The sequence below is a fragment of the Streptomyces sp. cf386 genome (genome assembly GCF_900103585.1).
Classification (GTDB): domain Bacteria; phylum Actinomycetota; class Actinomycetes; order Streptomycetales; family Streptomycetaceae; genus Streptomyces.
On record NZ_FNHV01000020.1, the window covers coordinates 56987 to 112869 of the forward strand.

A 55883-nucleotide genomic window follows, 5' to 3' on the forward strand; every position below is an offset into this window, starting at 1 on the left:
TCCGGACGGGGAGACGCGCTGGTAGCCGAGGCCGGGGGTGCCCTCGTGGTCGGCGAACTCGAAGTAGTAGATCTCCTCCAGCACCGACTCCTCGCCGGGGCGGTGCTCGTCGTGCTTGTGCGGCGGGAAGGACGACCAGTTGCCGCCGGGGGTGATGACCTCGACCGCGATGAGCTTGTCGCACTCGAAGACACCGGCCGCGCCGAAGTTGTTCACCTGGCGGCTGCTGTTGCCCGTGCCGCGCAGTTCCACCGGCACCGACGACGCCGGCCCGTAGCGGGCGGGCAGCCGCCGGCTGCAGCGCGCGCCGGTCAGCGCGAACCGTCCGCCGCTGCTGGACGAGACGGTCGTACGGGCGTCGCGCGGCACGTACGCGAAGTCGCTGACCCCGCTGAACACGCTGTCACGGCCGGTGAGGCGGAAGGTGTCGTGGCCGAAGTCGTCGGTCGTCTCGACCGTGCAGCCACCGTTCAGCGACAGCACGATCCACTCGCTGTCGCCGGTGTCGAAGGCGTGCGAGCCGCCGGGCGGCAGCTCCAGGACCTTCAGGCTGGAGTAGCCCCAGCCGGCTTTCTCGGGCGTGACGTCCACGACGTAGGGGCCGCCGAGCGCCTTTCCCGCGGGAAGGTGATACGTCATCTGGTTCCTCCGGGTCACAACAGGCCGACGGCCGTGTCCACCGCCGTCTCCACGCTGCCCTCGGCCGGGTAGAGCAGCGAGCGGCCGACGACCATGCCCTGGACGGTGGGGAGCCGGAGCGCCTTGCGCCAGCGCTCGTAGGCCCCCGCTTGTTCTTCGGCGGAGCCCCCGACCTCACCGCCGAGCAGCACGACGGGCAACGTGGACGTCTCCAGAACCTCGGCCATGTCGTCGGGGTCATGGGTGACGGGCAGTTTCAGCCATGTGTACGCCGAGGTGCCGCCCAGGCCCGACGCGATGGCGATCGACTTGGTGACGGCCTCGGCGGACAGGTCGTTGCGCACCGTGCCGTCGATCCGCCGGGAGATGAACGGCTCGACGAACAAGGGGAGCCGCAGCGCGGCCATGGCGTCGATGGCGCGGGCCGTGGACTCCAGGGTGGTCAGCGAGCCCGGGTCGTCGTAGTCGATCCGGACCAGCAGCTTGCCCGCGTCGAAGCGCAGCCGGGCGATGTCCTCGGCGCGGTGGCCGGTGAAGCGGTCGTCCATCTCGAAGGAGGCTCCGGCCAGGCCCCCGCGGTTCATGGAGCCCATGACAACCTTGTCGTCGAGGACGCCGAGGAGCAGCAGGTCCTCCAGGATGTCGGCGGTGGCGAGCACTCCGTCCACCCCGGGCCGCGACAGCGCGATGCAGAGACGTTCCAGCAGATCGGCTCTGTCGGCCATGGCCAGCCGGCGGCCGCCGACGCCCAGGGCGCCGCGGGCCGGATGGTCGGCGGCCACGATCATCAGGCGCCCGCTGTCGCCGATCAGCGGGCGGCGCACCCGGCGGGCCGCGGCCTCGGCGATCGCCTCGGGGTGCCGGGCTCTGATCGCGGTGAGGTCGGGGATGGTGATGCTCAAAGGAAGCTCCGTTTCAGGGGTGGCTCGGCGGCCGTCACGACTTCTGCGCGAGGAGTTCCTCGACCTCGGACTCGGTGGGCATCGCGGAGGAGCAGGCCAGGCGGGAGGCGACGAGGGCGCCGGCGGCGTTGGCGTACCGCATGGTTTCGGCCAGATCCCAGCCGGACAGCAGCCCGTGGACCAGCGAGCCGCCGAAGGCGTCGCCCGCGCCGAGACCGTTGGCCACCTCGACCGGCACCGGCGGCACCTCGGCCTCGGTGCCGTCGCGGTGGACCGCCAGCACGCCCTTGGGGCCCTGCTTGACGACCGCGAGCTCCACGCCGGCCGCGAGCAGCGCCTGCGCGCACGCACGCGGCTCGCGGACCCCGGTGGCGACCTCGCACTCGTCGAGGTTGCCGACCGCAACGGTCGCGTGCCGCAGGGCCTCCGTGTAGTACGGGCGGGCCTCCTCGGGGTCGCGCCAGAACATCGGGCGCCAGTCGAGGTCGAAGACGGTGGTGCCCGCCTTGTCGCGCGCCTTGAGGGCGGCGAGGGTGGCGGAGCGGCTCGGCTCCTCGCTCAGGCCGGTGCCGGTGATCCAGAAGACGCGGGCCGATCGGATGGCCCAGTAGTCCAGCTCGTCGGAATGTATCTCCAGGTCAGGCGCCTTAGGCTGCCGGTAGAAGTACAACGGGAAGTCGTCCGGCGGGAAGATCTCGCAGAACGTCACCGGCGTCGGATACGCCGCGACGGGCGTCACCCAGCGGTCGTCGACGCCGAAGTCCTTGAGGGCCTCGTGCAGGTAGGCACCGAAGGGATCGTCGCCGGTGCGGGTGATCACGGCGGTGGTCCGGCCGAGCCGGGCGGCGGCTACGGCGACGTTCGCGGCCGAGCCTCCGAGGAATTTGCCGAACGTCTCCACCTGCGTCAAAGGTAGGCCAGACTGCAGGGGGTAGAGATCGACTCCTATCCTTCCCATCGTGATCAAGTCGAAGGGCTTGGCTGACTCGGCCATGCGCAACGCTCCTAGAGCTGGGCTGGGGGTGGGGCCCCCAGGGGGCCTGTCGCCTCCCAGGTGTAGGTCGTGGAGGCCGACGCTGTCAATACTTTGTACTTACATTCGGACCTGCTTGTGAAATGATGTCTTAACAAAGTATTGACAGCGCGCGCATCCAGGGACTTGGATCCCGTCTCAGCGAAACCGCCGTGTTCCACGGCACACGACCCGGGCTTCTCCCACTCGTCCGGGCCATCGATCCCAGTGATCGTCCCTTTCCCCCGTCGCAACACCCCCGTCGCACAGTGAGGTGCTGGAAAGATGGACCGCTCTTACTCTCGCTCCCGCAGGTTGGCCCCCGCAGTGGCCGTGGCCGCAGCGGCAGCGCTGACGCTCGCCGGATGCTCCAGCAGCTCGGGCGGCAAGGAGGCCGAGGAGAGCGCGCAGGGCGCCTCCGCGGGCAAGGCCGACACCCCCCGCATGAAGGTCGCCCTGGTCACGCACCAGGCGGCCGGTGACACCTTCTGGGACATCGTCCGCAAGGGTGCCGAGGCTGCCGCCGCGAAGGACAACGTCGAGCTGATCTACTCCAACGACCCGAACGCGGGCACCCAGGCCAACCTGGTGCAGAACGCCATCGACCAGAAGGTCGACGGGATCGCGATCACCCTCGCCAAGCCGGACGCCATGAAGGACGTCGTGAGCAAGGCCAAGGCCGCCGGCATACCGGTCGTCGGCCTCAACTCCGGTGTGAGCGACTGGCAGAAGCTCGGCCTGATGGAGTTCTTCGGCCAGGACGAGAACGTGGCGGGTGAGGCGCTGGGCAAGCGGCTGAACGAGGCCGGCGCCAAGAAGGCCGTCTGTGTCGTCCAGGAGCAGGGCAACATCGGCCTGGAGCAGCGCTGCGCGGGCGTGAAGAAGACCTTCGAGGGCGACGTCGAGAACCTGAACGTCAACGGCACCGACATGCCGTCCGTGAAGTCGACGATCACCGCCAAGCTCAAGCAGGACAGCGACCTCGACTACGTCGTCACCCTCGGCGCCCCGTTCGCGCTGACGGCGGCGCAGTCGATCGGTGACGCCGGCAGCAAGGCGAAGGTCGCCACCTTCGACCTCAACAAGCAACTGACCGGAGCGATCAGCGACGGCTCCATCGAGTTCGCCGTGGACCAGCAGCCCTACCTCCAGGGCTACCTGGCGATCGACTCCCTGTGGCTCTACAAGAACAACGGCAACTACATGGGCGGCGGCGAGCAGCCGGTGCTGACCGGCCCGGCCTTCGTCGACAAGACGAACGTCGAGACGATCGAGAAGTACGCCGCGAAGGGAACCCGGTGACGAGCATGACCCAACAGGCTGAGCCGGCGGTGACCACACCGCCGGCCCCCGGCCCGGGCAAGTCGAAGGACGGGCGCACGGCCGAACGCCCGCTGGCGCTCAGGTTGTTGGCCCGGCCCGAGGTCGGTGTCTTCCTCGGCGCCGTCGCGGTGCTGGTCTTCTTCCTGATCACGGCGCCGCCGGTGCGGGACGGCAGCTCGCTGGCCAACATCCTGTACCAGTCGTCGACGATCGGGATCATGGCCCTGCCGGTCGCGCTGCTGATGATCGGCGGCGAGTTCGACCTGTCGGCCGGTGTCGCGGTGATCACCTCGGCGCTGACCGCGGCCATGCTCAGCTACCAGCTGACGATGAACGTGTGGGTCGGTGTGATCGCCGCCCTGGTCGTGTCCCTCGCGGTCGGTTTCTTCAACGGCTGGCTGCTGGTCAAGACCGGCTTGCCGAGCTTCCTGGTCACACTCGGCACGTTCCTGATCCTTCAGGGCGTGAACCTGGCGGTGACCAAGCTGGTCACCACCAACGTGGCCACGGACGACATCAGCGACATGGACGGCTTCGACCAGGCCAAGGCGCTCTTCGCCTCGTCCTTCGACGTCGGCGGCGTCAACGTGAAGATCACGGTGGTGTGGTGGCTGGTGTTCGCGGCCATCGCCACGTGGGTGCTGCTGCGCACCAAGTACGGCAACTGGATCTTCGCCGTCGGCGGCAACCAGCAGTCCGCCCGCGCGGTCGGTGTGCCGGTCACCTTCACCAAGATCTCCCTCTTCATGCTGGTCGGCTTCGGCGCCTGGTTCGTCGGTATGCACCAGCTGTTCTCGTTCAACACCGTGCAGTCGGGTGAGGGTGTCGGCCAGGAGCTGATCTACATCGCGGCGGCGGTCATCGGCGGCTGTCTGCTGACCGGTGGTGCCGGTTCGGCGATCGGCCCGGTCTTCGGTGCCTTCATGTTCGGCATGGTGCAGCAGGGCATCGTCTACGCCGGCTGGAACCCCGACTGGTTCAAGGCGTTCCTGGGCGTGATGCTCCTCGGCGCCGTCCTGATCAACCTGTACGTGCAGCGCACGGCGACCAGGAGGTGACCGACATGACATCCACCGAGAAGACCGGCGCCCACGGTGCCGTCATCGCCGACAAGGCCCCCGAGAAGGACGGCCCGATCGTCGAACTTCGCGGCGCGGGCAAGGCTTACGGCAACATCCGTGCCCTGCACGGTGTCGACCTGAAGGTGTTCCCCAGCCAGGTCACCTGCGTGCTGGGCGACAACGGCGCGGGCAAGTCGACCCTCATCAAGATCGTCGCGGGTCTGCACCAGCACACCGAGGGCGAGTTCCTCGTCGACAACACCCCTGTGCGGTTCTCCACCCCGCGCGAGGCCCTCGACAAGGGCATCGCCACGGTCTACCAGGATCTCGCGGTCTGCGCGCTGATGCCGGTGTGGCGCAACTTCTTCCTCGGCTCCGAGATGACCAAGGGCCCCTGGCCCATCCGTCGTCTCGACATCGAGAAGATGAAGAAGACCGCCGACCAGGAACTGCGCAACATGGGCATCGTCCTGGACGACATGGAGCAGCCCATCGGCACCCTGTCGGGCGGCCAGCGCCAGTGCGTGGCGATCGCCCGCGCCGTCTACTTCGGCGCCCGCGTCCTCATCCTGGACGAGCCGACCGCCGCACTCGGCGTGAAGCAGTCCGGCGTGGTGCTGAAGTACATCGCCGCCGCCCGCGAGAAGGGCCTCGGCGTCATCTTCATCACCCACAACCCCCACCACGCCTACATGGTCGGCGACCACTTCAGCGTCCTGCGCCTGGGCACCATGGAGCTCAACGCCTCCCGCGACGAAGTCAGCCTCGAGGAACTCACCAACCACATGGCCGGCGGCACCGAACTCGCAGCCCTCAAGCACGAGTTGTCGCAGGTGCGGGGTGTCGACGTCGAGGAACTCCCGGAAGAGGAAGACCTCACCGCCCCCGTGGCGACCGCGCCCGAAGGGAAGTCCTGACATGGCCCCTGTGCTGGACCGCATCCGGGTCGGCTCCGCCCCGGACTCCTGGGGCGTCTGGTTCCCCGACGACCCCGTACAGGTGCCCTGGGAACGCTTCCTGGACGAGGTCGCCGAGGCGGGCTACCCGTGGATCGAGCTGGGCCCGTACGGCTACCTGCCGACCGACCCGGCCCGCCTCACCGACGAGGTGAACAAGCGGAACCTGAAGGTCTCCGCGGGCACCGTCTTCACCGGCCTGCACCGCGGCCCCTCCGTCTGGGAGTCCACCTGGGAGCACGTCGGCCAGGTCGCCGCGCTCACCCAGGCGATGGGCGCGAAGCACCTGGTGGTGATCCCCTCCTTCTGGCGGGACGACAAGACCGCCGAGATCCTGGAGCCGCCGGAGCTCACCGGCGAGCAGTGGGCCCACCTGACCAAGGGCATGGAGCGGCTCGGGCACGAGGTGAAGGAGACGTACGGCCTCGACATCGTCGTGCACCCGCACGCCGACACCCACATCGACACCGAGGCCCACGTCGAGCGCTTCCTCGACTCGACCGACTCCGAGCTGGTCAACCTCTGCCTCGACACAGGTCACTACGCCTACTGCGGCGGCGACAGCGTCAAGCTGATCGAGACCTACGGCGAGCGGATCGGCTATCTGCACCTCAAGCAGGTCGACCCGGAGATCCTCGCCGACGTCGTCAAGAACGAGGTGCCGTTCGGGCCGGCGGTCCAGCGCGGAGTGATGTGCGAACCCCCGTCCGGCGTACCGGAGTTGGGGCCGGTTCTGGAGGCCGCGCAGAAGCTGAACGTGGATCTGTTCGCGATCGTCGAGCAGGACATGTACCCCTGCGAGCCGGACAAGCCGCTGCCCATCGCGGTGCGTACCCGCAAGTTCCTGAGGTCCTGCGGCGCCTGACGACCCGAAAGGACGGCCGATCGTCATGACCCAGCGTCCGGAAACGCTCGGAGTCGCAGTCATCGGTACCGGAAAGATGGGTGCGGACCATGTGCGCCGCATCCAGGAGGTCACCAGCGGGGCACGGGTGGCCGCAGTCGTGGACGTCGACGCGGAGCGCGCCAAATCGGTCGCCGCCCGCGTCGACGGCTGCACCGCCTACACCGACCCGGCCGCGGCGATGGCGGCGGCCGACGTCGACGCGGTGATCGTCGCGTCCCCCGGACCGGCCCATGAGGCGGCCCTCCTCACGGCTTTCGAGCACGATCTGCCGGTGCTGTGCGAGAAACCCCTCACCCCTGACGCCGCGTCCGCTCTGCGCGTCCTGGAGGCCGAGCAGCGGCTCGGCCACCGCAGGGTCCAGGTCGGCTTCATGCGGCGCTACGACGCCGAGTACATGAAGCTCAAGGCCGTGCTGGAGACGGGCCAGTTGGGCAGCCCCCTCATGCTGCACAACCGGCACCGCAATGCCGCCAGCCCGCCCGGCTGGACCAGCGAGATGCTCATCAACGACTCGGTGACCCACGAGATGGACGTCACCCGCTGGCTGCTCGGCCACGAGATCACGGCCGTCACCGTGCTGACCCCGACGCCCTCCGCCAACGCGCCGGACGGCATCCGGGACCCGCAGTTCGTGCTCTTCGAGACCGACGGCGGTGCGATCGTCGACGTCGAGATCTTCGTCAACTGCGGCTTCGGCTACCAGGTCCAGGCCGAGATCGTCTGCGAGCGCGGCACCGCACGCGTCGGCGACGGCCACGCCATGGTCACCAACGCGGCCGGCCGCTGGGGCGGCACCATCGCCCAGGACTTCGTCGAACGCTTCGTGGACGCCTACGACCGCGAGGTCCAGGCCTGGGTCGACGCCACCCGGCGCGGCGAGGTGGTGGGCCCCAGCGCCTGGGACGGCTACGCGGTCGCCGCGGTCTGCGAGGCGGGCGTACGGTCGCTGCGGGACGGCGGCCGGGTCGCGGTGGAACTCGTCGGCAGACCCGCGCTGTACGCGGTTTGACCCGCGGATCGACGTGCCGTCGGCTCGCTCTGACACGAGCGGACGGCTGAGGGCCGGGGAGATGCTCCCGGCCCTCTTCTCGTGCGTGCCCGCGGGCACGCGTGCGTGGGTGCCTGGTGTCAGCCCGTCAGTGCCGTTCGAGGCCGCGGCTCGAACCCGGCCGCGCGATACGCCTCGTCGATCAGCCGCATCGTCGCCAGCGCGTCGTCCGCGTCCAACGGAAGCGGCGCGTCCCGGCGGATGTGCGCGGCGAACGCCTCCAGCTGATAGGTGTACGACGAGCGTGTGCCCAGCCGTTCCGTCCGCTCGCCGTCCGCCGTACGCACGACGACCCGGTCGTCGTGGTGGGGCAGCACGAAGTTCGGCGCGAACGCCTCACCCCGCGAGCCCACGATCCGGCAGCTCATCTCCAGTCCGTCGTACGCCATGTGGCAGCGCGCCGACGCGGTCGCCCCGCCGGGGAACTCCAACTCGGCGTCCAGCCACTCGTCGACTCCCCGCGCACCCGCCCGCTCCCCGCCCCGCGCGGAGACGAGGCGCGGCGCACCGCCCGCCCAGGGGGCGAGCATCCGCACCGCGTGCAGGCTGTAGCAGCCGAGGTCCATCACGGCGCCGCCCGCGAGCGACAGCGACCAGCGGGGGTCGGCGTCGCCGGGGGCGGCTATCGCCACCTGGGTCTCCACCCGCTGCAACTCGCCGAGTTCGCCGCTCGCCAGGATCGCGTGCAGGCGCCGGGTGACCGGGTGGAAGAGGTAGTGGAACGCCTCCATGAAGACGGTCCCGGCCTTTGTCGCCGCCTGGAGCACCTCGGCCGCCTCCTCGGCGTTGCTCGCCGACGGCTTCTCCGACAGGACGTGCTTGCCGGCCGCGAGCGCGGCGAGGTTCCACGGCCCGTGCAGGCCGTTGGCGAGCGGGTTGTAGATCACCTCGACCTCGGGATCGGCGAGCAGGTCGGCGTAGGAGTCCACCACCCGCTCCACGTCGTGCTCGTCGGCGAACGCCTCGGCGCGGGACCGGTCGCGCGCGGCCACCGCGACGAGGCGGTGGCCGGTCGTGCGGGCCGGGCCGACGAGGGAGAGCTCGGTGATGCGGGCCGCGCCCAGCACTCCGATGCGCAGCGGCTGCGGGCTCGAGTCGTTCATCCCTGCCGTACCTCCTCGATCGTCACCGGACGGTGCTCGTGCAGCGACAGTGTGCACGCATCCGCGATCCAGCCGGCCTCCAAGGCGTCCTCGATCGTGCACGGGGAGGGCCGGGTACCCGCAACGACCTCGGTGAACGCGGTGAGTTCGGCGCGGTAGGCCGCGGTGAAGCGGTCCATGAAGAAGTCGTGCGGGGTGCCGGCGGGGAAGGTCACGCCCGGCTCGACCGAGCGCAGCGGCAGCTTGTCCTCCAGGCCGACGGCGATGGAGTCCTCAAAGCCGTGGATCTCCATGCGGACGTCGTAACCCCGGGCGTTGTGCCGGGAGTTGGAGATCACGGCGATCGTGCCGTCGTCCAGGGTGAGGATGGCGCCGGTGGTGTCGGCGTCGCCCGCCTCCTTGATGTAGTCGGCGCCCCTGTTGCCGCCGACGGCGTACACCTCGGTGACCTCGCGGCCGGTCACCCAGCGGATGATGTCGAAGTCGTGCACGGAACAGTCCCGGAAGATGCCACCGGAGGCGGCGATGTACGCGGCCGGCGGCGGCGCCGGGTCCAGCGTGGTCGACCGCACGGTGTGCAGCTTGCCGAGCTCACCGGCCTGCACGGCGGCGCGGGCGTTGACGAAACCGGTGTCGAAGCGGCGGTTGTAGCCGATCTGGATCGGCACGTCGGTGCCCTGGACGGCCTTGAGGACCTGGACGCCCTCGCTCATGGTCTTGGCGACGGGCTTCTCGCAGAAGACGGGGATGCCCGCCTCGACGCCCGCCAGGATCAGCGCCGGGTGGGCGTCGGTCGCGGCGGCGACGACGATGCCGTCCACGCCCGCGGCCAGCAGGGCGTCGGGCGAGTCCACGACCTCGGCGCCGAACCGCTCCGCGGCGGCCTTGGCGGCGTCCGCGAACGGGTCGGTGACGACGAGGGAGTCGACCGCGTCGAGTCCGGAGAGGGTCTCGGCGTGGAAGGCGCCGATGCGGCCGAGGCCGAGGATGCCGATTCGCATGGGGGTGTTCGCTTTCTTCAGTGCGGGTCTTGCGGGAGGAGAGTCAGGGGGAGCGGGCCTAGTCCATGCCGCCCAGTACGTTCTGGTCCCAGTCGATCACCGAGCCGGTGACCACCCCGGACCGGTCCGACAGCAGGAGGACCACGAAGTCGGCGATCTCGTCCGGCTGGCCGAGCTTCCCCATCGGCAGCTTGGCGGCGGCCTCGTCCCGCCAGTCGTCGCCGGCGCCGTGGAAGGCCTTCTGCGTGGCGTCCTCGCCCTCGGTCGCCGTCCAGCCGATGTTCAGGCCGTTGATCCGGATCCGGTCCCAGCGGTGCGCGTGGGCGGCGTTGCGGGTCAGGCCGATGAGACCGGCCTTGGCGGAGACGTACGGCGCGAGGAACGGCTGACCGCCGTGCGCCGAGCTCGTGATGATGTTGACGATCGTGCCGGGTGCCCTGCGCGCGACCATGTCCGTCACGGCCGCCTGCATGGCGAAGAACGGCGCCTTGAGGTTGATCGCGATGTGCTGGTCGAACAGCTCGGGCGTGGTGTCGAGCAGCGTGCCCCGGGACGTCAGCCCCGCCGAGTTGACCAGGCAGTCGATCCGCCCGTACGCGTCGACGACCTCGGTGACGGACGCCTTCGCCTGGTCGGCGTCGGCGAGGTCGGCCCGTACGAACATGGCCTTGCCCCCGTCGGCGGCCAGCTCGGCCACCAGCGCCTCACCGGGTTCGGTACGCCGCCCCGTGACGGCCACGGTCGCGCCCTCGCGGACGGCCGCCCGCGCGATGGCCGCGCCCACGCCCTGGCTGCCGCCGTTGACGAGGACGACCTTGTCGTCGAGAAGTCCCATGGGTGTTCCGGGTCCTTTCAGCTCAGGCGCCGCTCGGCGCCGGCCCGCAGCTCGTTCCGCAGAGCCTCGGGAGTCCATGCCTCGCGCAGCGCGCGCCGTACGAGGTCCGCCTGCGAGGGCGGGGCCAGCCCGTCCACCGGCGGATCGCTGTCGAGGTTCGTGGGGAAGGGGTACCCCTCGGCGCTCGCGGCGATCACATGTTCCGACCACGCCTCGTCCACGCCGTCGCTCCGGCGGTCCAGCAGCACGGGGTAGACAGCGTTGGCCACCGCCTCGCGGTCCACCGTCTCCATCGCCCGCCCGAACGCGGAGGACACCTGGAGCAGGTTCGCCATGCGCCGGATGTCCGCCGACCGGTTGGTGCCGGCCGCGTGGAACAGCGCCGGGTTGAAGAAGGCCGCGTCGCCCTTGGCGAGGGGGAGCTGGATGTGGTGCGCCTCGAAGTACGCCTGGAACTCGGGCAGTCGCCAGGCCAGGTAACCGGGCTCGTACGTCTGCGAGTACGGCAGGTACATCGTCGGCCCCGACTCCACCGGCATGTCGCAGTGCGCGACGGCGCCCTGGAGGGTGAGCACGGGGGAGAGGACGTGGACGTGGGCCGGGTAGGCGGCCGCGACCTCGTTGGTGAGGAAGCCCAGGTGGTAGTCGCGGTGCACGGTCTGGGCGGCGCCGCCGGGGTTGACCACGTTGACCTGCGAGGTCACCTGGTAGCCGGGGCCGAGCCAGGCGGCCGAGACGAGCGCCAGGATGTCGTTGGCGTAGTAGTCGGCGAACGCCTCTGGGTCGTAGAGCGCGGCCTTCTCCAGCGCGTTCCAGACCCGGTCGTTGGCGCCCGGCTTGGCGAAATGGTCCCCGCCGCTCGCGCCCGTGGCGCGCTGCTCGGCGATCAGGGCGTCGAACACGGAGCTGAGCCGGTCGACGACGTCGAGGTCGGTGAAAGCGGCCTGGAAGACCACGATGCCGGGGCCGTCGGTGAGGGCGCGGACCAGTTCGGCCCGCACCGCACGCGGGTCCTCGGCCTTGCGCAGGCGGTCGCTGTCGTAGACGAGGACACCCCGCTCCACGGCGGAGGCGTACGGGTAGTCGGCGAGGTCGGTGCCCCGCTCGACGAGTTCACGGAAGGCGGCGAGGTCGCAGTCCTGCTCGGACAGCCACGCACGACGTTGCACGGAGGTGTAGGACATCGGCGTCCTCTCGGTGACAGGGGCGACTCGGTGCTGTCATTCTTGTCATGACAATCCCGTCGAACAACCAGCAGGCGGCCATCAAAAACCCCTCAGAACCAGCTCCGGGAGCAACCTCATGGGCCACCCTTTCCCGATCCGGGAGATCGCACGTCAGGCGGGCCTCAGCGAGGCCACGGTCGACCGGGTCCTGAACGGCAGGGGAGGGGTCCGCGAGAGCACCGCGCGGGAGGTCCAGCAGGCCATCGCCGATCTGGACCGGCAGCGCACCCAGGTCCGGCTGGTGGGCCGTACCTTCATGATCGACATCGTGATGCAGACGCCGGAGCGGTTCTCCACCGCCGTGCGGGCCGCTCTGGAGGCCGAGCTGCCGGGTCTGCACCCGGCCGTCGTGCGCTCGCGCTTCCATTTCCGGGAGACCGGGCCGGTGGAGGAGCTGACGCGGACCCTGGACCGGATCGCCCGGCGCGGTTCGCAGGGCGTGATCCTCAAGGCGCCGGACGTCCCCGAGGTCACCGCGGCCGTCGCGCGGCTCGCGGAGGCGGGCATACCGGTGGTGACCCTGGTGACCGACCTGCCGTCCACACAGCGCCTCGCCTACGTCGGCATCGACAACCGGGCCGCCGGGGCGACGGCCGCGTACCTCATGGGCCAGTGGCTCGGCGACCGCCCCGGCCACGTCCTCACCAGCCTCAGCAGCGGCTTCTTCCGCAATGAGGAGGAGCGCGAGATGGGGTTCCGCAGCGCGATGCGCGCCCGGCACCCCGAGCGCACCCTCGTCGAACTGGCCGGGGGACAGGGCCTGGACGCCACGCAGTACGATCTGGTGCGGGCCGCGCTGGAGCGCGACCCGGGGATCCGCGCGGTCTACTCGATCGGCGGCGGCAACATCGCCACACTGCGGGCCTTCGAGGACCTCGGCCGCGAATGCGCGGTGTTCGTCGCGCACGACCTCGACCACGACAACACCCGACTGCTGCGCGAGCACCGGCTGTCCGCCGTACTCCACCACGACCTGCGCCAGGACATGCGCGAGGCCTGCCACATCGTCATGCGCGCCCACGGCGCGCTGCCGCCCGCGGGGCCCACCCTGCCGTCGGCGATCCAGGTGGTGACCCCGTACAACATGCCCACGCCCATCGGGTGACGATCGAGGACCCGCCACTGGCGTGTACGCCCGCTCGGCGCGCCCGGCTCCCTACCGTCGTGGGATGTGGAAATCGAAACCGGACGGCGGGCCCGAACGGTTGGTGGCGCTCGCCGACGGTGTGTTCGCCATCGCACTCACGCTGCTCGTGCTGGACTTCTATGTGCCACGGGGACTGGGTTCGGACAGGTACGACGACGCCCTGCACGAACTGATCCCGAATCTCGGTGGATACGCGCTCAGCGTGTTGGTGCTCGGCGCCTTCTGGCGTGAACACCGGCGGATCTTCGGCTTCGTCCGGGAGATCGACGGGCAGGTGATCACGCTGTCCCTCATGGGGCTGAGCATCGCGGCCCTCGTGCCCTTCCCCACCAAGCTTCTCTCCGAGTACGGCGGAGAGCCCGAGTCGGTCGCCATCTACGCGGCGGCGGTCGCCGCACTCGGCGCCGCCCATCTCGCGCTGCTCCTCGTCCTGATGCGGCGTCCCTGGCTGCGCAGCGAGGCGAAGCCGGCCGAGGGCTTCCGGTTCTTCGCGCTCGACCTCGCGGTGACGGTGGTGGTGTTCCTCGCCAGCATCCCGCTCGCCCTGGGCGTCGGCGCCACCGCAGCCATGTGGCTCTGGCTCGCGATGGCCCCGATCAAGGTGGCCCTGGGCCTGCGGGCGGGCCGGGCGCGTTGACGCCCACCGTCACACCCCCGCGTCCACCTCCACCCACGCGCCGCTCTGCGCCGACCGCACCATCGCGTCCAGTACGGCGGCGCTGCGCACGGCGTCCTGGAGGGTGGCCCCGTGCGGGACGCCCTCGGCGATCGAGCGCAGGAAGCGGTGGGCCTCGATGACCTTGAGGTCGTCGTAGCCCATGGCGTTCGCCGCGCCCGGCTGGAAGGCACCGAACTCGCCGTCGCCGGGGCCGACGTAGACCGTGCTGACGGGCTGGTCCTGGTAGCTGGTGCCGCGGCTGACGCCGAGTTCGTTCATACGGCGGAAGTCCCAGAAGACGGCGCCCTTGGTGCCGTGCACCTCGAAGCCGTAGTTGTTCTGCTCGCCGACCGAGACCCGGCAGGCCTCCAGGACACCGCGGGCGCCCGAGGCGAAGCGCAGCAGGCAGTTGACGTAGTCCTCGTTCTCGACCGGGCCGAGTTCGCCGCCGGTGGCCAGGCTGTGGCCGGCGGTGGCGCCGGTGGGGCGGGCACGCTCGGGGATGAAGACGGCCGTGTCGGCGGTCAGGGAGGTGATGTCGCCGAGCAGGTACCGGGCCAGGTCGGCGCCGTGGGACGCGAGGTCGCCCAGTACGCCGCTGCCGCCGCGCTCCTTCTCGTAGCGCCAGGTCAGGGCGCCGTCGGGGTGGGCGGCGTAGTCGCTGAAGAGGCGGACGCGGACGTGGGTGACGGTGCCGATCTCACCGGAGGCGATCAGCTCGCGGGCGGCCTCGACGGCGGGCGCGTTGCGGTAGTTGAAGCCGACCGCGCCCTGGACGCCGGCCTTGGCGACGGCGTCGGCGACCGCCCGGGCGTCGCCGGCCGTCAGGCCCACCGGCTTCTCGATCCAGATGTGCTTGCCGGCCTCGGCCATCGCGACGCCGATCTCGCGGTGCAGGAAGTTCGGGGCGGTGATGGAGACGGCCTGCACGCGCGGGTCGGCGGCGACCGCACGCCAGTCACGGGTGGTGGCATCGAACCCGAACTGCGCGGCGGCCTCCTCGGCCCGGCCCGGCACCTCCTCGGCGACCGTCACCAGCCGCGGACGCAGGGGCAGGTGCGGGAAGTGGTGCGGGAGGCGGGCGTACGCCTGGGTGTGCACCCGGCCCATCCAGCCGAACCCGACGACGGCGACACCGAGCGAATCCACCATGACAGCCCCTCTTTGGACCGGTCCATTTCCTGTCCAGGCCACACTGGAGGCCGTATCCGCTCGATGTCAACTCTTTGACAAGCCCCACAGGGCCATGGAACGGTCCATCCCATGAGACCGCCGACGATCCGCGACGTGGCCGACCGGGCCGGCGTCTCCAAGTCGCTGGTCTCGCTGGTGCTGCGCGGCTCCGACCAGGTGCGCCCGGAGAAACGGGACGCCGTCCTGCGGGCCGTGCGCGAGCTCGGCTACCGGCCCAACACCGCCGCGCGCAGCCTCAGCGAGCGGCGCACCCGCACGGTGGGCGTCCTTCTGAACGACCTGCGCAATCCCTGGTTCGTCGACATGCTCGACGGCCTCAACTCGCTGCTGCACGACAACGGCCTGCACATGCTGCTCGCCGACGCCCGCCTCAACCGCCGCAGCGGCCAGGACCCGGCGGGCCCACTGCTGGACCTGCGGGTCGACGGCCTGGTCGTGGTCGGCACGCTGCCCGACCCGGCCGCGCTCGGCACGGTGGTCGAGCGGATGCCGGTCGTGGTGGCCGCCGCCCGTGAGCCGGTACCGCCCGGCGTCGACGTCGTGGCGGGCGACGACGAGCGGGGCGCCCGCCTGGTCGCCGAGCACCTCATCGGCCTCGGGCACCGGCGCATCGCGCACATCGCGGGCTACGGGGCGGTGGGCGAACTGCGCCGGCGGAGCTTCGAGGCGACGTTGCGGGAGCACGGCCTCGCGGACGAGGCGGTGGTCGAGGCCAGCGACATGACCGAGGAGGGCGGTTACCGCACCACCGTCCGGCTGCTCAGCCGCCCCGAGCGGCCCACGGCCGTCTTCGCCGTCAACGACATCGCCGCCATCGGCGCGCTCTCCGCCGCTGAGGAGTTGGGGTTGCGCGTCCCGCGTGACCTGTCCGTCGTCGGCTACGACAACACGAGCATCGCCCGCCTGCGCCACGTGTGGCTCACCACGGTCGACAACACCAGCCACGAGGTCGGCCGCCGGGCGGCCCGCTGTCTGCTCGACCGGTTCGAGGGCGGCGGGGGAGCGGGCGAGGTCCATCTCGCGGTTCCGGCACTGGAGATCCGGGGAACGACGGCGGCTCCCGCGACCACCGATCTCATGTGAGGTACGCCACGTCCGGTTGATGTCAGTCGGCTGTCCGGGAGAGGTCGGGCGCGTTCGCTTCGATGTGCCCCGGTGGGGCGGCCGCTCCACGGAACATCGGGCGAGGAGAGACGACCGTGAAGGACCGGGCGAAGACCGAGGAACTGCTCAGCACGTCGGATCTGCGGGTGAGTTCCGCGGCGACGACGTGGCGGCATGTGGAGGCCGAGTACGTCGACGTGGTCGACGACATCCTGGCGACACTGGCCCCCAGCGGACCGTACGCCTACACCATCAGCCCCAGCGTGGAGGAGGGCAAGGAACTCCCCACGCAGCGCATCGTCACGACGTACGACGAGATCGCCGCCACCTATCGCAGCATGCACCGCTTCTCCGCGGTGGTGTCCATCCGTCCCGTCTTCGAACTGCACGCGTCCTGGTACAGCTTCGTCAGCGGGGTGGGGCGCGGACGGGCGAAGGCGACCGGTGAGGAGAGCGAACGTCCGGTCATCACGCTGTTCCCGACCATGGGCTCCGAGGGCATCACCGGGGAGCTCTTCTGGGGCCGGACCCAGCAGAGCGTCCTGCCGGGCGACGCGGCCGACGGGGTGCTGGCGAGCCGGTTCGCCGTGGCGGGGCTGCACGGGAGGCTTCTCGACGCGTACCGCGCCGGGGACGTCGACACGATCGTCGAGCTGGCGCACCCCGAGATCCAGACCGGGGTCCGGGACTATGTGGCGCACACCGGCACCCTGGTGGAACTGCACACCAAGGACGAGCTGCGCTCCCACCTCGAGGACTTCTACGCCTACTACACCGTCCGCGAGATCGAGGTCGTCGCCCAGCAGTTCGACGACTGGTTCTTCTTCCACGAGCTGCGCTGGACGGTCGAGGCCCGGCAGGGCGCGCAGGCGGGCGATGTCCTGCGCTATCACACCGCCGAGTACGCGGAGGTGTCCGGAACCGGGCTCGTGGTCGCGCACATCGGGCACGGCACGGACCAGCTGAAGATCGGCTGACGGCGACACGGTCACGAGCCGCTCGCTCCCTGCCGACCTGGCGGGGAGCGAGCGGCTTTCGCGTGGGTGAGGGGTATGCCCCCGTCCGCTCCTGCGGAGATTCAGCCGACAAAATTGTTGACAATTCTGTTTGGCTAGATTTACGTTCGACAGGCACTCACTCAGGGAGGGCACATGCCGAAAGAAGCCCGTCCGAGCACCGGGGAGCAGGCCAAGCAGCACGCGCTCGCGCAGCTGCGGCAGGCGATCCTGCACGGCGAGATGGCACCGGCGCAGCGGCTGGTGGAGAACGAACTCGCCGAGCAGTTCGGTGTGACACGGGCCAGCATCCGCGCGGCACTCATCGACCTGGAGGCCCAGGGCCTGGTCGAGCGGATCCGCAACCGCGGTTCGCGGGTGCGGGTGGTGAGCGTGGAGGAAGCGGTCGCCATCACCGAGTGCCGCATGGTCCTGGAAGGGCTCTGCGCGGCCAAGGCAGCCGTCGCCGCCAGCGACGAGCAGCTGACCCGACTCGCGGATCTGGGCACGGCGATGACCAAGGCCGTGGCCGACGGCGAGCCGATGACGTACTCCGAGCTCAACCAGGAACTGCACGCCAGGATCCAGGAGTTCTCCGGCCAGCGTACGGCCCTGGAACTGCTGGAGCGGCTCAACGCACAACTGGTGCGCCACCGCTTCCAGTTGGCGCTGAGGCCGGGGCGTCCGCAGCACTCCCTGAACGAGCATCTGGCGATGATCGAGGCGATCAGGGCCAGGGACCCGCAGGCGGCCGAGGCGGCCGTCCGCGCCCACCTCACCAGCGTGATCGAGGCGCTGCGCGGCTGAGCCGTACGCGGCGCCGCGCGAGTGACCGTACGAGGCGGGCGCACACCTGTCACTCAAGGAGAACCAGCAATGACGCACGCCAACGCGCCCGGCGTACCACCACGCTCGACCCTCGTGATCACCGCGCACGCCGGGGACTTCGTGTGGCGGGCGGGCGGAGCCATCGCCCTGGCCGCCTCCCGGGGCGAGAAGGTCACCATCGCCTGCCTGACCTTCGGCGAGCGCGGCGAGTCCGCCAAGGCCTGGCGCGAGGGGAAGAAGCTCGACGAGATCAAGGCGATACGCCGGGACGAGGCCGAGCGTGCCGCCGCCACCCTCGGCGCCGAGGTCCGCTTCTTCGACGCCGGCGACTACCCGCTGGTCGTCGGCGCCGAGCTGACCGACCGGCTCGTGGCGGTCTACCGCGAGACCCAGCCGGACGTCGTCCTCACCCACCCCACCGAGGACCCGTACAACGGCGACCACCCGGCGGCCAACCGGATGGGCCTCGAAGCCCGGATCCTCGCCCAGGCCATCGGCTACCCGGGCGCCGGCGACATCATCGGAGCCCCGCCGGTCTTCTACTTCGAGCCGCACCAGCCCGAGATGAGCGGCTTCAGGCCCGAGGTCCTGCTCGACATCACCGAGGTGTGGGAGACCAAGCGCAAGGCCATGGAGTGCCTCGGCGCCCAGCAGCACCTGTGGGACTACTACACCGACCTCGCGGTACGCCGCGGAGTCCAGCTCAAGCGCAACGCCGGACCCAACCTGGGGCTGGCCCACAAGACCATGGCCGAGGCGTTCATGCGCCCCTTCCCGCAGATCGCGAAGGAGCTGGCATGAGCGGCGTGATCGTCACCGACCCGCCCAAGGCGGAGCTGAAGGACGTCGACGCGCTGGCCGGCTTCGGTGTGGCGACGGTGAGCGAGGCGATGGGACGAACGGGCTTGCTGGGCCCGGGGATCCGCCCCATCCAACAAGGCGTACGAGTCGCGGGCACGGCCGTGACGGTGCTCGGCTGGCCCGGCGACAACCTCATGATCCACGCGGCCGTGGAGCAGTGCGGCGAGGGCGACCTCCTGGTCGTCACCACCACCTCACCGTGCATGGACGGACTGTTCGGCGAGCTGTTCGCGACCGCCCTGAAGCAGCGCGGGGTGCGCGGAGTCGTCCTCAATACGGGCATCCGCGACACCCAGGAGCTGCGGGAGTCGGGTTTCGCCGCCTGGTCCCGTGCGGTCTCCTCGCAAGGCACCGTCAAGGCCACCGGCGGCTCGGTCAACGTGCCGATCGCCATCGACGGCCAGGTGATCCGCCCCGGCGACGTGATCCTCGCCGACGACGACGGTGTCGTGGTCGTCCCCCGTGAGCGGGCCCGCGAGACGGTCGCGAAGTCCGAGGCACGCGAGGCCAAGGAGGCCGCCACCCGCGCCGCGTTCCTCGACGGCCAACTCGGCCTGGACCGCTATGGGTTGCGGGAGACGCTGGTGCGGCTCGGTGTGACCTACAAGTCCTACGACGACTATGTGCGCGAGGAGGCCGGGTCGTGACGCGGCCCGCGGAGCTCCGCTGCATGCTGATGCGCGGCGGCACCTCCAAGGGCGCCTACTTCCTCGCCGAGGACCTCCCCGCCGAACCGGTCCTGCGCGACGACCTGTTGCTGCGCGTGATGGGCAGCCCCGACGAACGGCAGATCGACGGCCTGGGCGGCGCCCACCCGCTCACCAGCAAGGTCGCGGTGGTCTCGGCCTCGTCGGACCCGAAAGCCGATGTCGACTACCTCTTTCTTCAAGTGGCGGTCGGTGCAGGCGAAGTGAGTGACCGTCAGAACTGCGGCAACATCCTCGCGGGCGTGGGACCCTTCGCCGTCGAACGCGGCCTCGTCCCGGCGGGGGAGGAGCGGACCTCCGTACGCATCCGCATGGTCAACACCGGTGACTTCGCCACGGCGACCTTCCCGACCCCGGACGGCCGCGTCGACTACACCGGGCACGCCGAGATCTCGGGCGTGCCCGGCACGGCGGCTCCGGTGGTGATCGAGTTCCCGGCCGGTGCGGGGAAGTTGCTGCCCACCGGCAACCCACGGGACGTGATCGACGGTATCGCGGTGACCTGCGTGGACAACGGCATGCCGACCGTACTGATCGCCGCGACCTCCCTGCGGATCACTGGCCATGAGACCCCGAGGGACCTGGAGGAGGACCGTGCGCTCGCCGACCGTCTCCGCGAAATCCGGCTGGCGGCAGGCCGGTTGATGGGCCTGGGCGATGTGTCGGACACGACGGTCCCGAAGCTCACCCTCCTCGCCCCGCCCCGGAACGGCGGCGCGGTCACCACCCGCACCTTCATCCCGGTCCGCTGCCACACGTCGATCGGCGTGCTCGGCGCGGCGAGCGTCGCCGCCGGACTGCGCATCAAGGGCGGAGTCGGTGCGGAACTCGCCCAGCTGCCCGTCCGGGGCGACCGGATCCGCATCGAACACCCCACGGGATTCATGGACATCGAAAGCAGCCTCACCACCACCCCCGACGGCCCTCCCGCAGCCCACCGCACCGCCGTCGTCCGCACGGCCCGCAAGATCTTCGACGGCACCGTCTTCCCCCGGCCCGCCGAGCCGGCCCCACTCCCCGCACAACTCCCCGGAGGCCCCCGATGACCCCGCCGCTCGGCGACATCGCCCACATCGGCCACGCCCAGCTGTTCACCCCGGACCTGGACGCCAGCGTCGCCTTCTTCACCGACTATCTCGGGCTCACCGTCAACGGCCAAGAAGGCGACACCGTCTACCTGCGGACCTTCGACGACTACGAGCACCACAGCCTGGTGCTCACCGCCCGCGACCGACCGGGCCTCGGCAGGCTCGCCCTGCGCACCTCCAGCGAGGAGGCGCTTCACCGCCGTATCAAGGCCGTCGAGGCGGCGGGCGGCTCCGGCAAGTGGGTCGAGGACGAGCCCGGCATCGGCGAGCTGTACCTCACCACCGACCCCGACGGGCACGAGCACGCCCTGTACTGGGAGAGCGAGTACTACCAGGCACCGGACCACCTCCGGCCGGCGCTGAAGAACCAGCCGCAGGCCAAGCCCGACCGGGGCGTGGGAGTGCGGCGCCTGGACCACGTCAACTTCCTCGCCGCCGACGTGCTCGCCAACGCGGAGTTCCAGGAGGGGGTGCTGGGAGCCCGGCCCACCGAGCAGATCCAGCTGAACTCCGGGAAGATCGCGGCCCGTTGGCTGACCTTCACCGACAAGTCGTACGACGTCGTCTACACCTCGGACTGGACCGGCTCCACCGGCCGGCTGCACCACATCGCCTTCGCGACGGACACCCGCGAGGACATCCTGCGCGCCGCCGACCTGGCCGTCGACACCGGCGTGTTCATCGAGACGGGCCCGCACAAGCACGCCATCCAGCAGACGTTCTTCCTGTACGTCTACGAGCCCGGCGGCCATCGCATCGAGCTGTGCAACCCGCTCACGCGCCTCGTGCTGGCCCCGGACTGGCCGCTGATCACCTGGACCGAGGCCGAACGGGCCAAGGGGCAGGCGTGGGGCCTGAAGACGATCGAGTCCTTCCACACGCACGGAACACCGCCGGTCGCCTGACGCGCCCCGCCCCCACCTTCCGGACGCCCGGAGAAGGCCATCCCTGGACCGCCCTGGACTCCTTGGATTGTCGCTGAGATTGTTGACAAAACTGTTGACGAGATCAGGGATGGGCTCCTTAGCGTCTGGCGCACAAACGCACGAGAGGAAAACGAAGATGTCCTCCTCCCCCTCCCCATTCGCTCGGGTCGCTCGCTTCACCCGCGGCGGCAGGCTCGCCGTACTCGCCGTCGGCCTGTGCTGGCTGGCCGTCCTCTTCGACGGCCTGGACATGTTCATCTACGGCTCGGTGCTGCCCCACATGCTGGAGCAGAAGGCCCTGGGGATCACTCCCGACCAGGCCGGTGACCTGGGCAGTTACGCGACCTTCGGCATGCTGGTCGGCGCCCTGACCGCCGGGACCGTAGCCGACCGGGTCGGCCGCAAGAAGCTGATGGTCGCCTGTGTCACGCTCTTCTCGCTGGCCTCCGGGCTGTGCGCCCTGGCGGGCAGCGTCGCGGTGTTCGGCCTCGGCCGTACCCTCGCCGGAATCGGCCTCGGCGGCCTGCTGCCCACCGCGATCAGCATGGTCTCCGACTACGCCCCACGAGGCCGCGGCGCCCTCACCATCGGCATGCTGATGACCGCCCACCACGCGGGCGGCATCCTCTCCGCCTACGTCGCCCTGTGGGTCGTCGAACCCCTCGGCTGGCGGGCCGCGTTCTGGTTCTGTGTGCTCCCGCTGCTCTTCGTGCCGGTGCTCGCCGGGCTCATGCCCGAGTCGCTGAGCTTCCTGGTCGCCAAGGGCCGCAGCGAGGAGGCCGGTGAGCTGGCCCGACGCTACGACGTCGAACTGCCCGCCGCCCCGGCCGACAAGCCGGCGGGCTCCGACCGTTGGCACTCCCTGGCCAACCTGTTCCGAGCCGGCGAGTGGACCCAGACCCTGCTGTACTGGCTGGCCTCCTTCGGCGGTCTGCTCCTCGTCTACGGCGTCGCCACCTGGCTGCCCACCCTGATGCGCAGCGAGGGCTACAACCTCGGCTCGGCGCTGACCTTCGTGGTGCTGTTCAACCTCGGCGGCATCGTCGGGATGCTGGTCGCCGGACGCGCCTCCGATCGCTTCGGCGCTCCTCGGATCTCGGCGATCTGGTTCGCGCTGACCGCCGCCGGGGTCTTCCTGCTCAGCGTCCACATGCCGCTGGCGCTCACCTTCACGGTGGTGTTCCTGACCGGGGTGTTCCTGAACAGCGCCCAGACCATGATCTACGCGACGGTCTCGATCCGCTCCCGCCCCGAGAACCGCGCCACCGCCGTCGGCTGGACCTCGGGCATGGGCCGCTTCGGCGCCGTCTTCGGCCCGTGGCTCGGCGGCCAGTTGCTCGCCGCGAACCAGGGGGACTGGGGCTTCACGGCCTTCGCCCTCGCCGGCCTGTCGTCGATGGTCTTCATCGGGGTGGCGGCGTTGCGCGGCGGGAAGCGGGCGGATCGCAGTGGCAGTGAGCAGGAGCTGATCGGTGCGCACTGAGTGCGTGCTGAGTGCGCACTCAGTGTGTGCTGAGCACGTGCTGAACGTGCGCTGCATACAGACCGATTGGCGTCCGTCATATGTACCGATGAGCCGAACTGGGTTATACGACGGTCTCGCGTATTGTTGCGTCATATGCCTGCTGTGACGCGGGCGATCCTCGGTGCGCCCGGGGCAGGGGAGTGGAAAAGTTAAGGGGGATCAGGGATATGACGGCACTTCTCGCGTTGGTGGCCGTCGTCGGGTACATGGCCACCGCCCACCTGCCGTGGTGGGTGGTGGTGGCCGTGGCCCTGCTGATGGCGGGATTCGCCGCGGGGAGGTCCGGGAGCCCGGGAAAGGGCACCAGGACCATCACGACGCCAGGACCGACGGGTCGGCCTTCCGGCCCCTCGGCGGACATGTACTCGACCGCCCCGCCGGTCTCGGTGAGTGTGGGTGCGGCAAGCCCGGACGAGCAGTGACGGGGTGCGCGCTCGCCAATCGGTGGGGTGGACGGGCCTCTTGGCGCCTTCCGGGGATCGGCGGTTCGGCGGCCCGGGTTCTCAGGGCAGCCGACTGTCGGTGGCCTCGCGCAGATGCCGGGCGATGATCGCGTAGGCCTCCCGAGCCTTCTCGTCGTCCTGCCCGTCGTACCCGTGATCGGCGCCGCGCACGTCATGGTGCTCGACCAGTGCGCCGGCCTCCCGAAGCCGCTGGGCATAGCGCTCGCCCTCGGCGCGGAGCAGGTCGTACTCGGCGGTGACCAGCAGGGCCGGGGCGATGCCCTTCAGATCCGCGGTGTCCTCGGGGTGCGCGGGGGAGACGAGCCGGTCGAGTCGCTGCCGGACATCGGGGACGTACGACGTGTCGAAGACGTCGGCCATCCAGGGCCGCAGCATCGGCCTGGCGATGGCGGCGCGCTTGTCCCGGGCGTTCGTGGCCAGGTCGAGGGGCGGATAGTGCAGCACTTGGAGCGCGATCGAGGGCCCGCCCTCCTCCAGCGCCTGCCGCGCCACGGCCGCCGCCAGCCCGCCGCCCGCGCTCTGCCCGCCCACGGTGAGCCGCCCGCCGTCCCAGCCCTCCTCGGCGCCGTGTTCCGCGACCCACCGGACGATCTCGTACGCCTGCCGGGGCGGCGCTGGGAAAGGATGCTGCGGCGCGACGACGTAGTCCACGTTGATCACGACCGTCCCCGCCTCTGCGGCGAGGAACCGGCACAGCGGGTCGTCCAGTTCGGTCAGTGTCATGACGTAGCCGCCGCCGTGGAAGTTGACGTGCACCGGGGGAGCGGGCTCATCGCTCGCGGGCAGGTACACGGTGGCCCGGGCCGGGGCAATCGACGTGGGGATCGTCAACTCCCTTGCCTTGCGCGGGTATTCGGGGAACCGGGCATGCGAGGCGGAGGCGGAGCCACGGCCGCCGGAGCGGCGGTCCGCCATGACGGTCACCCGTTGCATGGCCTTGGCGAGGAAGGCGGCCACCGTGGGCCGGGCCAGGAGGGACATGTGGCTCCGTTCGGTCGTGGCCCGTGGGCCTGGCCGACAGCGATTCGATTGAGTTAGGCAATTATAGGTGACGGCAATTATGGGTCAAGGGGTGGAGCAGATCGGGGCCGGGTGCGTATGAGGTAGGGTTGACCTGCATGATCACGCGGTTCACCGTGTGAGACGCACCGGGACGTGGCGCAGCTTGGTAGCGCACTTGACTGGGGGTCAAGGGGTCGCAGGTTCAAATCCTGTCGTCCCGACCAGCTTTGATGCAGGTCGGAGGCCGTTCTCTCATCCATGGGAGGGCGGCCTTTCGTGCGTCCGGGGTGTGGTGGTCGCAGCCATGGAGGCCGGCGTGGTGGGCGGACGGTGGTCTGTCCTGGTGTGGTGAGGGTGTGGTCGATGGTGTCGACGGCCTGGTGTGCGGCTTGTTGAGTGAGGTGGCTGTAGAGGAAAGGGCGGATACCAGTCGCTGTGCCCCGGTTGCCCGCCCTGTACGTAGTTACGCGCCCTCGGCTGGCGAGGTGGCGGCTCTGGGTTGCCAAGTGGCGGCGCAGTAGCCATCGCAGTGCGTCATGCTGCCGATCACGCCGGGCGGCCATCGTGGAGCGCCACGTTCACCGGGTAGAACGGGCTGCGGCGGCACGCCGAGCCCGTCCATGGCGCGGCGGGCGCAAGAGCGGACCGCCGTGAAATCCCGGTGCGGCGCTTGCCGGCCGCCCGACCGAGGAACGCCTCCCCCTGCGGGTACCGCACCGCGACGGGCGCGTGGTTGCCGTAGTTCTCAACGGCCACGACAGAGTCCGGAAGCAGTTCCCCGATCACGCAACTGCCTCCTTCGTCCCGGCCTGGCCATCGACGACCGCGGCAACATGCGGTCGAACCCTCGTGCGGGCTGAGCGATTCACCAGGACCTGGCGATCAGGTCGGTCATGGCGAGCAGTCCGACCGCGGCGATCGTGCCCCGCAGGGCTACCGGCGACAGCAATCGGCCGTACCGGGATCCGAGCAGGCCCCCGACCGTCGACCCTGCCGCGACGATCCCGGCGACGTACCAGTCGACGGTGGTGACGCTGACGAAGACGATCGCCGCCACCAGGTTCACCGTCAGCGCCAGAGCGTTCTTCACGGCGTTCAGGCGCTGCAGGTCCTCCGTCGTCAGTGCGCCGAGCAGCCCGATGAGGACGACGCCCTGGGCGGCCCCGAAGTAGCCGCCGTAGATGCCGGTGCCGAACACGCCGAGCCCGAGCCCCGCACCGCCGCGGCGGCGTTCGGCGGCCAGGCGGCGGGCCAGGACGGGCTGCAGGATCACCAGTGCGCAGGCCGTACCGATCAGAATCGGCACGACCTTCTGAAACCAGGCGGACGGCAGGCTGAGCAGCAGGAGGCTGCCGATCAGCGCGCCGATTCCGGCAGCCGCCGCGAGCCGCAGGAGGAGCGGGCGCTGTCCGGTGAGCTCCCGGCGGTAGCCGTACACCGCGCTGCCCATACCCGGTACGAGCCCGACATTGTTCGACACGGTCGCCAGGATCGGCGGGTAGCCCATCGCGATGAGCGCGGGGAACGTGATCAGCGAACCCGAGCCGACCACCGCGTTGACGGCACCCGCTCCTGTGGAGGCGATCGTCAGTAGTCCGAAATCCCATCCGTCCACGCCTACTCCGAACCCCTCATGGCCGCCGCAGATCCGGTTCCGCACCGAGGCGGCTTCGGCTGAACAGCAGTGCGGGCTCCTCCGACAGCAGGCCGAATGTCTGGACAGCGCCGACGAGGATGGTGTGGTCGCCGGCCGGATAGGTGGATTCGACCACACAGTCGAAGTAGGCGACCCCGCCGAGCAGCACCGGCGAACCGGTGCACGGGGCAGGGGTGTGGGCGACGTCGGAGAACGCGGCGCTGCCCCGGGTCCGGACGGGGTCCGCGAACGACCGGGCCGTCGGCTCCTGGAGAGAGCTCAACACGGTCACCGCGAACCCGTCGCCGGACAACACCTGCCCGGACGTCCGGGAGTTGGTCCCGAGTACCGCCAGGACCAGCAGCGGGTTGAGCGACACGGTGGCAAACGCGTTCACCGTCATGCCGTGCAGTTCCTCGTCCCGCACGCAGGTCAGCACGGTCACCCCGGTGGGGAATCGGCCGGCCGACCGCCGGAACTCGCTGGACGGGTGTTCCGGCAGCCGCACGCGGTCCGCGCTCTCGGTGCGGGTCATCGGCTGTCTTCCGAGGCAGCTGCCCGGAGTGAGCCGAGGAGATCGAAACCCGCCACGACCTTGTCCCGGGCCACCCCGAAATCGATGAGGCAGGCGATCTCGTCGACATCGGCCTTCCGGACCCGCTCGACGACGTCGATGGCCTTCTCGACGGTGCCGAGAAGACCCCCTTCGTCGAAATACCGCTCGAAGGAGCGCTCCACCATGGCGTCGAAGTGCCGGGGGCTGAGCGTTGCGGGATCGATCCGCCGGCCCTTCGGGCCGGAGCTCATGGTCAGCCCGGCGAAGCTGCGGAGGTAGGCGGACAAGGGTGCCCGGACCGTCTCCTTGGCGACGTCCTCGTCCTCGTGCAGGTACGCGTGGAGCATGAGGACGACGTGCCCGCGGTCCTGGTCCGAACCGGACTGGGCCGCGTACTCCTCGCGGTAGAGCGCGACCTTGTCGGACAGCTCGTCCAGGCTCTGCCCGACGAGGTGGGTCAGCAGCCCGGCCCGTGCGCGACCCGCTGCCCGGAACGTCTCGGGACCGCCCGAACTCGTGATCCAGACCGGCAGTTCAGCCTGTACGGGACGTGGATAGGACCGCACGCGCTGCGGCTCGCCCGCACCGTCGACGACGGACACCGAGCCGCCGCGCCACAGCTCACGCACCTCCTCGACGGTCGTCTCCAGCTTCACCTTGCGGTCCGCGAAGTTCTCCGGACGCAGCGCGAAGTCCTGCGGGTGCCATCCGGAGGCGAACGACACGCCGACCCGGCCGCCGGAGAGGTTGTCGACCACCGCCCACTCCTCGGCGATGCGGACCGGATGGTGCAGCGGTGCCACCACACTGCCCGCGCGAATACCGACGCGCTCGGTGACGGTGGCGACGGCCGCCCCCAGCACGGACGGATTCGGGTAGATGCCGCCGAACTCGTGGAAGTGCCGCTCCGGTGTCCACACCGCGGTGAAGCCGTGTGTGTCGGCGAACTTCGCCCCCTCGAGAAGCAGACCGTACCGGTCCGTCGAGTCGGCCTCCGCCTCCTGCTCGTTGGCGAAGTAGAACAGACTGAAATCCATCGTCTTACCGTCCCGTCAGATGTCGAGGGTCACGTCGTAGGCCGACAGCCAGCGGTTGAGCCAGAGCGCCATCTCCAGCCCGCCGCGGCTGTAGGGCAGGCTCGTCGCGCTGAGCGACCTCTCCATGACCTTGTCGACCTTGGCCCGGTCCAGGAGCGGGTGCACCGGTGCGTTGCGGTCGGCGAGCACCTCGGCCATCTCGGCCCGCAGTGCGGCTTCGTATCCCGGATCCTGGGTCGCCGGATACGGCGTCTTCTTCCGCTCCAGGATCGATGCCGGCAGCAGGTCCCGGGCCGCCGCACGCAGCAGGCTCTTCTCCTGGCCGTCGAACGTCTTCATCTCCCAGGGCGTGTTGAAGACGTACTCGACCAGGCGGTGGTCGCAGAACGGCACGCGGACCTCCAGGCCGACCGCCATGCTCATGCGGTCCTTGCGGTCGAGGAGGGTCTGCACGAACCGCGTCAGATTGAGGTACGACACCTTGCGCATCCGCCGGTCGACGTCGCTCTCGCCCGGCAGCACAGGCACCTCGGCCACGGCGTCGGCGTACCGGTCGGCCCGGTACCCGGGTATGTCGAGCTTCTCCCGCAGGCCGCCGTCGAGCAGGGACGTGCCGCCGAAGTACCGGGCGGATCCGGAGGTGAGCCACGGGAACGTGGTCGCGTCGACCGCCTCCGGGCGGTGGAACCAGAGGTAGCCGCCGAACAGTTCGTCGGCGGACTCGCCCGAGAGCGCCACCGTCGAGTGTTGGCGGACCGCCCGGAACAGGAGGTAGAGCGACGGCCACATGTCGCCCCAGAACGCCGGCGGTACGTCGGTGGCTCGGAGCACGGCCGCCCGGATCGCCGGATCGGACAGCTCGCGGCTGTCCAGCAGGATCTCCCGGTGGTCGGTGCCGACGTGCGCGGACAGGTCCCGCACGTAAGGCGCGTCGGCAGCTCCGCGCACGGCGTCGGGTTCGAAGCTGTCGGCTGAGCCCTTGAAGTCCACGGAGAACGAGTTCACGCGTCCGCGGCCTTCGCGCTCCAGGACCTGGGCGGCGATCGCCGTGATCGTCGAGGAGTCCAGGCCGCCGGAGAGCAGTGTGCACACCGGCACGTCCGAGATCAGCTGCCGGCCGACGATGTCCTCGAGCAGGTCCCGGACGTTCGAGATGGTCTGCTCGCGGGTGTCGGTGTGCGGGGCCGCCTCGAGCGCCCAGTAACGGGACTTCTTGATGCCCATCGCGTCGACTCGGATGACTTCGCCCGGAAGGACCTCGTGCATGCCGCTGAACACGGCCGCCCCGGGCGTCTTCACCATGTCCAGGGCCTCGCACAGGCCGACTCGGTCGACGGTCCGGCGCGCCTGCGGGTTCGCCAGGATGGCCTTGGGCTCCGAACCGAACAGGAGACCGCCCGGCGTGGGGTAGTAGTAGAGCGGCTTCACGCCCATCCGGTCCCGGACGAGGACGAGCTCCTGGCGCACCGCGTCCCAGATGCCGATGGCGAACATGCCGTTGAGGTGGCGGGCGAAGTCCACCCCCCATTGGAGGTAGGCCCGCAGGACGACCTCGGTGTCGCTGTTCGTCCGGAACGTGTGGCCGTGCGTGATGAGCTCCGCGCGGAGCTCACGGTAGTTGTAGACCTCGCCGCAGAAGGTGAGGGCCGCGAGCGTGCGGTCACCTTCCTGATCGGCGACCATCGGCTGCTTGCCGCCTTCGAGGTCGATGATCGACAGCCGCCGGTGCCCCAGCGCGATCGGACCCGAGATCCACGTCCCCTCCTCGTCCGGACCGCGGCATTCCATGGTCTGGGTCATCTTCCGTACGAGCTCGTGATCGCGTTCGAGCCCGCGATGACGGTCGAACCATCCGGTGATTCCGCACACGTCCTGTGTTCTCCGTTCTTCGGATCGGGGCTAGGCGAGACGGGTGTCGACGACCGCGAGAAGCTCACGCGGCGTCTTCGCATCGGAGGTGATCGACTCGGGGAGCTCGATCTCGTACTGGCGCTCCAGCTTCGAGATCGCGTTGAGCAGCGTCAGCGAGTCGTATCCGAGCGCGTCGAACGTGAGGTCGAGGACGTCCGGCGTCGGCTCGACCGGATCCTCGAAGTCGTTGCATTCGTTGAGCAGTTCGATCAGCGCTTCGAGAGTGAGCTTCTCCATCGGGAGGCCTTTCGTTCAGGTGGTTGGTTCAGAGGGAGGGGCCGGGGCGGAGCACCGCGTCGACCGATTCGACGAGGGCCCGCAGGAAGTCGGGGTCGAACGGTCCGTAGGTGCGCCGGCCCTCCGACGAGCGGGCCGACATCAGGTGCCCGAGCCGCGGATGGATCGTCAGCTCGGACCGCAGGCCCTGCGCGAGCGCCGCGTGGTGCAGGAGGTGAGCCTGGCGGGGCGGCGTCGTCCAGTCCTCGGCGCCCACATGGATCGTCATCCGGCCGGTGATCCCGGCCAGTCGGCGGTACGGAGCAGGCTGCGCGAACCAGTCGCGCCAGAACGAGGCGGGCGCCGATTCGTCGCCGTTCACCAGCGCCTGCTGCTCCCAGGTGTCGTACTCCCACGCGAGCTCGGCGCGCAGCAGTTCGAGATCAATGGTCGGGCCGAAGCGGTCGACCAGGTCGAACTCCTCCCACCAGCCGCTGCGCCCCTTCTCGTCGGCTTTCGCCGCGGCGAGGTCGACGGTGCCGTCGGCGCCGGCGAATCCGCCCGCGCTCAGCCATTCCAGACGACGGTCCAGCCCCATCCACCGCTGGAAGACGGGGCGCGTCTCGACGCTCGGGGCGACGACCGCCAGGCGGCTGTCGCCCCCGAGGCGTTCCGCCGCGGCCAGCGCCACTTCGGCGCCCATCGAGACGCCCAGCAGCAGCACGCGCCCGCTGTCCACGTCGGGGTGGGCCCGTGTCTGTTCGACCACCCGGACCGCGTCGTCGACCAGGCCGGTGAACGTGAACCGAGGTGAGCCCGCGCCGTCGCGGCGGTCCTCGCTCAGGAAGCGGGTGTCGAACGCGGCCGCGGCGATGTTGGCCCGGACCAGGGCGGCACCCACATCGTCGAACAGGCGAACCGGGCCGTTCCCGGACGCCTCGGCGGGAAGGAACGCGTCCCGGTCCCAGGCGCCGAACGGGTGCAGCAGCACAACCGCCGGGACGCCCCGGCCGGGCGGGATCTCGCTCGGTAGCCGCAGTACCGCGGTGCGGTCGTCGGCCAACGACAGGTCGTCGGTACGGCCGAGGGCAGTGTTGTCTGTCATGTCCGCCCGCCTCAGACCCGCACGAGGCTGCAGAACCACTGCATGCCCCCGGACAGGCCGGCGAGAGCCACGAGGTCGCCGGGTGCCAGCTCGTCCCGGGAGTCGTAGATGCTCAGGCAGATCAGCTGGTCGGCGCAGCCGACGTGGCTCAGCTCGGCGGCGAGCGCCGCGTTCGTCCTCTCCAGCGGAACCCCGGTGGCCTTGGCGACGCCGGCCAGCGAATGCTGGTTGTCGTTCAGATAGATCAGGCGCTTGATCTCCGATGACGACACGCCGGCCCGCTCGCAGGCGCGCTCCACGACGGCGGCCACCTGGTGGTCGACGTCCTTGACGAACTGGGCGAGCTGCTCGGGTTCGCGACGGAAGTGCCGGTGGACCAGGGCCATCTGATCCACCTCGAGGTTCTCGCCGGCCGGAGCGGCGCTGCCGCCGTATTCGACCCGGAAGAAGTCCACGTAGCGCGGGTCCACGATCTGGTCCGTCGCCAGCCACTGCAGCCGGTCGTGTCCGCGCTGGACCACCGCGGCAGCGGCCCCGTCGCTGCCGAGGCAGGTGTTGTTGCGCATCCGGTTGATGTGGGTCTCGCTGACCCGGTGCACCGCGACCAGCAGGACGCGCTGGATGTCGTCCCGGACCGCCATCAGCCCGGCGATCTGCTGGAGTGCGGTCACCGCGGACGCGCACCCCTGCGTGGCGAGCAGGGTCGGCGTCGTACCCAGTTCGAGCTCGCGGGCGACTGCCGCGGAGGCGTCCCAGTTGAGGTACTCCGGGACTCCGCTGTCCGCGACCACCAGGTAGTCGATGTCCGACGCCGAGAGGCCGGCGGCGTCGAGGGCCTGGCGGGCGGCGTCCGCCGCCATGCGGGTCTGCCCGATGCCCGGTGCGGCCCGATGGAAGGTGCGGTACCCCCAACGGATCACCCGGTCGGGGTCGTCGACGTAGGAGGGGGCCGTCTCGGCGACGTCGCAGGGCTCACCCAGCACGTGGGCGAGGGACGCGATTCCGAGTGCCACGGGCGCGTTCATGCCGTAACTTCCTTGGTTTCGTTGGTCTGTCGGGCCGCCAGCACGAGGAGAACCGTCGTCTGCGTACCGGCGTTGATGATCATGGCGATCCACGCTCCCGTCAGCCCCAGCGGCGTGAGGACGAGCAGTGGTGCCAGGCAGAGCTGCAGGGCCGCACCGACCGTGGTGGAGGTGGCCAGCGCCTTGCCCTGCCCGCCGCCCAGGAAGATGCCGCTCAGGGTGACGTTGCAGAGCAGCAGAGCGATGTAGACCGCGAGCCACGGGATCTGGCCGTAGGCCGCGGAACGGATCGCCGCCTCGCCCGTGACCGCGTCCACCGCGAAGCCGCCGAGGAGCAGCACCGACAGACCGCCGAGTAGGGACCAGGCGATGCCGAGCCGCACCGACGACGAGCGGCTCGCCGCGAGCAGCACTTCGTCGTCGGCGCCGTTCGCCTGGGCCGCGACGATGGTGGCGGCCTGCCGCATCGCGTACGCCGCCATGGTGAAGAACAGGAGCGTCCGCGTGACGGTCCCGTACGCGGCGACCTCGTCCGTTCCGAAACGGGCCACCACCCCGACGATCAGCATGCCGGCGGCCATCCGTACCAGGAAGTCCACTCCCAGCGGCAGGCCGGCCCGGAGGATCTCGCTCACAGGACCGGGTCCGGAGGCTGCCGGCGCTTCCGGAGCGGCGTCCATCTCGCGCACCAGCGGAGACCGCCGGTAGAGCCACCAGGTCACGGCCAGCGTGACCGCTCGCGACGCGACGAGTGCCAGTGCCGCGCCGGTGACGCCGAGCTCCGGGGCGCCCAGCCACCCGTAGATGAGGATGGGGTCGGCGACGACGAGGATCACGTTCGACAGGACGGCCATGCGCATCGGCGTACGCGTGTCCCCGTTGGCCTTGAACGTGCTGTCCACCAGGTGCTGGCCGTAGAAGACCGCTATGCCCGGCACCGCGATGGTGAGGTAGTCGACCGACAGCCGGACCGCCGACGCCTCGTCCGAACCGAGGATCAGTTTCGCCAGAGGTTCCCTCAAGACGAAGAGCACCACGCAGATCACCGCGGTGACGGCGAGGGTGATGCGGAACGCGGCGCGCAGCACCGAGCGCAGCTGCCCGTACTCACTCGCGCCGACGGCGCGCGACAGCACGATCGTCGTGCCGCCGCTGACCGCCAGGATGACAGCCATGAGCACGTTCTCGAGCGTGGCGGCCATGGTCACGGCGGCGAGCGCCGGCCCCCCGAGCTTCGCGATCCAGACGACCGTGATGATGCTGGCGATGACACCCGCCATGAGCTCGATGTAGACGGGCCAGGCGACGTTCAGCAGACGTGCCGGGTCGAGCCATCCCGTCACCGGCCTGCGTTTCGTCGGCGGGCTCGTTTCCACAGATGGAGTTGTCATCGCGACGCGCTTTCCTTCGTTGATCGGAACCGTTGAGGTGCGAATGCCGCCGGAATCCCGTCGGTGCCGCCGACCATCAACGCGGTCATCAGGTCCGCCACGACCGGTGCGAGCAGGAAGCCGTGCCGGTAGTGCCCGGTGCAGACGTAGGCGTCCGGGCGGCCCGGGATCCGTCCCATGATCGGCAGGTGGTCGGGAGTGTCGGGCCGCAGGCCCACTCGCGTCGCCGCCACCTCGTGACCGGCCAGCGCCGGCACGAGCGCGACCGCCTTGCGCAGCAGCGCTTCAGTCGCCTGCGCCGAGGGCCGCACGTCGAAGCCCGCGTGGTCCAGGGTGGCGGCGACGATCGTCTCGTGGCCGTCCCGGCCTGCCAGGTAGACGGGCTCACCCCGCACCACGCCGCGGATGCCGTGCCGGAGCCCGGGGCCGCCGGACGGATCCCGCAGCAGCACCACCTGGCCGCGCACCGGCGTGACCGGCCACTCGTACAGCGTGGGCGACCACGCCCCGGTGGCGTCGAGCACCGAGCCTGCCGAGACCTCGTCGAGTGACCGGACCCGCCGGTCGACGTAGCGGACTCCGAGCGCCTGCCCGGCGGCGCGCAACGCCGCCCGGACCCGCTGCGCGTCGACGTGGTGGTCCTCGGTGGCGAACCCGCCGCCTCGGCACTCGGCCGAGAGCAGCGGCTCCCGGGCCCGCAGTTCGTCGGCGTCCAGACTCTTGCACGGGGCGTCGAAGCCTTCCCGGAAGCTGTACATCGCGGCCAGCCGAGCGCGGTCCTCGACGGCGTGGGCGACGAGGAGCAGCCCGTCGGCTGCGTACCCGAGGTCGATGCCGCTCGCGGCGGCGAGCTCCGCGGCGAACGCGGGCCAACCGTGACGAGCCTCGTGGGCGAATGTGAGCAGGGCCGGATCGGGGAAATCCGCTTCGCTCACCGGCGCCAGCATGCCGGGCGCGACCGCGGAGGCCGTGCCGGGAATCTCGTCGTGGAAAACGTGTACGTCGAGTCCGCGTTGAGCGCAGCGCCACGCCACCGCAAGGCCGATGACCCCGCCGCCGATCACGGCGACATCAGGATGACCGGTCATGCGACGTGCCCGACCGGTTCTGGCTCACGCAGCGTCAGGCCCCGCCCCAGGCTGGTGAGGACGTCGCGCAGCGCGTCGGCGAGGTCGAACCAGCGCTCCCGATCGAGCGCCTGAGCGCCGTCGCAGAGCGCGGACGGCGGGTCGGGGTGGATGTCGAGGAGCAACCCGTCGGCTCCGACGGCCGCGGCGGCCAGCGCGAGCGGCTTGACCAGGTGGCGGTGACCGACTCCGTGACTGGGGTCGACGATGACGGGGAGATGGCTGATGTGCTTGACCACCGCCACCGCGCTCAGGTCCAGCGTGAACCGTGTCGCCGGCTCGAAACTGCGGATCCCCCGCTCGCACAGTACGACGTTGGGGTTCCCGGCGGCGAGCACGTACTCGGCGGCCTGCAGCCACTCGCTCACGGTGCACCCGAACCCGCGCTTGAGCAGTACCGGCCGCCCGGCCTGGCCGACGGCCCTGAGCAGGGTGAAGTTCTGTGCGTTGCGGGTGCCGATCTGGAGCACGTCGGCATGCTCGGCGACCAGGTCGACCGTCTCCGCGTCGACGACTTCGGTCACGACGGGCAGGCCGGACTCCGTGCTGACCTTGGCCATGATCCGCAGGCCCTCGTCCCCGAGCCCCTGGAAACTGTAGGGGGAGCTCCGCGGCTTGTAGGCGCCACCGCGCAGCGCGACGGCGCCGCCGGCCTTCGCCATCGCAGCTGAGGCGGACATCTGCTCATAGCTCTCGACCGCGCAGGGTCCCGCGATCAACGCGAAGTCGACACCGCCAACCGTCGCCGACCCGCCGAGGGTGACGACGGACCCGAGAGGAGCGGCCGCCCGGTCGGTCAACGGCGCGTCCGAGTGGTCGGTCACCACCCGCTGCACCAGACCGGACTCGTGCAGCACCTCGGCCGGCGCAGGCTGATCGCCCGGCACGTACACCAGCAGCTCATCACCGATCCGGCACATGGTCGTGCCGTGCGCGGCCGGAACGCGGGCGTGTATTCGCTCGCGCACCGCTTCTTCGTCGGCAGCCCTGCAGACAAGCAGCACTGAGACTCCTTCCAGAGGTGGGACACCTGATGTGGGTTCGAACAAGCTCAGTGCAGGAACCGGCCGCCGTCGACGACCAATGTCTGTCCGGTGACGCCGGTGGCGGCGGCGATCCCGAACACCGAGTCGGCCACCTCGTCCGGCGTCACCACCCGCCGCAACGCGGTGGCGGCCAGGAGGCCGGCGAGGACGTCGTCGGGGAGCGAGTCGGTCATCGACGATGCGACCGGCCCCGGCGCGACGCAGTTGACCCGGATGCCCCGGTCGCCGAGCTCACGTGCGGCCGACCGGGTCAGGCCGACCACGGCCGCCTTGGCGGCGGCATAGTGCGGACCGAACGCTCCGCCGGTGAACGCCGCGACGCTCGACAGGTTCACGACCGCACCGGCTGCCGCGGACAGCGGAGCCAGCAGCTCCCGCGTCACCGCGAACGGCACTTCGACGTTCAGTTGCATGCAGTCCCGCCACGCGGCGGTACTCAGGTCGGCGTACCGCGTCGACCTCGCCCCGCCGATGCAGTTGACCAGCAGATCCACGCTGTTCCACGGCAGCGCCGCGACGAGTTCGGCGGGACCGTCGTCGCGGGTCAGGTCCACCCGGACCGACGAGAGCGACGGGTGTGCAACGGCCGGGGGCCGCGTGTGGAACTGGGCGAGGACCTCCGCTCCCGAGGCCAGGGCACGGGCCACGACAGCGGTGCCGATGTCTCCGGACGCTCCGGTGACCACCACGTGCTTCATCCGGTCGGCTCCTTGTCCGAGACCAACGCCTTGGGCTCCAGCAGGAAGCCGGTCAGACTGCCGTCGTGCGGAAGCTCCGGCCCGCTCGTCCAGGGGGCCATCCCGCCGACCACGACTCGTCGGATCCGCGGCTCCGCGAGGGCGGCCGAGGGAAGGCCGAGGTCATCGCTGAAGACCGACAACGCGAGCGTTGGGCCGAACGGTTCCAGACCATCGGCGGCCGACCACGGCGTGATGACGACGAAGGGGAACGGCAGCTCGGTGCCGATGGACGGATGCCGAGGGTCGGATGTGCTGAGCACGACCGGGCGCGCGGCATACGAGCCGTCGTCCAACGGAACCGGACCGCCGTCGACCGAGTGGCGCCGGAAGCCTGCCTGTTCCAGGTCGGCGACCGTTCGACGCAGCTGTGCGGCCTGTTCCGCGGAGACCGTCGGCAGCACGGCGTCGGGGTGAGCCGCCGGAAGGGTCGGCAGCGCGTCCAGACGGGCCGCCAGGGCGTCGGCCACCTCCGCCGGATCCCCGCTGGTGCGGATCACCGACGTGTTGGTGCAGCGGACGCCCGCGTCCGCGGCGACGGAGCGGGCCAGCGCGTCGACGATGTCCGGCGACAACGGCTTGTCCAGCAGTACGGCACTGCGGCCGGGCCCTCGCGTCAGCACTCGGGGGTGGTCCGCCCATCGGCCCACGGCGGTCGGCCCGCCGTACACGATGCCCAGGTCGGACTCGGCAAGGAGCCGCTCACCCAGATCGTGGGAACCGGGCAGGACGGACAGGCAGTGCTTCGGCAGCCCGGCCGCCAGGAGAGCGGCCGCGAGCCGGAACGGTGTGAACGGGTCGCGCGTCCCCGGCCGCACGATCACGCCGTAACCGAGCGACAGCGCCCGGGCCCACGTCAGATGGGGGTCGACGTGGTTCGACGGGGTCACGATCCCGAGGCTCTGTCCGCGCGGCACCCAGCGAACCCGGGGCGCCGGCGCCGGCAGCTGCCGAGCGTTGCTCTCCTCCAGCTGGGCCAGTCCATCGCGGACGCTGCGCAGACCATCGCTCACGACCCGGTACGGCAGGCCCGTGGCGGCCACCACACGGCGGCGGTACTCGTCGGCCGACTCGCCGGCCAGCTCGGCCTCGGCGAAAAGCTCACCCGCCCGGCTGAACACCGCCGACGGGACGGCCGCGCCACCCAGGCGCCGCAGAGCCAGCTGGAGCAGGAGCGTCGGAGACACTCCGACACGGGCCACCAGCCCACCGTCGACGCCGGGCAGGTCGGCGGTTTCGTCGCAGGCGAATGTCTCGCCGCCGACCAGCGGCTGCAGAATCGTAGAGCTCATCTAGTACACGCCCTCGATCACTTTCGCACCGGATGCCGGGCGGAAGGGCTGCACGTCGGCGAGGTCGTCGCCGTCGGCCGGCCGACCCGAGGCGATCCGGATCGCGGTGTCGCGCTCCATCATGTTGGGCAGGAACAGATCCTTCGTCAGCAGGTGCACGAGGACGCGGCCACGCTCGCCGGGCGCCACCCGGTCACCCGTGTCCGGGTCCACCACCTCGACGACCGACCGGGGTTGGAACGTCCGGAAGATGCACGGATGCGCATCGCCGGGCTCGGGAGACCGCTGCGGCGCGATGCCCATGAGGCTGTTGCCATAGATTCCGCGCACCTCGGCGCGCGGGAAGAACTCGGTCTGGAGCAACCGCAGAGACGTGCTGCTGATGCTGGTTCCGCTCCAGATGATGCCGGTGACGCGATCGGCCAGCATGCCGTAGAGCTTCGGGCGCGCACACAGCGCCTCCAGTACGGGCGGCGTGATGAACAGGACCCGTATGTCCTGCGACTCGGCGATGGTCTCGACCTGGTCGAGGACATGCTGGATGTACTCGTCGGCCAAGGGGCGCCGATCGGTCCGGATCAGCAGCTTCACCCAGCGCGGATCGAAGTCCACCGTGAAGAACATGGACCGGCGCAGTTGCGCCAGCCGGCGCACGGAGCGGCCGACGATGTGCGGCCCTGTCGGCCCGATGTGCAGCCAGTGGCCGGCACCGCCGAACGTGGGCAGCATGGTCTCGACCCAGTCCACGCCCTCCAGCCGGGACCGGTGCTCCACGACGCGCTTCGGCACGCCGAGCGTGCCACCCGACTCGTACACCTCGAACGGGCTGTCGGCCGAGCCGGCCGGCATCAGGTCGTCGACCGGGACGGTACGCAGCTCGTCGCTCAGATCGGGAAACTTCCGTAGATCAGCGAACTCGTTTACGTCGCGGAGGGGGTCGAAGCCAAGGTTTTCCTTTCGCTTCAGCCAGAACGGCGACCCGGTCTCAGGGCTGAAATGCCACTGGAGGGTGTCCTGAAGATGGCTGGTCATGTCCTTGTCTCCGTAGCCGGTCATACCGTCACCCGCTCGGCTGCCTTCAGCGCGTTCGCCACCATGTCGAGACCCTTCTCGGTGAACAGGGATTCCGGATGGAACTGCACGCCCTCGATCGGCAGGTCGCGGTGTCGCACTCCCATGACCTCGCCGGCATCGGTCCAGGCCGTCACGACGAGCTCATCCGGCAGGGACTTCGGGTCGACGGTCAACGAGTGGTACCGCGTCACGTCCAGCGGGCTCGGCAGTCCGGCGAAGGCGCCTGTTCCCTGATGGAAGACGGGGCTGAGCTTGCCGTGCATCGGCAGTGCCGCCCGGACCACGCGCGCGCCGAACGCCTCCGCGATGCACTGGTGCCCGAGACACACCCCGAGGATCGGCACACGACGGCCGAGGTCACGGATGAGTTCCAGCGAGATGCCCGCGTCCTGCGGCCCGCCCGGGCCGGGCGAGATGAGGATCAGGCTCGGGTTGAGCGAGGCGATCTCGTCCACCGTCACTGCGTTGTTCCGCACGACGCGGCACTCGTGCCCGAGTTGACCGATGTACTGCGCGAGGTTGTAGACGAAGGAGTCGTAGTTGTCGATGATGACGATCACGCTTGAACCTCTGATCCGAGACTGACGGCGACAGCGCGGGCGGCGGCCCGAAGCTTCGCCACGCACTCATCCCGTTCGGCGCGGGGATCGGAGTCATAGACGATCCCGCCGCCGGCCTGCAGATGTATCTCGCCGTCGTGCATGACGAGCGCGCGAATGGTCAGGTACAGGTCGGCATGGCTCACGCCGAACGATCCGACCGCGCCTGAATACAAGCCGCGTCCGACCGGCTCGAGTTCGTCGATGATCTCGATCGCCCGCACCTTCGGAGCACCGGTCATGGTGCCGGCCGGGAAACTCGCGCGAATGAGATCGTCGGTGCGGCAGCCAGGGCGGAGCCGCCCGCGCACATCAGATGTCAGATGCATGACATGCGAGTAGCGCTCGACCTCCATCAGGCGCGGCACGCGCACGGTGCTCGGCGCACAGACCCGCCCGAGGTCGTTGCGGGCCAGGTCGACGAGCATCCGGTGCTCGGCCAGCTCTTTCTCGGACGAGACGAGGTCGTGCTCAGCCATGAGGTCCGCAGCGCGATCGGCTCCCCGGGGGCGCGTTCCGGCCAGCGGCCGGATGAGAACGTCACCGTCGGTGAGGGTGACGCACGGCTCAGGCGACGCACCGACGACCTCGAACTCGTCGCTGTGGTAGTAGAAGTGGTAGGGAGAGCGGTTGAACTCCGCCAGTCGCCGGTACACCGTCAGGCCGTCCGCCTCGGCGGGCGCCGAATACCGGGTCGACAGCACGACCTGGAAGATGTCGCCGGCCAGGATGTATTCCTTCGCCCTGCGCACAGCCTCCAGGTACTCGTCCACCCCGTGTCCGAAGGTGCCCAGGCCGACCCGTGCCGGCGGCTCCGGGAACTCCTCAGCCCGCCGGAGCACCCGCTCGACGCGCTCAGCGGCGCTCCGGGCCGCCGACGCCGTGGCGCCCCGGCCGACCACCGTGGTCCCGGTGCGGTCGAAACGGATCAACACCTCCGGCAGGAACATGTCGTAGGTCGGCAGGCTCGTCGACTGCAGCGAAAGCCGCTCGAAGTCGGTGACCGCGTCGTACCCGATGCAGCCGTACCAGCTGCGTTCGTCGAGCGCCGCGCCGGACGCGAACTCGAGGCCCTCCAGAAAGTCGATCGCCGCAGTGACCGGAGCGGGCGCCGACAGATCGCGCTCCGGCCCCACCCGACGGGCGACCGCCAGCTCGCCGACCGCGAGCAGCACGACCGGTTCCGCCTCCGAAGCCCGGCAGCTCAGCATGATCCGGTCCGAGCCACGCAGTGCGGCCGCCGCGACGACCGCGTCGACATCGGGTCCGCGCAACTCGTGCCGGTGCACGATATCGCCGGGGTTTAACCCGCTGCGCAGGAATGCGGGCGTCTCCACGGTGGTGGCCACGTCAGCGACCCGCCGTGGGCACGGCCGCGTCGGCGTACTCCACCGCCACCACTCGGGCCGGTGCGGCCTCCACGCCGGCCACCTTGATCGGCAGGGCGAACAGCTGCACCACCGGCTGCTGCAGATCGTGCAGGTTGGCCACGTACTCCAAGATCGGAATGTCGGCAGCCAGAAGTGCGTGGTGTACCGGCGATTCGGCATCACCGGGACGTTCGGTCAGGCAGTCGAATCCGACCAGGACGGCGCCGTTGTCGATGGCCCACTGCGCGGCCGACGGCGTCATGTACGGCGGACGGTCCCAGTAGTCCGCGGCACCCCAGTTGTGGCGCAGGTAGTCGGTGCGGATGAGGAGGCGGTCCCCAGGCGTCCACCGGTCGCCCACGGCCTTGTCCAGGTCTTCAGCCGTCACCGGCTCCAAGTCGCCCTTGTGCGACAGGTCCGCCACGCACGCACGGCCGATCAGGGTCTCCAGCGGGACGTCCTCGATGCCCTCGGTCCCCGGATAGAAGTGCAGCTTGTATTCGATGTGCGTGCCGTTGTGGGGAAAGATGTGCAGCGTGGAGAACGTGCGGTTCGTGCCGTACGGATCCGTCTGCGGCGTCATCGCCCGGTCGAATGAGAAGCGCGGGAACCAGTCCGCCGGATACGAAGGCATGCCCTCGGAAAATCCGTGGGTCAGGTCGACAATACGCATTTGTCAGCCGTTCTGCTGGTAGTGATCTACGTTGTAGAAGCCAGCACCGTCGAGATATCTGATCGTGTTCAGATCCCGTTGCAGGACACCATCGGACTCGTGGTGCAGCGTGACGGTGAGCGGATAGGTCAGATCGTTCACGGTGGGCTGTATCGCACTGCCCGGCGCGACGAGAGTCCGCGCCGCGCGGAAGCTCGGCAAGGCCTCGATCTGCTCGAGCCCCCGGTAGGAGACGAGCGTCCCTCGGTACGGCGAAGCCAGCGCCGACCAGGCAAAATAGTGCTTGAGTCGGTACGGCGTGCCGCAGCGCGCATCGAAGCGTTCCGGCCGGACGTAGCAGTCGACGGTCCAATCGAGCTGTGATTCACCGATCGCCTCGGCCGCGAAGTAGGGCAGTTCGCCGCCCGAAATGCGTGCGCCGATCTCGACGAGGCAAGGGCCGTCCGGAGTCATCTTGATCTCCAGGTGGGCCGGGCCGAATTGAATACCGAGGGCGTCCAATACGGCGAACGCATACGCGGTCAACGCGTCAAGACCGGGAGCGCCCTGCTCCAACAGGACGCTTTCCACCAGCAGATCTGTGATCCCGTTCACAGACAGTCGGCCGGATCCCCAAATGTCGGTGACGTGGTGTCGCCCCGCTCGGCTCACCGTGTTGACGATGTATTCCGCGCCCAGGAGATATTCCTGCGCCACCACACCGAGATTCGGCAGCGAGAAGATGTTCTCCCGCCCCATGATCGCCGCAAGGGCCGCCTCGGACTGGTCGGGACCGTCGCAGAACGTGACGCCGTCGCCGGCCGCACTGCGCAGAGGCTTGACCACAATCCGGCCGCCGACTTCCTGGTGCCACGCGCGTAGCTCCGCGCCGTCGGTCACGTGCACCTGACGCGGCGTCCGCAGTCCGGCCGCCGCCACCTGCTCGATCATCTGGAACTTGTCCCGTCTGGTGGCGCTCAACTTGGCGCCATTGGTGTCCAGACCCATCAACTCGCTTATTTCATCAGCAAGTTCGACGCCCAGTTCGCTGCCGGTGATGACGGCCACCGGCTGGTAGGCGGACAGTTGCCGGACTGTGTCCTCGATATCGCCCCGGTGCACCACATTCGTGACGTAGTCGCCGAGATCCAGCGGACCGCGGTACACCTCCGGGACCTCCGCGGTGCTCTGCAGGCGAACGCAGGGATAACCCGCCTCCAGAAACGCGGGCGGCAATCCCCGGGCCGGCGCGTACGGATCGACCAATACGACATGCTTCATGCGATGTCTCCCACCGGCTCGGCGCTGATACGGAAGTCAGCGGCGGCAACTTGGATGGCTTCCTCGACCGTCCGGCTCGTAGTACCCCGGAACCGGAACCGGCCGCCCACGTGCTCGTAATAGGCGTCGGCCAACGGCAGCACTTCGCCCTGGCCCAACAGCGCCTCGGCGTACAAGCCGGGGACCCGCCCGCTGAGCGGGGTGACTTCGGTGATACGGCAGGGCCGCCGCGCCGGCGACGGCACCAGCAGCCAGCCGGCGATGTCGTCGTTCTTCAGCACCGGCGAGTCCAAGGGCTCGCCCAGCTGCAGCTTGAGGGCCGCCGCCATCAGGTCGTACCCGTGGACCTCCCGCCACAGGAACGGGATCTCACTGCCCCCCACCCGAGCTCCGACCTCGAGGAACGTGCACTCCGGCTCGCCCGTGGCAGCCGCCGGCGCGACGAACAGTTCGAGGTGGAACACCAGTGGATCGGTGTCGAAGGCGCCGACGAAGCGCTCCGCGGCGGCGCCGATCGCCGACACGATCGCCGGGTTGTCCTCTTCGACCGATCCCAGGTAGTCGCCGGTTCGGAAGTCGAGGCAGCTGTTGACGTACCGGGAAGCGCGGAAGGCGGCGAGGCGTCCGTTCAAATACACGCCGTCCACGTGGTAGATCGGGTGCGGGTTGTAGACCTGGGCGAGCATCGGCCGCTCGGTGAAGTCGATCTCGTCCGCGTCGGACGGCCCGCGTAACCGCGCGACGCCGTCGCTGGAGCTGCCGATACGCGGCTTGACTATGACGGGCCAGCCGTGCTCGGCCGCGAAGGCGCGGACATCGTCTGCACTGTCGACCGCCGTGAGCGGAGGCACCAGAAGACCGCGGGCGGCAACGATCTCGGCCATCACGAGCTTGTCGAGGAACCGAATTGCCTGATCGGGCTTCGTCCCCTCGCATCCCCACTCGGCCCGGAGCGTCGCGGCCGTCAGCAGGTCGTCCTCCTTGAGGGCGATGATCCGCCGCGGGGGCCCGTGCCGCTCCGCGAGCGCCGACACCGCCCGGCGCACTGCCACCAGGTCGTCGGTGTTCGCGACGACCTCGACACCGGCGGCCAGATCCGGGACCCGGGTGCGACCGACCTCGGTCGTGATGTACGTGACGCGGTTGACCGTGTGGTCGAGCACGGCCGCGTAGTCGACGTACTCCGCCCGCCACCGGTGGATGACCACCACATGGCACTGGTCAGACGCAGTCTTCGCGCACGCCTCAGGTCTTCGATCCACGAGCCCCCCCGTTTTCAATGAATCGCTGCGCCGCGAAAGGTATACCGGGGTTGATCAATCCCGCAAGCAACTTCTTGGTGAACCGATCAAGACGGATTCAAGATCACAACGGTCCCTTCGGGCGTATATCGGGGCGGTCGTGACAGCGGTGCACCCTGCCCAGGGTCTCCGTGATCCACTCGGTCTGTCGCCGCCCCGGTCCACCCTCTGACGGATCGGCACTCGCCGAGACCGGGGTTCCCCGGAGGGCTCAGGCTGCTTGGCTCTGATGCCCAACTCGGCTTGAAAATCCGTGTGTTCTACACCAAAGGGGTTGCCGTGGTCAGGGTCCGGCGCCGACGTGGGCCCGCTTCCCTGCCCCTGCCGGGCAACCCGCCTTCGCCCGCTGCTGCGTCGGCACAGACCTCCGCCGCGCCTCCGAGCGCGGCCCGCGGACCCCCATCGACCGGGCGCACCGCGCCTGGGTCGCACGTCCGCCCGCAAGGGTACCGACGGCTTTCCAATTGAGTTTGCTGGTGGAAATCGAACCCGTCCCGGCGGCGGCATCGACGGGTACGCCGACGGGCGCAATGTGCGGGCGGCCGTCTCGCAATCCGAGGCCGTCGCCGTCGGGACCCCGTCTCGAGAGCGGTCGCATCGTCGAGCTCGGATCCCGCGACGAGCTCATAGCCCTGGGCGCAATGCGCCGCCCTGTTCAAACCGCAGGTCAGTGGTCGCCGGCCCGGTGGTGGAGCGCCTGACCGGCGGTGGCGCTCCTCCCTTGCGGTCATGCCCAGGCGGGCGACCACTGCTTGTTCGCCGCGGCGGTACGCGGGGCCCGGCCCGCTATCGGTGATGGGGCGGTGTGCCTCGCGGCCGACCGAGGAACACCCAGATGGGGGCCACAGGGCCGGCTGGAGGTTTCCCCGACGGCTGCGGGACATCTGGCGAACGGTTGTGCTCCACAGTCCTTCGTGCAAGTCGGGGATGCAGCGGGCACGCCAAGCGCCTTCTAGGCAATTGGCCGCAGGGTCGAGTCCAGTCGGGGGCGTCACTGACGCACCGTCAGTGGAACCACGCTGTCGATGGAAAGCCCATTTTCAGCTGATCATCCCAGCAAATCGGACTCCACCCTTCCGTAGGGCGGGGAGTCCGGCAGTCACCGGTCGAACCGGGGTTCCATTGGCGTCCGTCCCGCATGCGTCCCAGCTCGGTCGCCGCGGTGAACTCGACGCCGAAGTTGCGCGCCTCGAGGAGGTCCTGAATGGCCACGAGGATCGACGAGCGGACGCCGAGCAGAACCGGGGTGGCATTCCCGGACGCTGTCCTCGATGTCGGAGGGGTAGACGTTGCGGCCCCGGACGGTGATGAGGCCCCCCGGATGTACGACGTCGACGACGACTTCCGGCGCGTACTGATCGACCTGTCCGCGCTCACCGTCGCCTCAGCCGGCCGCCGCGACCGCTTCTTCCGCGCCACCTCGACCGCGGCCCGCGGCACCCTCACCGTGCTCGACACCCCCCGGCTGCCCGCCCACGCCTTCCTCCGCCCCGGCCGCCGCTTCCCGGTGCTCGCCCGCTACAGCAACTCCGTCGGCACCGACGACGTCAAGCCGACCGTCCGCGGCCTCACCCTCCGCCTCCTGGAGGGCGACACCGGACTTCTCGACCTCACCTTCAACACCGGACCCATCTTCTTCGCCTCCACCGCCGAGATATTCCGCCGCACCTTCGGCACCCCCGAGGAACGTGCCGAGGTCATCGGTGAGAGGCCCGAGGTCCGCTCGGTCATCTGGAACAACATCCGGACGGCCGGCTCGTACGCCACATACGACTCCTACTCCCAGGTGCCGCAGGGCTTCGTCGCCGAGGACGGCCGGCAGTGGCTCATCCGGTTCCGGGTGCACTCCGTCCAAGAGTCCCTGGTCCGCGGCGACTTCGACCACGGCGACCTGTGGTGGCCGCCGGACGCCCCGAACGAGATCCCCCGACCGGCCGACGACACCCGCGAACCCGCCTTCCTCCGCGAGGAGTTACGCACCCGGCTGCGCACCACCGGCGTCCGTAACGTCGTCCGGGCCCAGCTCCACCCCCTGGACGGCGACCCCGGCACCACCGAAACCGCCCTCGACCCGGCCCGCGCCTGGTCCGAGGACCGCTGCCCCTGGTTCGACCTCGCCGAACTGAGCCTGGACGCGTCCGCCGACGACGACAGCGTCATTGCGATCGCCTTCGATCCCGCGCTCGCCCCACCGGACCTGGGTATCGTCCTGGCCCGCTCCCCGCACACCACCGCCTCCCTGAACCACCTGCGCGCGCTGATCTACCGGGCGGCCTCCCGCGCCCGCCGCGGCGAGGCCCAACCGCCCGAACTGGCAAAGCTGTTGAGGCCGGTCCGGAAGAACCCCGCGGCCCCCCCCGCAGGGTCGTCGTGGTCGGCGCCGGCCCGAGCGGCCTGACCGTCGCCCGCGCACTGGAGCGCGCCGGACACCGGGTCACCGTCCTGGAGGCTCGCGACACGGTGGCCGGAAAGTGCGAGAGCGTGGAGATCGACGGCCACGCCTACGACCTCGGCGGCCACATCTGCACCAACCAGTACGAGCGCGTCGCCGAACTCGCCGCCGAACTGGGCGTGGCCACCGAACCGACCACCCCCTACCGGCTCCTCGACACCGAGCGCGCGACGACGACCCCGCAGGACACCTCCTTCTTCCGCAAGGACACCTTCCGCCGCTACCAGGAGCTGCGCGCACGCGAGTTCCCGCGCATCGGCGAACCCGGTCTCGCGCACTCCGCGAAGGCCCTGGCCGCCCCCATGCGGGAGTGGCTCGCCGAGCACGGACTCGAGGCCATGGCCGACTCGTTCGGCACCGGCTTCACGGCCGCCGGATACGGCTATCTCGACGACGACGTGCCCGCGCTCTACTTCGTCAAGTACGCCGAGATGACCGGGCTGCTGGGCAACAAGCCCGAACTCCTCGGCCACCCGGGCGCGTTCACCGTCAGGGGCGGCTTCGCCACCCTGTGGCGCCGGGCTGCCGAGGAACTGCGGGACCTACGGCTCGGGGCATGCGTCGAGTCCGTCGAACGGCACCCGGGAGGCGTACGGGTGCGCACCGCGACGGAGTCGATCGAGGCCGACGACCTGGTGCTCACCGTCTCCGTGGACCGCGCGCTGCCGTTCCTGGACGCCACCGGCGAGGAGCGCGCGCTCGCCGCCCGAATCCGGGACCGCGCCTACCACACCACCGTCGCCACCGCCTCCGGTCTGCCCGACGCGGCCTTCCACTTCCTGAAGCAGCACAACGACAGCCGTACCGCCACAGGCCACTGCGTCGCCTACCACCACCGCTACGAGGACAGCGACATCCGCACCTTCTACTCCTACGGCCGCCCCGACGACGTCGCCGCCCTGCTGCGCGCGGACATCGAGACCCTCGGCGGTCGCCTTGAGGAGGTGCACTTGCGGCGCGAGTGGGCGTTCATGCCGCACTTCGGCACCGACGACCTGCGGGACGGCGCCCTGGACCGCCTGGAGGCGATGCAGGGCCACCACCACACCCACTACGCGGGCGGTCTGCCCTCCTTCGAGCTGGTCGAGTGCGTGGTCGCCCAGGCCCAGGAGCTGGCCCGCCGGCATTTCGGAGCACCCGCCCACAACACCGCCCCCGACCGCGCGGCGATCGCCGCCGAACCCGCCGCCGGGCCGTCCGCGACCGCCGTACGCGATTGGCTCGTCACTCACATCGCCGCCGAACTCCGGCTACCCGAAACCCAGTCGGACACCAGCCGACCGCTGGAGGAGTACGCCCTGGAGTCGCTGTCCGTGGCCGCTCTGCAGTCCCGGCTCTCCGACTGGCTGGGGTACCGCATCCCCCACACGCTGTTCCTGGAGGTACCGACCATCGACGCCGCAGCCCGGTTCCTCGCCGAACCCGAGCCCGACACCGACGCCGCCCCGGCCCCCGTCCATCTCGTCCCCCTCAACACCCCCCGCCCCTTCTTCTGCGCCGGCGGACTCGGCGGATCCGCGCTCTACCTGACCTCGCTGGCCCGCGCGCTCGGCGACGGCCGCGCCTGCCACGCCTTCGAGATCCCGGGCCTGGACGGCAAGGAGGAGCCTCTCGACGAACTGGAGGAACTCGCGGCCCTGTTCGCCGACGAGATCCAGCATGTCAAGCCGCACGGCCCTTACCTCCTCGGCGGGCACTCCTTCGGCGGGATGGTCGCCTACGAGACGGCCCGGCTGCTGCGCGAACGCGGCGAGCCGGTACACCGGGTCGTCCTGTACGACACCTACGTCCCGCTGCCCGGCCGGGGCGCCCCCGCCGAAGACGACCTGCGGGCCGTCGAGGAACTCCTGGCGCTGCGGCACATGGTCTGCCTCACCCTGGAAGCCTGCGGCTGCGGAGTCGACCGGCCTCCGCGCGTGCCCGCCATGCCGCTGTCGATCAGCAGCACTCCGCCTCGACGATGAGGGATTGGAGGCGCGCGTCCCTCTCCTGGCCCGTCAGCTTGTGGCGATCCACACGCTACGACCCGCCGAGCGGCCCCGGGAGTACGTGGCGTTGACGACCGCCGACACCGTCGTGACTCCGAAGGGCGCCGACGCGGCGGCATGGGCCGCGGCGATCAACGTGATCCGCGAGCCCGCGCCGCCCTACGAAGGGCGGTTCCTGCACAGGGACTTCCACCCCGGCAACGTGCTGTTCGACTTGCCGACCTCAAGGCCGGCAGGTGCCCGGATCACCGGCGTCGTCGACTGGGCGGCCACCTCCTGGGGCCCGGCGGATCTCGATGTGGCGCACTGTTCGACCAATCTCGCGCTGCTGCACGGCCCGGCGTGGGGCCAACGGTTCGCTGAGGCGTATGAGGAGGCCGGCGGGGTGCTGGCCGTGTCTGCGAGCGAGCGGCTGTACTGGCGGGTGGGACGCGCTGGCGTTCTCGGAAGAGGTGCGGTTGGTGTCGCAGCCGTGGCGGGAGGCGGGGAGGACAGAGCTGACGACGCGGGCCGTCGAGGAGCGGCTCGATGCCTACGTCACCGCCCTGATGGACGCGCTGGGCTGAGCCAATGCGGTCCGGGCGCCACCCCGGCCTCATCAACTGCCGGTTCGTTCCTGCTCGGACAGGCGGCGCTTCGCGTCCGTCCAGTCGATGGGCAGGTCGGTCGCGGGGACCTGCCAGAACGTGAAGGCGGAGCCCTTCATGGTGGGGCGAAGGCCGTTCATGATCGACCGGTGCGGTTCGGTCTTCACGTAGGTGTACAGCGCCTCCTTGTCCTCCCAGGCCGACAGGGTCCAGAAGGTGCGCTTCAGCGGTTCGGCGATGAGCGAGGCGCCGTACGCGCCGGGTGCGCCGGTGACCTGCTTCCACGCGGACAGCGACTGGAGGAAGAAACGCGGCACGTCCTTGAGCGAGCGGACCTCCAGGCGGGACGCCATGACGAACGCCTCGGTGTCCGGTGCGGGGGTGTTGACGGTGGTCCAGCGCAGGGTGGGCATGGCTGTGGCCCTCTCAGGAGGAAATATTGGATACCTCTACTATCTATGTTAGACAGTAGGGGTATCCAATTTCCAGGGTGTGAGGGCGACCAATGCGTATATCCGAGTTGAGCCGCCGCAGCGGCGTCGCCGTCACGACGATCAAGTACTACCTCCGTGAGGGACTGCTCCAGTCCGGTCAGCAGACGGCCGCGACACAGGCCGAGTACGACGAACACCACCTCCGCCGACTGAAGTTGATCCGTGCGCTGACCGGTGTCCGTGGTTTGTCCGTCAGCACCACCCGGGAGGTGCTGGACGCCCTGGCCGAGCACACCGACGACACCCATCGCGTCCTGGGTCTCACGCTGGGCTCCCTCGCGTCGGCCGGAGAGCCCGCCGACGCTGCCCTCGAGGCCGGTGAAGTCAAAGCCCTGGTCGAGGAGTTGGGCTGGGACGTGCACCAGGCCGCCCCGGCCCGCGTCACGCTCGCAGAGACACTGTCCTCCCTGCGCTCGCTCGGCGTCCCGATCGACTGGCGCGTGCTCCTGCCGTACGCCCGACTCGCCGAGCGCACCGCCGTCCTCGACCTCGACCAACTGGGTGGAATCGAGGACCCGTTGGAGGTCGCCGAGCGGGCCCTGCTGCTGACGGTCCTCCTGGAGCCCGCGCTGCTGGCGCTCAGGCGCATGGCCCAGGAGAACGAGTCGGCGCGGCGGCACACCGGGGACTAGCTCCGGAGCTCGGGCAACAGCTGGACGAGAGCGGTTCGTGCTGGGTCGGGGGCGGGTTCTCCAGCAAGGCGCGGGTTACGTCGGCGTGCGTGGGGGTGAAGTCGTGGTCGAAGCGCTCCTCGCCGGATATCGTCCGCACGACGGCTCCGTCCCCGTTCTGCCGGATCCCGATGACCGGCTCGGACAGCCGGGTCTTGGGATCTCTCGTCCCGATCGCTTCGCGCGCGAGCGCCTGCGCACCGCCCTCGCCGCCTCCTGGAGGGTGCGCGGCCTCGCGGACCCGCGCCTCGGCCCGGCTGCGTGAACCAGATGCAGCCGGGCCGAGGTTGAGCAGTCCCGCACGGGTGCCCTGTGCCGACGTACCGTCCGTCTCGGCTACCCGTGGTCTCCGTCGTTCAGTGAGTGACCAGCAGGCCGCGGCTGCGCAGGACGCGGCGTTCGAGGGGGCTGAAGATGAGGAGGTCGATGGCGATGCCGACGAACAGGATGAGGAGGATGGCGAAGAAGACCATGGCCATGGAGCTGTTGGTGCGGCCGTTTTCGAGGAGTTGGCCGAGGCCGACGCCGAGGTCGGGGTGGGAGGCGATGATCTCGGCGGCCATGAGGGAGCGCCAGGAGAAGGCCCAGCCCTGCTTGAGGCCGGCGAGGTAGCCGGGGAGGGCGGCGGGCATGACGATGTGCCAGGTGCCCTTGAGGCCGGTGGCGCCCAGCGTGCGGCCGGCGCGCAGGAACAGTGGGGGTACTTGGTCGACGCCGGAGACCAGGCCGTTGGCGATGGAGGGGATCGCGCCGAGCAGGATGACGGCGTACATCATCTTGTCGTTGAGCCCCAGCCAGATCACGGCCGGAGGCACCCAGGCGACGGAGGGCAGGGACTGCAGGCCGGACAGGATCGGGCCGATGGCTGCGCGGACGAACTTCACGCGGGCCACCAGCAGGCCCAGGGGGGTGCCGATGGCGAGGGCGAGCAGGAAGCCGAGCATGCCGCGGGAGACGGACGTCCAGATGTAGTCGAGGAGGGTGCCCTGCAGCCAGGAGTCGTGCAGTTCGCCCCAGACGTCGGCGGGGGAGGGGAGTTTGGAGGGGTCGTCGGCGATGCCGGAGGAGATGAGGAACTGCCAGACGGCCAGGACCAGGGCGATGGCGACGACGGGCGGCAGGACCTTCTGGGTCAGGGTCCTGCGGAAGGGCGTGCGGGTGGTCTGGACGGTTTCCAGGGCGTCCAGGCCGGCTTCGAGTCCGGCGAGGTCGTTGCCGTCCTTGGCCGGGGTCGTGTCAGTGCTGGCCATGGCGGCGGATCTCCCCACGCAGTTCTTCGGTGATCTCGACGGACAGTTCGGCGACCGCGGCGTCCTCGATGCGGCGCGGGTGGGGCAGGTCGACCGTCCACTCGCGGGCGATGCGCCCCGGGCGGGAGGAGAGCAGGACGACGCGCTGGGCGAGCCGGACGGCCTCGCGCACGTTGTGCGTGACGAACAGGACGGACAGTCCCGTCTCGCGCCAGATGCGGGTCAGTTCGTCGTGCAGGACGTCCCGGGTGATTGCGTCGAGCGCGGCGAACGGCTCGTCCATCAGCAGCAGTCGGCTGTCCTGGGCGAGTGCCCGGGCCAGGGCGACGCGCTGACGCATACCGCCCGACAGCTCGTGCACCCGCTTGCCGTGCGCGCCCTGCAGCCGGACGAGCTCCAGCAGCCGTTCCGCCTCCGGCCGGCGCTCCGCCTTGGCGACCCCGCGCAGTTTGAGCGCGAGTTCGATGTTCTTGCCCGCGGTCAGCCACGGGAACAGCGCGTGCTCCTGGAACATCAGGGCGGGCCTGCCGTCCGTGCCGATCGAACCGGCGGACGGCAGGTCCAGCCCCGCGACCAGGTTGAGCAGGGTGGACTTGCCGCACCCGGAGGCCCCCAGGAGGGTGACGAACTCGCCGGGTGCGACATCGAGCGTGATGTCGTCCAGCACGAGCTGCTGTCCGCCGGGTGTGCCCGGCGCCGGGAAGGACTTCGAGACATGCTCGATCCGGGCGGCGTACGGCACCGCCGTGGCGTCCTCCGCGACCTTGGCGGTCGTGGCCGTCGTAGTGGCCATCGTCGTCATCTCCTGGGGGAGTCGTCGGATGCGGTGGTCGTTACTGGACGCCGAGACCGGCGTCGTCGACCTCGTCCTTGCCGTCGGCCTTGAGGACCTTGTTCAGTGGTGCGAGGTCGTAGATGCCCTTGAGGTCGGGCTCCTCCAGCAGACCGGCCTTGACCGCGTGCTCGGCCTCGGTGCCGAGGGTGGCGGCCAGCGGGTCGTCCAGGAAGGTGATCGACTTCCAGGCCGGGTCGATGACCTCGGCGGGCAGGGCCTTGCCCGACAGCTCCTTCAGCGCCTCGTTGGCCGACGCCTTGGCCTTGTCCGGGTTGGCGTTGATCCACTCGTTGGTCTTCACCGATCCGCGCAGCACGGCCTCGACGACGTCCGGGTGCTTCTTCAGGAAGTCCTGCCGGACGATGATGTTCGTGATCACGAACTTCTTGTCGGGCCACAGGTCGGCCTCGTCCAGCAGCACCTTGCCGCCCTCGGCGACCAGCTTGGACGCGGTCGGCTCCGGCACCCAGGCGCCGTCGATCGAGCCGGACTTGTAGGCGTCCGGCGTGATCTTGTTGTCGGTGCGGACCACGGAGACGTCGCCCTTGCCGCTCTCGGCGTCGACCTTCCAGCCCTGCTCGGAGATCCAGTTGAGCAGCGCCACGTCCTGGGTGTTGCCGAGCTGCGGCGTGGCGATGTTCTTGCCCTTGACGTCCTTCAGGGACTTGATCTTGTCCGGGTTGACGACCAGCTTCACGCCGCCCGAGGCTGAACCGGAGATGATCCGCAGGTTCTTGCCCGCCGCCTTGGTGTAGCCGTTGATGGCGGGGGAGGGGCCGATCCAGCCGATGTCGAGGGAGCCGGAGTTCAGCGCTTCGATCTCCGAAGGGCCGGCGTTGAAGGTCGAGGGCGTGATCTTGGTGCCGCCGAGCTCCTTCTGGAGCAGGCCCTCCTGGATGCCCACCAGGGCGGTGGCGTGCGTCAGGTTCGGGAAGTAGCCGATGTTCACCTCGTCGACGGAGAGCTTCTTGGCGTCCGCCGCGACCTCGGTCTGCTTGTCGCTGTCGGTGGACTCGGCGCCGTAGCCGCAGGCGGTCAGCAGCAGGGGAAGCGCCGCTACGACGGCGAAGGTGCGCAGGGTGTTGAGCGGTCTTGCGGCAGACACAGAGGTGTCCTCTCAGGGAAAGGTGATCAGGGAAAGTGATCAGGGATGTACGGCGGGGACTGCGTGGAGCCTGCTGGTGCGCACCGGCACACCACTCGCCCGCCGTCCCGGTGGGACGGCAGGGGGCGCAGCGGTGTGGGAGGACGTGCGGGTAGCGCGGAGGGACTCAGACGAGCCGACAGATGGCGCTGGCCGTACGGCCGAAGTCGATGTGGCGACGTGAGGTCAGGAGGGGCGACAACAGGTCTGTGTGGTTGCGCGTTCTCATGGCCACCCACCCCACAGTTTCCTAGTTTTCCTACCTGGCTGATGGGGATCGTGGCAGAAGGTTGTCGCTACCCCAAGAGGCTTTTCATATAATGGACACTTCCTTCTCGCCATTTGAGAAGCGTGAGGTCACGCGCCCGGCGCGAAGGGCGCGCAAAACCGCACGCGCCACCGCGTCATTCTGGCGGAAGGCGGGCGCGTTGGTGCGGGGCCGGGCGAAAGCGGCCACGGCCCGGCTGTTGGTGGGAGCGCCGAGGGCGATCCGGCGGGGGTGGGGGCCGCCGAGGGACGGGTCGATGACCTGGCCGTCCTCGGAGGAGACCGCGAGCAGGCCGGAGCGGTGGGTGTGGGTGGGGTCGGCGATGACCTCCTCGGTGAGCGCGCCGGTCCGGTGCAGGTCCCGCAGGAGGGGGTCCTCGGTGCGGTCGAGGGAGGGGCGCGGCAGATACGCCTCGATGAGGGCGGTCGCGTGGACTGTGTGCCCGGGGACGGTGGGGCTCGTCGCGGTGAAGGTGCCGGTGCTCTCGTCGGTCCCGATCCGGACGTCGGCGCCCACGAAGTGGACGATCCCCGCCCGGGACAGGGCCAGCAGCTCGCGCAGACGGAAGCCGGGCGGGCCGGAGGCCAGGAAGCTGAAGAAGCCCTGCCACCAGCCGTCGAGCCGCTCGGCGACGGACCGCGCGGTCAGCCGTCCCGCGGCGACCAGGCGGGGCAGCTGACCGTAGAGGGAGAGCAGGGCGAGGAACGCCCCGAGATCGGCACTGAACTCCGGGTCCTCGCGGCGGGCGACGTCCTGGGCGATGTGCTCGCGCAGATGATCCTGGAAGGCGTCCGGTGTCGGGAAGGCGAGGCCGTCCAGCGGATGATCCAGGGCCTCGAAGTCCAGGCGGTCCGCCGGATCGGGTACGGCCGCGGCGACGAGGGCCGCCATGGCGTCGTCGTACCAGCCCAGACGGTCGTATGCGGCGACGAAGTCCGGCCAGGGGAGAACGGTGCGCTCGGGGTGGGCGTGGAAGAGCTCGTGGTAGTGGCCGAAGCCGATCTCCTTGGCCATCAGCGGCCACACATCCCGCCGCAGATCCAGCGGCCGCCCCTCGGCGAGCAGCGCGTCGACCGCCTCGGGGCCGAAGTGCCGGGGCAGCGGAGGGCGGGGGCCCTTCAGGCGGTAGCGGGTCTTGGAGTGGTACGGCACTCCGCGCCGCGATCCGACGTACAGGACGGGCTCGCGGCCGGACGGGAGGTAGGTGAGGGTGCCGTCGGCCTCGGTGCGGAAGGTGCCGCCGCGGCCCTCGGTGAGCATGGCCATCAGGTCGATGAAGGCGAGCCCGAAGCCCCGCAGGATGACGTGTTCGCCGGGCCGCAGGGCGGAGAGGTCGGCGTCGGCGGAGAACTCCGGCGGGAGATGGAAGCGGCCGTGGCGGCGGGCGAAGCCGGCGTGCTCGCGCTGCTCGGCGCCGGGCGTGGCGCCGATGTGCCCCTGGGCCAGGATCACCAGGTCGGCGGTGAGCGGGGTCGCGCGGTCGGCCAGGTGCACCTGCTGCGGGCCGTCCGGCGGGCCGGTGACGGCGGTCGCGGTGGTGCGGTGCCACTCGACCGTCACCGAGGGCGGCAGCTCGGCCAGCGCCCTGCGGAACACCCAGTCCAGATAGGCGCTCTGGGCACGGCGGCTGGCGAAGTCGGCCCCGGTGAGTGTGCGCAGTTCGGCGAGCACCTCCGGGGCGGCGGGTTCGGCGTACGGGGCGTGGCGCGGGCCCAGGCCGGAGAACTGGGCCGCCCACTCGGCCAGCGAAGGGCCGGGGCGTACCGGGCCGTCGATGGTGGAGGACTCGTCGGTGAACATGGTGACGTCCTCGGCCATGGAGTTCATCCGGAGCAGCGCCGACTGCTCGTGCCGCCAGACGCGCCCCGGGCCGGGCGGATGCGGGTCCACCAGGTGGATGCGCAACTCCCGTGTCCCGTCCCACAGTTCGGGGGCGTTGGCGGCGATGCGTTCCAGCAGCCCCGTGGTTCGTGGCCCCGCGCCGACGACGACCAGGACGGCCGTGGAGGGTGCGCTGCTCACCGGTCACCGCCGATCGCCGGGCGGGCGTCGGAGGCCGTCGCCGCGCTCAGCCGGTGGCGTACGGCGGTGAGGTGGCCGCGCAGCCGCTGCAGCGGAGTGGGCGGCAGGGCACGGGAGTTGCCGCGGGCGTAGTACCGCTCGATGTAGAACTGGCCCGCGCTCAGCACCGTGGTCACCGCGATGTACCACAGGGTGGCGACCATCAGCAGCGGGATGACCTGGTAGGTCTGGTTGTAGATCAGCTGAACCGAGTACAGCAGGTCGTGCACGGCCAGCACACTGACGATGCTGGTGCCCTTCAGGG

53 protein-coding genes, 1 tRNA gene and 2 pseudogenes (2 of these 56 running past the window's edge) are annotated in these 55883 nt (G+C 70.1%); 21 read left to right on the forward strand and 35 right to left on the reverse strand.

Features of this window, described 5'->3' with window-relative positions; genetic code table 11:
• The 3 genes in view from iolB to iolC are tightly spaced (at most 34 nt apart) and all read right to left on the reverse strand, a layout consistent with a single transcriptional unit that may run on beyond the window.
• Positions 1–639, reverse strand: the 5' portion of a protein-coding gene (gene iolB / locus BLU79_RS37640; protein ID WP_093910506.1) for a 5-deoxy-glucuronate isomerase. 249 nt of this gene lie to the left of the window's left edge; only the first 639 of its 888 coding nucleotides appear in the window; its start codon is at positions 637–639; its stop codon lies beyond the left edge, outside the window.
• A gap of 14 nt (positions 640–653) precedes the next feature.
• Positions 654–1541 carry a Cgl0159 family (beta/alpha)8-fold protein gene (locus tag BLU79_RS37645; protein WP_093910507.1) on the reverse strand — a complete coding sequence of 296 codons (888 nt, stop codon included), beginning with the start codon at positions 1539–1541 and terminating at the stop codon, positions 654–656.
• A gap of 34 nt (positions 1542–1575) precedes the next feature.
• Positions 1576–2535, reverse strand: coding sequence for a 5-dehydro-2-deoxygluconokinase (gene iolC, locus BLU79_RS37650; RefSeq protein WP_093910508.1), 960 nt, complete (start codon positions 2533–2535; stop codon positions 1576–1578).
• Between the two features lie 303 nt (positions 2536–2838).
• Between iolC and BLU79_RS37655 the strand changes: the two genes are divergently transcribed.
• The 5 genes from BLU79_RS37655 to BLU79_RS37675 are packed head-to-tail and all read left to right on the forward strand — an operon-like array spanning position 2839 to position 7809.
• Positions 2839–3855: a sugar ABC transporter substrate-binding protein gene (locus tag BLU79_RS37655; protein ID WP_093910509.1), complete on the forward strand. Its 1017-nt coding sequence runs from the start codon at positions 2839–2841 to the stop codon at positions 3853–3855.
• A gap of 5 nt (positions 3856–3860) precedes the next feature.
• On the forward strand, positions 3861–4934 hold the full coding sequence (locus tag BLU79_RS37660) for an ABC transporter permease (protein ID WP_177001331.1): 1074 nt from the start codon (positions 3861–3863) through the stop codon (positions 4932–4934).
• A gap of 5 nt (positions 4935–4939) precedes the next feature.
• A complete protein-coding gene (locus tag BLU79_RS37665) occupies positions 4940–5854 on the forward strand; it encodes an ATP-binding cassette domain-containing protein (RefSeq protein WP_093910604.1) in 915 nt (304 codons plus the stop codon).
• A 1-nt stretch (position 5855) separates the two neighbouring features.
• On the forward strand, positions 5856–6758 hold the full coding sequence (locus tag BLU79_RS37670) for a sugar phosphate isomerase/epimerase family protein (protein WP_093910511.1): 903 nt from the start codon (positions 5856–5858) through the stop codon (positions 6756–6758).
• Positions 6759–6783: 25 nt separating this feature from the next.
• A complete protein-coding gene (locus tag BLU79_RS37675) occupies positions 6784–7809 on the forward strand; it encodes a Gfo/Idh/MocA family protein (protein ID WP_093910512.1) in 1026 nt (341 codons plus the stop codon).
• Positions 7810–7928: 119 nt separating this feature from the next.
• Here the strand turns inward: BLU79_RS37675 and BLU79_RS37680 are convergent, their stop codons facing one another.
• From BLU79_RS37680 to BLU79_RS37695, 4 genes are read right to left on the reverse strand one after another with little or no spacing between them, the layout of a single operon-like run.
• The gene (locus BLU79_RS37680) at positions 7929–8951 is read right to left on the reverse strand and encodes a Gfo/Idh/MocA family protein (RefSeq protein WP_093910513.1); all 1023 of its coding nucleotides are present in this window, start codon (positions 8949–8951) and stop codon (positions 7929–7931) included.
• Complete coding sequence (locus BLU79_RS37685) at positions 8948–9952, reverse strand: Gfo/Idh/MocA family protein (protein WP_093910514.1); 1005 nt, start codon at positions 9950–9952, stop codon at positions 8948–8950. The genes BLU79_RS37680 and BLU79_RS37685 overlap by 4 nt, the downstream gene beginning before the upstream one ends.
• A gap of 58 nt (positions 9953–10010) precedes the next feature.
• Positions 10011–10787, reverse strand: coding sequence for an SDR family oxidoreductase (locus tag BLU79_RS37690; protein ID WP_093910515.1), 777 nt, complete (start codon positions 10785–10787; stop codon positions 10011–10013).
• 17 nt (positions 10788–10804) lie between these two features.
• Positions 10805–11971, reverse strand: a complete 1167-nt coding sequence (locus tag BLU79_RS37695) for a phytanoyl-CoA dioxygenase family protein (RefSeq protein WP_093910516.1) — start codon at positions 11969–11971, stop codon at positions 10805–10807.
• Positions 11972–12089: 118 nt separating this feature from the next.
• Here BLU79_RS37695 and BLU79_RS37700 point away from each other — a divergent pair, with 118 nt between their 5' ends.
• On the forward strand, positions 12090–13118 hold the full coding sequence (locus BLU79_RS37700) for a LacI family DNA-binding transcriptional regulator (RefSeq protein ID WP_093910517.1): 1029 nt from the start codon (positions 12090–12092) through the stop codon (positions 13116–13118).
• A 64-nt stretch (positions 13119–13182) separates the two neighbouring features.
• Complete coding sequence (locus BLU79_RS37705; RefSeq protein ID WP_177001332.1) at positions 13183–13797, forward strand: TMEM175 family protein; 615 nt, start codon at positions 13183–13185, stop codon at positions 13795–13797.
• Between the two features lie 9 nt (positions 13798–13806).
• On the opposite strand, the gene BLU79_RS37710 is transcribed toward BLU79_RS37705, so the two are convergent.
• The gene (locus BLU79_RS37710) at positions 13807–14970 is read right to left on the reverse strand and encodes a Gfo/Idh/MocA family protein (protein ID WP_093910519.1); all 1164 of its coding nucleotides are present in this window, start codon (positions 14968–14970) and stop codon (positions 13807–13809) included.
• 111 nt (positions 14971–15081) lie between these two features.
• On the opposite strand from BLU79_RS37710, the gene BLU79_RS37715 reads away from it, so the two are divergent.
• The 9 genes from BLU79_RS37715 to BLU79_RS37755 all read left to right on the forward strand — a co-directional run bounded on the left by BLU79_RS37715 (position 15082) and on the right by BLU79_RS37755 (position 23468).
• Positions 15082–16095, forward strand: a complete 1014-nt coding sequence (locus tag BLU79_RS37715) for a LacI family DNA-binding transcriptional regulator (protein ID WP_093910520.1) — start codon at positions 15082–15084, stop codon at positions 16093–16095.
• A 116-nt stretch (positions 16096–16211) separates the two neighbouring features.
• Entirely contained in the window at positions 16212–17093 is an 882-nt protein-coding gene (locus BLU79_RS37720) for a nuclear transport factor 2 family protein (protein WP_093910521.1), read from the forward strand.
• A 174-nt stretch (positions 17094–17267) separates the two neighbouring features.
• Positions 17268–17918, forward strand: coding sequence for a GntR family transcriptional regulator (locus tag BLU79_RS37725; protein WP_093910522.1), 651 nt, complete (start codon positions 17268–17270; stop codon positions 17916–17918).
• 69 nt (positions 17919–17987) lie between these two features.
• Positions 17988–18740: a PIG-L deacetylase family protein gene (locus tag BLU79_RS37730; RefSeq protein WP_093910523.1), complete on the forward strand. Its 753-nt coding sequence runs from the start codon at positions 17988–17990 to the stop codon at positions 18738–18740.
• Positions 18737–19447, forward strand: a complete 711-nt coding sequence (locus tag BLU79_RS37735; protein WP_093910524.1) for a 4-carboxy-4-hydroxy-2-oxoadipate aldolase/oxaloacetate decarboxylase — start codon at positions 18737–18739, stop codon at positions 19445–19447. Before BLU79_RS37730 ends, BLU79_RS37735 begins: the two co-directional genes overlap by 4 nt.
• Positions 19444–20553 (forward strand): 4-oxalomesaconate tautomerase, encoded by a 1110-nt coding sequence (locus tag BLU79_RS37740; RefSeq protein ID WP_256333615.1) that lies wholly within the window; start codon positions 19444–19446, stop codon positions 20551–20553. Before BLU79_RS37735 ends, BLU79_RS37740 begins: the two co-directional genes overlap by 4 nt.
• Positions 20550–21500 (forward strand): VOC family protein, encoded by a 951-nt coding sequence (locus BLU79_RS37745; protein WP_093910525.1) that lies wholly within the window; start codon positions 20550–20552, stop codon positions 21498–21500. Before BLU79_RS37740 ends, BLU79_RS37745 begins: the two co-directional genes overlap by 4 nt.
• Before the next feature lie 157 nt (positions 21501–21657).
• Positions 21658–23004, forward strand: coding sequence for an MFS transporter (locus tag BLU79_RS37750; RefSeq protein ID WP_093910526.1), 1347 nt, complete (start codon positions 21658–21660; stop codon positions 23002–23004).
• A gap of 209 nt (positions 23005–23213) precedes the next feature.
• Complete coding sequence (locus BLU79_RS37755; protein ID WP_093910527.1) at positions 23214–23468, forward strand: hypothetical protein; 255 nt, start codon at positions 23214–23216, stop codon at positions 23466–23468.
• Between the two features lie 81 nt (positions 23469–23549).
• Here BLU79_RS37755 and BLU79_RS37760 read toward each other — a convergent pair whose 3' ends face one another.
• The gene (locus BLU79_RS37760) at positions 23550–24491 is read right to left on the reverse strand and encodes an alpha/beta hydrolase (protein WP_093910528.1); all 942 of its coding nucleotides are present in this window, start codon (positions 24489–24491) and stop codon (positions 23550–23552) included.
• A 168-nt stretch (positions 24492–24659) separates the two neighbouring features.
• On the opposite strand from BLU79_RS37760, the gene BLU79_RS37765 reads away from it, so the two are divergent.
• Positions 24660–24736 (forward strand) — tRNA-Pro (locus tag BLU79_RS37765).
• 284 nt (positions 24737–25020) lie between these two features.
• Here the strand turns inward: BLU79_RS37765 and BLU79_RS37770 are convergent.
• From BLU79_RS37770 to BLU79_RS37860, 19 genes and pseudogenes are all read right to left on the reverse strand, one after another.
• Positions 25021–25298, reverse strand: a pseudogene (locus tag BLU79_RS37770) (4'-phosphopantetheinyl transferase); the annotation flags it as partial.
• 79 nt (positions 25299–25377) lie between these two features.
• Entirely contained in the window at positions 25378–26127 is a 750-nt protein-coding gene (locus BLU79_RS37775; RefSeq protein ID WP_093910606.1) for a sulfite exporter TauE/SafE family protein, read from the reverse strand.
• A 16-nt stretch (positions 26128–26143) separates the two neighbouring features.
• Positions 26144–26683, reverse strand: coding sequence for a flavin reductase family protein (locus BLU79_RS37780; protein ID WP_093910529.1), 540 nt, complete (start codon positions 26681–26683; stop codon positions 26144–26146).
• Complete coding sequence (locus BLU79_RS37785) at positions 26680–27741, reverse strand: MupA/Atu3671 family FMN-dependent luciferase-like monooxygenase (RefSeq protein WP_093910530.1); 1062 nt, start codon at positions 27739–27741, stop codon at positions 26680–26682. Before BLU79_RS37785 ends, BLU79_RS37780 begins: the two co-directional genes overlap by 4 nt.
• A gap of 15 nt (positions 27742–27756) precedes the next feature.
• The gene (gene asnB / locus BLU79_RS37790; RefSeq protein ID WP_093910531.1) at positions 27757–29610 is read right to left on the reverse strand and encodes an asparagine synthase (glutamine-hydrolyzing); all 1854 of its coding nucleotides are present in this window, start codon (positions 29608–29610) and stop codon (positions 27757–27759) included.
• Between the two features lie 30 nt (positions 29611–29640).
• Positions 29641–29889, reverse strand: coding sequence for an acyl carrier protein (locus tag BLU79_RS37795; RefSeq protein ID WP_093910532.1), 249 nt, complete (start codon positions 29887–29889; stop codon positions 29641–29643).
• Between the two features lie 28 nt (positions 29890–29917).
• A complete protein-coding gene (locus BLU79_RS37800) occupies positions 29918–30973 on the reverse strand; it encodes an alpha/beta hydrolase family protein (RefSeq protein WP_093910533.1) in 1056 nt (351 codons plus the stop codon).
• Positions 30974–30984: 11 nt separating this feature from the next.
• Positions 30985–31998, reverse strand: a complete 1014-nt coding sequence (locus tag BLU79_RS37805) for a 3-oxoacyl-ACP synthase III family protein (RefSeq protein WP_093910534.1) — start codon at positions 31996–31998, stop codon at positions 30985–30987.
• The gene (locus tag BLU79_RS37810; RefSeq protein WP_093910535.1) at positions 31995–33389 is read right to left on the reverse strand and encodes an MATE family efflux transporter; all 1395 of its coding nucleotides are present in this window, start codon (positions 33387–33389) and stop codon (positions 31995–31997) included. Before BLU79_RS37810 ends, BLU79_RS37805 begins: the two co-directional genes overlap by 4 nt.
• Positions 33386–34477, reverse strand: a complete 1092-nt coding sequence (gene thiO, locus BLU79_RS37815) for a glycine oxidase ThiO (RefSeq protein ID WP_093910536.1) — start codon at positions 34475–34477, stop codon at positions 33386–33388. The genes BLU79_RS37810 and thiO overlap by 4 nt, the downstream gene beginning before the upstream one ends.
• Positions 34474–35520: a 3-deoxy-7-phosphoheptulonate synthase gene (aroF, locus tag BLU79_RS37820; protein ID WP_093910537.1), complete on the reverse strand. Its 1047-nt coding sequence runs from the start codon at positions 35518–35520 to the stop codon at positions 34474–34476. The genes thiO and aroF overlap by 4 nt, the downstream gene beginning before the upstream one ends.
• A 47-nt stretch (positions 35521–35567) precedes the next feature.
• Positions 35568–36260, reverse strand: coding sequence for an SDR family NAD(P)-dependent oxidoreductase (locus BLU79_RS37825; RefSeq protein ID WP_093910538.1), 693 nt, complete (start codon positions 36258–36260; stop codon positions 35568–35570).
• Positions 36257–37591, reverse strand: a complete 1335-nt coding sequence (locus tag BLU79_RS37830) for an aldehyde dehydrogenase family protein (protein ID WP_093910539.1) — start codon at positions 37589–37591, stop codon at positions 36257–36259. Before BLU79_RS37830 ends, BLU79_RS37825 begins: the two co-directional genes overlap by 4 nt.
• Positions 37592–38623: a phenylacetate--CoA ligase family protein gene (locus BLU79_RS37835; protein WP_256333616.1), complete on the reverse strand. Its 1032-nt coding sequence runs from the start codon at positions 38621–38623 to the stop codon at positions 37592–37594.
• A gap of 20 nt (positions 38624–38643) precedes the next feature.
• The gene (locus BLU79_RS37840) at positions 38644–39225 is read right to left on the reverse strand and encodes an anthranilate synthase component II (protein WP_093910541.1); all 582 of its coding nucleotides are present in this window, start codon (positions 39223–39225) and stop codon (positions 38644–38646) included.
• Positions 39222–40613 (reverse strand): anthranilate synthase component I family protein, encoded by a 1392-nt coding sequence (locus BLU79_RS37845; protein ID WP_218137820.1) that lies wholly within the window; start codon positions 40611–40613, stop codon positions 39222–39224. The genes BLU79_RS37840 and BLU79_RS37845 overlap by 4 nt, the downstream gene beginning before the upstream one ends.
• A 1-nt stretch (position 40614) precedes the next feature.
• Positions 40615–41307 carry a cyclase family protein gene (locus tag BLU79_RS37850; protein WP_093910542.1) on the reverse strand — a complete coding sequence of 231 codons (693 nt, stop codon included), beginning with the start codon at positions 41305–41307 and terminating at the stop codon, positions 40615–40617.
• Positions 41308–41310: 3 nt separating this feature from the next.
• Positions 41311–42567: a biotin carboxylase gene (locus tag BLU79_RS37855; RefSeq protein ID WP_093910543.1), complete on the reverse strand. Its 1257-nt coding sequence runs from the start codon at positions 42565–42567 to the stop codon at positions 41311–41313.
• Entirely contained in the window at positions 42564–43778 is a 1215-nt protein-coding gene (locus BLU79_RS37860) for an ATP-grasp domain-containing protein (RefSeq protein ID WP_256333617.1), read from the reverse strand. Before BLU79_RS37860 ends, BLU79_RS37855 begins: the two co-directional genes overlap by 4 nt.
• Before the next feature lie 1411 nt (positions 43779–45189).
• On the opposite strand from BLU79_RS37860, the gene BLU79_RS37865 reads away from it, so the two are divergent.
• The 3 genes and pseudogenes from BLU79_RS37865 to BLU79_RS37875 all read left to right on the forward strand — a co-directional run.
• Positions 45190–46266 (forward strand): catalase family protein, encoded by a 1077-nt coding sequence (locus tag BLU79_RS37865; protein WP_093910545.1) that lies wholly within the window; start codon positions 45190–45192, stop codon positions 46264–46266.
• Positions 46239–48284, forward strand: coding sequence for an alpha/beta fold hydrolase (locus BLU79_RS37870; protein ID WP_093910546.1), 2046 nt, complete (start codon positions 46239–46241; stop codon positions 48282–48284). Before BLU79_RS37865 ends, BLU79_RS37870 begins: the two co-directional genes overlap by 28 nt.
• Positions 48274–48874: pseudogene (locus BLU79_RS37875) on the forward strand (aminoglycoside phosphotransferase family protein); the annotation flags it as partial. The gene BLU79_RS37870 and the pseudogene BLU79_RS37875, both read left to right, overlap by 11 nt.
• 32 nt (positions 48875–48906) lie before the next feature.
• On the opposite strand, the gene BLU79_RS37880 reads toward BLU79_RS37875, so the two are convergent.
• On the reverse strand, positions 48907–49308 hold the full coding sequence (locus BLU79_RS37880) for a DUF3291 domain-containing protein (protein ID WP_093910547.1): 402 nt from the start codon (positions 49306–49308) through the stop codon (positions 48907–48909).
• Positions 49309–49400: 92 nt separating this feature from the next.
• Between BLU79_RS37880 and BLU79_RS37885 the strand changes: the two genes are divergently transcribed.
• Positions 49401–50021, forward strand: a complete 621-nt coding sequence (locus tag BLU79_RS37885) for a MerR family transcriptional regulator (RefSeq protein ID WP_093910548.1) — start codon at positions 49401–49403, stop codon at positions 50019–50021.
• A 395-nt stretch (positions 50022–50416) separates the two neighbouring features.
• Here BLU79_RS37885 and BLU79_RS37890 read toward each other — a convergent pair whose 3' ends face one another.
• The 6 genes from BLU79_RS37890 to BLU79_RS37910 form a co-directional block, all read right to left on the reverse strand.
• The gene (locus BLU79_RS37890) at positions 50417–51310 is read right to left on the reverse strand and encodes an ABC transporter permease (protein WP_093910549.1); all 894 of its coding nucleotides are present in this window, start codon (positions 51308–51310) and stop codon (positions 50417–50419) included.
• Entirely contained in the window at positions 51297–52112 is an 816-nt protein-coding gene (locus BLU79_RS37895; RefSeq protein ID WP_177001333.1) for an ABC transporter ATP-binding protein, read from the reverse strand. The genes BLU79_RS37890 and BLU79_RS37895 overlap by 14 nt, the downstream gene beginning before the upstream one ends.
• A 31-nt stretch (positions 52113–52143) precedes the next feature.
• Positions 52144–53250, reverse strand: coding sequence for an ABC transporter substrate-binding protein (locus tag BLU79_RS37900; protein ID WP_093910551.1), 1107 nt, complete (start codon positions 53248–53250; stop codon positions 52144–52146).
• A gap of 166 nt (positions 53251–53416) precedes the next feature.
• Positions 53417–53518, reverse strand: a complete 102-nt coding sequence (locus BLU79_RS50135; protein ID WP_368858099.1) for a putative leader peptide — start codon at positions 53516–53518, stop codon at positions 53417–53419.
• A gap of 84 nt (positions 53519–53602) precedes the next feature.
• The gene (locus BLU79_RS37905) at positions 53603–55579 is read right to left on the reverse strand and encodes an FAD/NAD(P)-binding protein (protein ID WP_093910552.1); all 1977 of its coding nucleotides are present in this window, start codon (positions 55577–55579) and stop codon (positions 53603–53605) included.
• Positions 55576–55883, reverse strand: partial view of an amino acid ABC transporter permease gene (locus tag BLU79_RS37910; protein ID WP_093910553.1) — the 3' portion only. 754 nt of this gene lie beyond the right edge of the window; only the last 308 of its 1062 coding nucleotides appear in the window; the start codon falls outside the window, past its right edge; its stop codon occupies positions 55576–55578. The genes BLU79_RS37905 and BLU79_RS37910 overlap by 4 nt, the downstream gene beginning before the upstream one ends.

Bases quoted from the DNA above. Each gene is read 5' to 3' on its own strand.
- iolC (WP_093910508.1), bottom strand. From the start codon at position 2,535: ATGGCCGAGTCAGCCAAGCCCTTCGACTTGATCACGATGGGAAGGATA.
- BLU79_RS37655 (WP_093910509.1), top strand. From the start codon at position 2,839: ATGGACCGCTCTTACTCTCGCTCCCGCAGGTTGGCCCCCGCAGTGGCC.
- BLU79_RS37660 (WP_177001331.1), top strand. From the start codon at position 3,861: ATGACCCAACAGGCTGAGCCGGCGGTGACCACACCGCCGGCCCCCGGC.
- BLU79_RS37665 (WP_093910604.1), top strand. From the start codon at position 4,940: ATGACATCCACCGAGAAGACCGGCGCCCACGGTGCCGTCATCGCCGAC.
- BLU79_RS37670 (WP_093910511.1), top strand. From the start codon at position 5,856: ATGGCCCCTGTGCTGGACCGCATCCGGGTCGGCTCCGCCCCGGACTCC.
- BLU79_RS37675 (WP_093910512.1), top strand. From the start codon at position 6,784: ATGACCCAGCGTCCGGAAACGCTCGGAGTCGCAGTCATCGGTACCGGA.
- BLU79_RS37680 (WP_093910513.1), bottom strand. From the start codon at position 8,951: ATGAACGACTCGAGCCCGCAGCCGCTGCGCATCGGAGTGCTGGGCGCG.
- BLU79_RS37685 (WP_093910514.1), bottom strand. From the start codon at position 9,952: ATGCGAATCGGCATCCTCGGCCTCGGCCGCATCGGCGCCTTCCACGCC.
- BLU79_RS37690 (WP_093910515.1), bottom strand. From the start codon at position 10,787: ATGGGACTTCTCGACGACAAGGTCGTCCTCGTCAACGGCGGCAGCCAG.
- BLU79_RS37695 (WP_093910516.1), bottom strand. From the start codon at position 11,971: ATGTCCTACACCTCCGTGCAACGTCGTGCGTGGCTGTCCGAGCAGGAC.
- BLU79_RS37700 (WP_093910517.1), top strand. From the start codon at position 12,090: ATGGGCCACCCTTTCCCGATCCGGGAGATCGCACGTCAGGCGGGCCTC.
- BLU79_RS37705 (WP_177001332.1), top strand. From the start codon at position 13,183: ATGTGGAAATCGAAACCGGACGGCGGGCCCGAACGGTTGGTGGCGCTC.
- BLU79_RS37710 (WP_093910519.1), bottom strand. From the start codon at position 14,970: ATGGTGGATTCGCTCGGTGTCGCCGTCGTCGGGTTCGGCTGGATGGGC.
- BLU79_RS37715 (WP_093910520.1), top strand. From the start codon at position 15,082: ATGAGACCGCCGACGATCCGCGACGTGGCCGACCGGGCCGGCGTCTCC.
- BLU79_RS37725 (WP_093910522.1), top strand. From the start codon at position 17,268: ATGCCGAAAGAAGCCCGTCCGAGCACCGGGGAGCAGGCCAAGCAGCAC.
- BLU79_RS37730 (WP_093910523.1), top strand. From the start codon at position 17,988: ATGACGCACGCCAACGCGCCCGGCGTACCACCACGCTCGACCCTCGTG.
- BLU79_RS37735 (WP_093910524.1), top strand. From the start codon at position 18,737: ATGAGCGGCGTGATCGTCACCGACCCGCCCAAGGCGGAGCTGAAGGAC.
- BLU79_RS37745 (WP_093910525.1), top strand. From the start codon at position 20,550: ATGACCCCGCCGCTCGGCGACATCGCCCACATCGGCCACGCCCAGCTG.
- BLU79_RS37750 (WP_093910526.1), top strand. From the start codon at position 21,658: ATGTCCTCCTCCCCCTCCCCATTCGCTCGGGTCGCTCGCTTCACCCGC.
- BLU79_RS37755 (WP_093910527.1), top strand. From the start codon at position 23,214: ATGACGGCACTTCTCGCGTTGGTGGCCGTCGTCGGGTACATGGCCACC.
- BLU79_RS37760 (WP_093910528.1), bottom strand. From the start codon at position 24,491: ATGTCCCTCCTGGCCCGGCCCACGGTGGCCGCCTTCCTCGCCAAGGCC.
- BLU79_RS37780 (WP_093910529.1), bottom strand. From the start codon at position 26,683: ATGACCCGCACCGAGAGCGCGGACCGCGTGCGGCTGCCGGAACACCCG.
- BLU79_RS37785 (WP_093910530.1), bottom strand. From the start codon at position 27,741: ATGGATTTCAGTCTGTTCTACTTCGCCAACGAGCAGGAGGCGGAGGCC.
- BLU79_RS37795 (WP_093910532.1), bottom strand. From the start codon at position 29,889: ATGGAGAAGCTCACTCTCGAAGCGCTGATCGAACTGCTCAACGAATGC.
- BLU79_RS37800 (WP_093910533.1), bottom strand. From the start codon at position 30,973: ATGACAGACAACACTGCCCTCGGCCGTACCGACGACCTGTCGTTGGCC.
- BLU79_RS37805 (WP_093910534.1), bottom strand. From the start codon at position 31,998: ATGAACGCGCCCGTGGCACTCGGAATCGCGTCCCTCGCCCACGTGCTG.
- BLU79_RS37810 (WP_093910535.1), bottom strand. From the start codon at position 33,389: ATGACAACTCCATCTGTGGAAACGAGCCCGCCGACGAAACGCAGGCCG.
- thiO (WP_093910536.1), bottom strand. From the start codon at position 34,477: ATGACCGGTCATCCTGATGTCGCCGTGATCGGCGGCGGGGTCATCGGC.
- BLU79_RS37825 (WP_093910538.1), bottom strand. From the start codon at position 36,260: ATGAAGCACGTGGTGGTCACCGGAGCGTCCGGAGACATCGGCACCGCT.
- BLU79_RS37830 (WP_093910539.1), bottom strand. From the start codon at position 37,591: ATGAGCTCTACGATTCTGCAGCCGCTGGTCGGCGGCGAGACATTCGCC.
- BLU79_RS37835 (WP_256333616.1), bottom strand. From the start codon at position 38,623: ATGACCAGCCATCTTCAGGACACCCTCCAGTGGCATTTCAGCCCTGAG.
- BLU79_RS37850 (WP_093910542.1), bottom strand. From the start codon at position 41,307: ATGCGTATTGTCGACCTGACCCACGGATTTTCCGAGGGCATGCCTTCG.
- BLU79_RS37855 (WP_093910543.1), bottom strand. From the start codon at position 42,567: ATGAAGCATGTCGTATTGGTCGATCCGTACGCGCCGGCCCGGGGATTG.
- BLU79_RS37865 (WP_093910545.1), top strand. From the start codon at position 45,190: ATGTACGACGTCGACGACGACTTCCGGCGCGTACTGATCGACCTGTCC.
- BLU79_RS37880 (WP_093910547.1), bottom strand. From the start codon at position 49,308: ATGCCCACCCTGCGCTGGACCACCGTCAACACCCCCGCACCGGACACC.
- BLU79_RS37885 (WP_093910548.1), top strand. From the start codon at position 49,401: ATGCGTATATCCGAGTTGAGCCGCCGCAGCGGCGTCGCCGTCACGACG.
- BLU79_RS37890 (WP_093910549.1), bottom strand. From the start codon at position 51,310: ATGGCCAGCACTGACACGACCCCGGCCAAGGACGGCAACGACCTCGCC.
- BLU79_RS37895 (WP_177001333.1), bottom strand. From the start codon at position 52,112: ATGACGACGATGGCCACTACGACGGCCACGACCGCCAAGGTCGCGGAG.
- BLU79_RS50135 (WP_368858099.1), bottom strand. From the start codon at position 53,518: ATGAGAACGCGCAACCACACAGACCTGTTGTCGCCCCTCCTGACCTCA.